Origin of the sequence: Corynebacterium sp. H78, assembly GCF_037572275.1 — a bacterium.
Lineage (GTDB): Bacteria > Actinomycetota > Actinomycetes > Mycobacteriales > Mycobacteriaceae > Corynebacterium.
The window spans coordinates 1-57,671 of the sequence record NZ_JBBHKX010000005.1 but is presented as its reverse complement, the minus strand read 5'-3'; the positions used below and the strand labels follow the sequence as shown (position 1 = coordinate 57,671).

Below are 57,671 nucleotides of genomic sequence, written 5' to 3'. Positions count from 1 at the left end.
TGGTCTGTCCACCGTCTAGTCGGATGCGAAGCATGAAGTACTTATCCTGCAGCTCTGCATTCGTTTTCGTACCGGTGTGCTCGCCATCCAAATCTTGACGACGCTGTGTGTAAAGGCCAATCCATTTGAAACGGGGAGCTAAATCCTCGGCCGGGATCGAGTCAAAGCCCTGCTTCGAGTAAGTGTCGATGACTCGTTGCTTAACAGCGAGACCCGCGTCTTCTTGCTTAATCCGCTCATCATCATTGAGCGGATCATGTCCATCGATAAGCCACTGCCCTTGCGGCTTAGGGGCACGCTTGGCGCGCCGGTTGGAACTAGTCCCGGAGACTTGTGACACCGTCTGTGTTGCAGTCATGATTGAAGCTCACCTTTCATTACCTAGACATATCGGTCTAGTTTGGAATATTCAACACTTTAGACAGAGTGGTCTGCTTTATGCAACTGGAGTGCACTCATGACCCGCCCCGACCCCCAACTCCACCCGGCGACGATGCCATGGAAGTTGATCATGCGACCGCGCCCAGATAAGAAGACCGAGCACCACGCAAAGCCAACTGAGCAGCAACAACGACAGGGCCCATGACGGAAGAAGATCAGCGCATAAGGTGCGCAGATTCAGCGCAACGAGAATTCCGCCGATCACGATCCCCAAAAAGCGAGGATTGAGTCGCCCCACTAAATAGGCAGCGAGCGGAGCTGCGAGAATGCCGCCAACAAGCAGACCGACCACAGGCGCCGTATGCGCATGAAATTCCTGCTTCAGCATGGGAAAGAAACCCGCCACAGCAGCGCCTGCCACGAGAAACTCAGCAGCGGAAACCGTGCCAATAACCTTTCGTGGCTCCCGTGATTCAGCGGTCATCAATGCTGATGTCGTCACTGGCCCCCACCCGCCACCACCAGTGGAGTCAAGCAGTCCACCGATCACGCCAAGGCCAATGAGTTTGCCGACACCTAGCCGTTGAGAGTCATCATCCGCGCGTTTCACCCCATTCAGAAAGGCGAATTTCACAATCACCCACAACCCCAGAGCCAACAGGATCGACGAGGTCACCGGCACTGCGATGTCAACCTGGAGACTCGACAAGAATGAAGCACCCACGAATGCACTCACCGCTCCAGGAACGCCAAGCTGGGCAACCCGCAGCCAGTCAACGTTGCCGAATCGCCAGTGAGACAAGCCGGACGCCAGCGTCGTTCCGATCTCGGCGACATGCACTACCGCAGACGCGGTCGCCGCACCAGTTCCTGACAAAACAAAAAGAGTTGTGGCAGTTACCCCAAACGCCATTCCGAGCGTGCCGTCCACTAACTGCGCCCCTAGGCCGATCAGCACAAATATCAGGATTCTTTCCATGTCTTGCATTCCCCAGACTGACTTGTCTATATTTTGTGGGGTCAACACTAGACCATCTAGTCTAGTTCGGGCAATTGCAGAAAACACAAGAAGCGGCCACCCGGCCGTCTGCACAACAAGCTGAGGAGTTTTCACATGAGTACGTACGATGCACAACCAACTCGTAGGCCCCTTAAGGTGGCAGTTGTCGGCTCTGGCCCGGCAGGCATTTATGCATCTGATGCGCTCATGAAATCTGGGCGGGACGTGTCCATCGACATTTTCGAGCGATTGCCAGCACCGTTTGGCCTCATTCGATACGGAGTGGCACCGGACCATCCACGCATCAAGGGCATCATCAAATCGCTGCACCGAGTCCTCGATAAGCCTCAAGTTCGACTGCTTGGCAACGTCAACATCGGCTCTTCTCTAACCGTTGTTGAGCTGCAGGAGTACTACGACGCAGTTATTTTTGCGACTGGTGCTACTGGCGACCGCGACCTCACCGTTCCTGGTGCTGAGTTGAAGGGGCACCATGGTGCTGGTGAATTCGTTGGCTTCTATGATTCCCACCCCGAGTTTTCTCGCGAATGGGATCTCTCTGCCGAGTCCGTCGCAGTTGTTGGTGTCGGCAATGTGGGGCTAGATGTTGCACGAATTCTGGCGAAGACTGCAGACGAGCTGCTGCCGACGGAAATCGCTGACAATGTGTATTCAGGTCTGTCGCACAACGCTGCTCGGGAGATCCATGTTTTTGGACGACGCGGACCAGCACAAGCAAAGTTCACCCCTTTGGAACTCAAGGAGCTGGATCACTCTCCCACTATCGAAGTCGTCGTTAACCCTGAAGACATCGATTACGACGAGGCATCTGCCAACCTACGCCGCGAATCGAAGATCACCGACCAGGTCTGCTCCATCCTGGAGAGCTACGCAATCCGGGAACCAAAGGGTGCTCCCCATAAGTTGTTCATTCACTTCTTTGAAGCGCCTGTAGAAATCATCGGTGAAGTAGACCCCGAAACCGGGCAGCAGCGCGTGGCAGCTATCCGCACCGAACGCACCCAACTTGATGGCACGGGTAATGTTCACGGCACCGGCGAATACACCGAATGGCCTGTTGGTGCCGTGTACCGTGCCGTCGGCTATCAATCAGATCCGGTTCCAGGTGTGCCATTCAGCAACTCCACACACACCATCCCCAATGGTGGTGGCCGTGTTCTCGATACAGATTCAACACCAATCCCAGGTCTCTACACCACGGGCTGGGTCCGTCGCGGTCCGGTGGGACTCATCGGAAACACCAAGGGTGATGCCAACGAAACCGTAGGAAACCTGCTCGCTGATTGGGAGGCAGGAACCCTACCTCAGCCGACGCATACAGATATCGACGACGTCGTAAAGCTGTTAGAAGAACGCGGTATTGAATACACAACGTGGGAAGGTTGGCAGCGTTTGGACGCTGCTGAGCGCGCTGCTGGCGAAGCGGAAGGTCGCGAGCGGAAGAAGTTCGTGGAGTGGGCAGACATGGTCGCACACTCGCGCGAGACTCTGTCCGCGCGAGTGTAGAACCACTGAGAAACCTGGTTGTTGCTGGCTACTGCTCTGACGCAGAAACCGAAATGCAAGACGCCGCCTGAGCAGCGCGCTCGCGTGCTTCATCAACGTTTTCTGCGGTGGAAACAGCAACGCCCATGCGGCGACGGTCGTGAGCTTCTGGCTTACCGAAGATTCGGACATCCGTTTCCGGAACGCTCATCGCCTGAGCAAGACCGCCATACTGAGGTCCAACTTCTTCGCAACCGCCGTAGACCACAGCAGATGCACCTGGTGACACGAGAGTGACATCAATTGGCAGTCCCAAAACAGCGCGCGCGTGCAGCTCAAACTCAGAGAAGCGCTGCGTCGCCATAGTCACCATGCCCGTGTCGTGTGGACGAGGGCTGACTTCGGAGAACCACACGTCGTCGCCACGAACAAACAGCTCAACGCCAAAAATGCCACGACCACCGAGAGCATTGGTAATGCGTGCAGCCACCGAGCGAGCGTTGTCTAATGCCACTTCAGACATTGGCATCGGCTGCCAGGATTCCACGTAGTCACCATCGACCTGGCGGTGACCAATTGGCTCACAGAACCACGTTGCTGGTTCGCCCGTTGCCGGATCGATAGAGCGCACGGTGAGCAGCGTGATTTCGTAGTCGAAGTTAACGAAACCTTCGACGATGACGCGACCCGAAGAAACACGACCGCCACTCATGGCGTAGTCCCATGCCTTCTGCACATCAGCCTCGCTGCGCAGAGTGGACTGGCCCTTTCCGGACGAACTCATCACCGGCTTGACCACACATGGGAAACCGATTTCTGCGATAGCTGCCGAGAATTCCTCGAATGTTGAGGCGAATTTGTAGCGCGAGGTTGGCAAGCCGACTTCTTCCGCAGCAAGACGTCGAATGCCCTCGCGGTTCATGGTCAGCTGCGTGGCACGAGCAGTTGGAATGACCGTTGCCTCGCCGGCTTCCTCAATAGCAACGAGCGCGTCAGTCGCCAGCGCCTCGATCTCCGGCACGATGAAGTCCGGCTTAACCTGCGCAACCAACGAACGCACTGCCTTTGCATCGGTCATGTCAAGGCAGTACCAATGGTGCGCCACTTGGTGCGCTGGCGCATGCTCGTAACGATCCGCCGCATGTACCTCAACGCCCAAACGCTGAAACGCGATTGCAACTTCCTTACCCAATTCGCCGGAGCCGAGCAGCAAAACGCGCGTCGCATTCGACTGGTATGGAGTTCCTGTGGTCTGCGGAGTAAACATCGAGGTGGGCTCGCTTTCGGTGGCTGTTTCGATACTCACCTCCGAATTATGCCACGTTCGTTAGCTGGCTCTGCCGTCGTTGTCCTCACTCGTCAACGAAATTGCCCGCACAAATTCCGCCATCACTGAATCTCGATCAGCATGCGTGACGACGTCGACAGGTAGGCCACGGCGATCTTCGTAAATGTGGCCGCGTCGGTCAGGGTCTGTGTGCCAGGTGTCCTGGTCTGCTGCGCATAGCGCGATGCGTTCTGTGTCATGGTCAACCGAACCAACGGCAACCATGACCGCGAACAGATCATGAATCTGCGCCAGGTAGCCCACACCGACGCTCTGATGAAATTCAAAGTAGAACTTCAGGGCGAGGTTAACGGCCCGATGTAGTTCGGGGGACATGCCAGCTTCGTGCCATAAGGAAATGTCGTGGTCACTGACAGTGATCGTCTCTGTGATGTTGAGCGGGCACAACGTGAGCGACGGGAACTGTTGGCGCCTGCGTTCAATGGCGAACTCATCTGAAAAGACGGTGCTCGTGGCATGGGGGTCAACCCAGAAGTTCCACTCTGAATACGGAGTCGTATTACCCGGGTAACCGACTGCACCACCCATCACAGTCACTGATTCGAAAGCCCGCACGCATTCTGGACGCTCGGAAATGGCTCGCTCGAAAATGGTCAACGGACCTGTGACCACCAGGCGGGCGCCTCTCGCACGAGGTTGCGACCACAACGCCAGCGGGTCGTTGACACTCTCATAGTGAACTACTGGTGGCGCATCGTTATATCCCAGCCCTGAGGGGCCGTGGGTTTCAGGCGTCGTCGTCAGGTGAACCCCATAAGGAGCTGGAAACGCTGAGGCAACGGGCACATCCTGAGCACCGCACAAATTCAGAATCCACCGCGAGTTGTGCGTCGCCTGCGCGGCATCGGTGTTGCCAGCTGAACAGGTGACGCCGATTAGCTCGATTTCACCGGCTGAGTGCAGAGCAGCCAAATAGATGAGGGCGAGGGCATCATCAATGCCCGTATCGACATCAGCGAGGATTCGGGGAGCGCGCGAATTACTCATGGTCTTTAGTGTGGCATGGGAGTTGAGTAGGTATTGAGTATCGAAAATTAAGTTTTGCACTTAAAGTCATTAATGAATAGAAACTTTTTGGATTTTTGCAGTTGCTAGGAGTCGGTCATGGCGCATTTTAATCTTTACGAGAAGCTGGGGCTTTCGCAGAATCAGCAAGCTTTTGATTTGAACGAGATTCTCGGTGATCGCCTCCGCGGGCTTGGCGACGACCACTCGCCAGAAGCTCAAGAGCTTGCCATGGCTCGAAATGTCATTGGCGATCCGCAGAAGAAGAGCATGTACGACCAACAGCTCAATGACCCAAACTGTCCAGATATCACTGTGGAAGATGTCCGCGAGTTGGCCCAGTTGAACCTTGGTGGTGCTGGCTTCGGTGCGGCGCCGAGTGCCAACGACGCTGACGATCAGACGCGCGCACTGCATGGTGCGACCCAGCACAATGCAGCCCAGCAGCCAAATCAGAACCCGTATGGTGCAGCGCCATACGCAGGCAACCCGTGGGGTATGCAAGCTGGCCAGGCACAGGCGGGTCAAGGGCAGGCACAGCCAAACCAGGCCCAACCTAATCAGGGGCAACCAGGCGCCAAGGAACAGATGACTCAGTTTGCAAACTCCACTAAGAACTTCGCAAATATGGGTCTCAACGAGGCGAAAGGAACCTTCCGAGGAGTGCCGAAGAAGCCTCTTGTCATCACCGCGGTGGCATCCGTCCTCGCAACTGTCTTGCTTGGTGGAGCGATTATGGCATCGACCCATTTCATGTCTGCTGAAACAAAGGCCGAGCGTGCAACGAAGGGCCTGTTCAAGCTAGATACTGTCGACGACGCGGAAAAGTGGATCCTGAAAAACGTCCCTGCCTCGGCACGCAATGACATGCGAGATTCTTTGAAGCTCGATTCCGGGTACTCCGGCATGGAGGCCTACTTCGGCGCAGAAGAATTGGACGTCGGAGATACCGTGGACTTCACCGCGATCACGCGGATGATGCAGCAAGACAACGACATCAGCGTCGAAGAAGCACTTTCTGACCTCGGCATCGATGCCGATGCAACAGAGGACAGCAAACTCTATGTAGTCGAGGTGCTAAGCGATGAGAAGCCGGTAGGCATGTCTCTTGCCCTCGTCAGTGATGGAGATGCGAAGATCATTGGCGTTGAGAACTTCTAGTCTCATCGTTCGAATCAATACAAACAATGCTGACCACGCCAATTGCATATGAATTCTACGCGATCCTGATGCAAGCTGAGTTGCGCCAGTCCTAGCCGCACAGTGGCAATGTCGTCCAACTATCGTGGATACCCTCGCCTGTGAAAATGGCGAGGAACTGTGCCCGCTCTTGCTCAGGAAGCACGATGGTGGTTGGGGACTTATCAGATTCGGTCGTAAGAACCCCCACTGAACAGCCGGAACTCACGGCCTTAGTGAGATTGTCTTTCCACCCAGATTCTCCGCCCAAAAGTCCAGTGACCGAGGAATCGCGCAGCTCTTCATTTCCGAAGTCCACAAACGTCGCTTCGTACCTATCTTCGTCTTGCTGACGGCAGCGAATCGCAGCATGCCCTGACCACATCACTGGTGCACACTTCATGGTTGCTTGTTGCCCACCGAAGCTCCAAGTTTCCGTCGTCACGCGAGTATTCGGAATCGCCGAATCAAATGCACCAGCAACGGGCTTCTGCGCCGAAGACCACGCGAACTCTTCCATGTACACGATTACACCGGCGACCACAGCAATAATCGTGGACAGCGCTGCAATTATGCCGACCGCACGATTCTTCTTCGACTGTGCAGACTTCGCGTGGGAAGTTGTCTGGAACGACGTCGATTGAAACGACGAGGTTGGAAACGATGACGTCCGATACGCCGATTGCTGCGGAGATGGCTGCAGGTACTGCTGGGTCGCATACTGCTGGCTCAGGTATGGCTGTTGCACGTACTGCTGCGCTGTCCCCGGATATGGACCACCATCGTGCATCGGCAGCGTCGCATCGACTGTTCCACCTGCACCAATGTGCGTGTCAGGGACAAGTCGATGCTGCTCGTTATACTTCCCAGCTGCTTCCAGCGCATTGATAAATTCGACGCACGTGCCGAACCGATCTCGTGGCAGGTTTGCCAAGCCACGAGAAAATACCGCTGTCACAGCTTCTGCTGACGCCCCGTCTTCTTGGTGCAACGCCACCGGGCCGATATTGGGGGTTGGCCGGGAACCTCGCCACTGCGCATCGCTCATCAATTTGCACAGCTGCTTCGTGGTCAGCATTTCGAAGGCAATCAACGCCAACGCATAATTGTCGCTGGCCGCCGTGGGCTCGATTACTGGATTCGGATTATCCAACGACATAAACGCCTCTGGTGCCGAATACATTAGCGTGCCCAGGAATGTTCCCGTTGTCGTGTCCTCCAGCGAACTACTGATGCCGAAATCCGCCAGAATTGATTCCGCACCATGCGAATTGGTCGGGCGCAAAATATTCGCCGGCTTCACATCTCGGTGAATAATCGGCGGATTCAAACGATGAATGTAATCCAGCGCGGCTGCCACCGGACGCAGAATTCGGCACGTCTCTGCCACGGTGTAGTGCTCGTTACGCTCCCGCTTTGCGACGATCTCCTCGCGAAGGTTCGACCCCTCCACAAACTCCATAACGAAGTACGGATCCACTCCTGGAGAGACATTTCCCGTGTAAATACGAATGATCGCTTCGTGACGCAGCGCCGCGAGATGCTTCATCTCTGAACGAAATCGCTTTTCCGACGCTTCGTCGGAAAGCAGATCGAACATCAACCGCTTTACTGCAACTTTTCGCCCAAGGTTAGTGTCGGTCGCAGAATAAACAATGCCCATTGCACCGCGGCCGATTTCGGCAATGTCGGTGAGACCATTGTTCTGTTCAAGATGCGCAATGAAAGCGCGATCCGAGCTATCCACGATTATCCTTCTGCATATCTTTCGCTCTGCTTTTACGCCGCACCTAACCTATTTACCCCACGGCAGAATTAGCCGAGCGGATCAAGGCCCGTATTCGGAATGCGACCAGAGTGCGCGACCTTCTTGCCATCCCAGTAGTACGTCACCGTCGACGTATAAGCTGCAGCTTCCGCGTTCGACGCGCCAGCCTCCCTGGCCGCTTCCCAGTCCTTGTACTGAACGACGAAGCCATTATCCGTCTCCGACACACTCATCGCTTGCTGAGGATAAACGGAATCGACACCCAAGTACTTGCCCTCATGGAACATCAACAGCAGTGTTCCGAATTGACCACTACCCTGCAGCGTTTGCTCTACGTACGCGTACGTCAGCGGGCTACAGGTGTCGTAATTGGAGTCCCCGGTGTACGTCCACCCACCAGCATTATTGGGGTATTCCTTGTTGGCTTTGTCCAGGCCTTTGTAAATCTCGTCGGCCTGCGTATCGACGGAACAGCTACCAGAGCTTCCCGAATCCTTCTTCTTTTTCTCCGTGGCAGTCTTAGTTTCGGTGACCGTGGTGTTGGCGTCACCAGAGGATGCTCGGCCAGTGGGGCGAGGACCGTCGTTGGTATTTCTGGAGTCACTGTCTGAGTTGCCGCCATCAGAGTTGTCACCGTCGGAGCCGCCGGAACCATTTGAGCCACCATTCGGGGCCGGTGGATTCTCGACAACCGTCATTCCGCCTGCAGCATCGACATTGTCGACTGAATCGTCTCCACATCCGGCAATGGCAAAAGTCATGAGCGCGACACCTAGCGTTGCGAATGGCACTCGCCTGCTACGGTTCGTGACGTTACCGCTTCTGCCTGCACCCATCACTCGCTCCTATTAAGTCCGATTGTGACTGACCTTGATCTTTCCTTGCATCGTCAACCTACGATAAAGAACAGCGGTGGGCAATACGCAACAAGGCGAGAAAATCCTCCCTGGTATCTCGCATATTGACCGTTGTTGACCCCTTTTCGGGGACGATCAGCACGATGGGAGAATTCCTCGCCTCAGTGTTGCTTCTACTTGCTGTTACTTCAGGATGTCGTTGATAACGATCGTCTGATCCCGACCTGGACCAACACCAACGTAGGAAATACGGCAACCCGACAGCTCTTCCAGACGCTTCAGGTAATCCTGCGCACGTTCTGGAAGCTCTTCGAAGGTGCGGCAACCAGTGATGTCTTCTTCCCAAGCAGGCATCGTTTCGTAGATCGGCTCTGCGTGGTGGAAGTCGGACTGTGTCATTGGCATTTCGTCAAAGCGCTTGCCGTCGACGTCGTAAGCCACACAGATTGGGATCTCACCGATGCCAGTGAGAACGTCCAGCTTAGTGACGAACAGGTCAGTGAAACCATTGACGCGCGATGCATAACGTGCCAGCACGGAATCGTACCAACCACAACGACGCTTACGACCGGTGTTCACGCCGACCTCACCACCGGTGGTCTGGAGGTATTCGCCCCACTTGTCGAACAGCTCGGTTGGGAATGGACCAGCGCCAACACGAGTGGTGTAGGCCTTAATGATGCCCAAAACCGAGGTGATCTTGGTCGGGCCGACGCCGGAGCCAACACATGCGCCACCAGCGGTCGGGTTGGATGACGTCACGAATGGGTACGTGCCGTGGTCAACGTCCAGCATGGTCGCCTGTCCACCCTCCATGAGGACGCTCTTGCCCTCATCCAAAGCGGTGTTCAGGACATACTCGGAGTCGATCACCATTGGACGCAGTCGATCGGCGTAAGACATGAAGTAGTCGAAGATCTGGTCAGCATCGATTGCCTTACGGTTGTACAGCTTCACCAGTACCTGGTTCTTCTGGTACAGCGCAGATTCAATCTTCTGTCGGAGAATCGACTCATCAAAAATGTCCTGCACACGCAAGCCAACGCGAGATACCTTGTCTGCATACGTTGGGCCGATGCCACGACCAGTGGTGCCGATTGCGCGCTTACCCAAGAATCGCTCGGTGACGCGGTCCAGGGTCTGGTGGTACGGAGCCACCATGTGTGCGTTGCCGGAGATGCGCAGGCGCGATGCATTGGCTCCACGAGCTTCCAGGCCATCAATTTCCTCGAAGAGCGCTTCCAAGTTCACGACGCAGCCGTTGCCGATGATTGGCGTTGCGTTTTCACTGAGGACACCGGCAGGAAGGAGCTTTAGCTCGTACTTCTCGCCACCGACAACAACGGTGTGGCCAGCGTTGTTGCCACCATTGGGCTTGACCACGTAGTCCACGTGGCCACCCAAAATATCGGTCGCCTTGCCTTTACCTTCGTCGCCCCACTGAGCGCCAACGATAACGATTGCGGCCATAAGTCACTCAACTCCCGATCATCGGTTGCTTGTCATAATCGGTTCTAATAACAAGCGTGGCGGTTGCCCCGATAAAGTGTAGTCCCATGAGGATTGTGGTGTTGCAGTGCGGTTCAAATCTGTCTTTGCCGACAGATCAAGCTCTGGCGAGTGAAAAGGTGACGCTTTACGATGTCCCGACCTTGCCTACCCGCAAAGACCTGGTGTTTCTCTCCGATATTGCAGCAGAGATGCTGCCAGAGGACACTGTCCCAACCCCTGACGACATTGCAAAGAGCAAAGAAGTCCCACATATGGGGTCCCCCCGTTTCGCCCCTCAGAAGCCAACTGAACCCGTTCGAATTGTTGTTGTCGGGCCTGATGCCTCCCTCGGTGCTGTGGCAACATTCTTGATGCGCCGCAACCTGTTGTGGTTCGAAGTCGCCCACGTCCCCGACTCTCCTTCTTCGGTAACGAAGAACTGGGACATTTCCGGTTCCGGTGAGTTTGGGCTTTCACTTGACGACGCACTGACCCGAGACGTCCATCCCGTCCCACTCATCCGAGACGACACGGGCCACGCCATTGTCGGATACGCGCTCTTGACGGAGGTAGGCATTTCTGGGCCGTCGTCACGCTTGGGTCTCGTCGGCGAAGTATATGTGGACGAGCACCGACTCTTTTCGGGGACGTCGAATGGTGTCCAGGTCCGCCCTACTCCAGATGCGCCGGGGTTGGTTGGCGCGGAAGTTCCGTGGGTTGGCGAAAAGGATGCAACTGAGGCCGATGCGAAGCCTGGGTTCTTCGCCCGGCTCTTTGGCCGTGGCAAAGATGCCGAAGAATCCGAGACAGCAGAGGACCGCCCGTTGCACCCGCCAATTGAAGGCCGGGCAGTTCAGGCTGGTGGCCCTGGTTTCCGTTACGTTCGGGATGGCATCGAGGCGAAGAAGCCTCGTGAAAAGGTGACCATCTACCGGCATCTGCTGGACTTGCAGCTGGTGCGCTAGTCTTCCCACACTTCCGGTGGCATCGCAGGATGCGGTGTCGTGGGTGGCAGCGTTGCGACGGCCGACAACCTGGCCATACCGCATACCTGCAGCAGGTCCACGACCAGTGAACGACACTGCGCGAAGACGACAATCTCGGACAGTGTGCTGTCTTCAATCAGCTCGGGCTTCATGCGTGCTGCGAGGCGGCGCAGCTGCCGGATTACGCCCTCGTGAGTGAATGTTTCGACCTCAACCTCAGTGCCGCCTTCAACGTTGCCGGTTCCAGATTCGAACGGTAACTCTCCCCACTTGGGAATCGTCGCCAGCGTGGGGTCGTCGTCAAGCAGATGACGAACAGAACGCATCGCTTCGGAGACTCCCATCACAAGATCAACAATTTCGGGTTTCAGTTCGATGTGATCCTCGCTGGCTGTGATCGCCCGGCGCGCCAACAGGCGGATATTGCGCAGCGCGTTGTCGGTCGGGTGCACGATGCGGGCCAGGGAATTCAGTTGCTCACGCCGATGCCACAGCAAGGGTGCGACGCGAACCTGTTCTTGCGCTGCGGCAATGGTGCGGTCCATTAAAGAAACTTCAGCTTGCGACGACCGCCCCAACTGCAAGGCTGCCCGCACTCGGTCGAGATCGTGGGTGCGGAGTCCTTCGGCAATGTCATACAGAATGTCAGAGCCGAGATCCAACACCGAAGCGACCACTCGACGCGATCCAGGAACTGGATTGCGTGGGAGAATCGACATCACGGCGATGCCAATGAGACCACCGACGAGCGCGTCGATCATGCGGTGATATGACATCTCGGTGCCAGGCGGCATGATCGTGGCGATGAGGACAGCTGAGCTAGCAGCCTGATTGACCACCAGTGGACCACGCCCGACGAACACTCCCGTCGTCATGGCAACTAAGACGCCCACCGTCAGCTGCCAGATTCCGGTGCCCAACACGGAAATGATGAGGTCGCCAATACCGACACCAAGGGTGGCCCCCAGGACCAACTGCATCGAATTCTTGATGCGTGGCCCTTGCACCATCACGTTCAAACCAATGAACGCAGCCATTGGAGCAAAGAATGGCCGAGGGTGACCAAGAACATCAAGGGCAAACCAATAGGCAAGTCCTGCTGCCAGAGTCGCCTGCAGAATCAGCGCCCATCGAGTGCGAATGCGATTCACGCCATGCAGCAAGCGTGTTCGTGGGCGCATGCTTTTACGCATCGCCAAAGCCGCTCGGGATGCCGGATGCTTCACTGCATCCAAGTATTCACCGAGTTCTGGGCGTGGATTCTGCTGTTCGTCAGACACTAGTTAGAGTGCGGTTTCCTTCACCGCGGTTTGGTCGCAGTCCTGCAGAAGTGCAAGACAACGATCGAACTCATCCTCTTCACCAATTGCCCGCGCAGCTTTCGCCAGCGCAGAAATTGCGCGCAAGACACCACGATTCGGTTCATGCGACCACGGAACCGCGCCGAAGCCCTTCCAGCCGTTGCCACGCAGCAAATCAAGGCCACGGTGGTAACCAGTTCGCGCGTAGGCATAAGCAGTGACATCCTGGCCATCTGCAAGCGCCTGTTCAGCGAGCTGTGCCCACGCCAGCGAATCCTTTGGGCACTGCTTTACGACGTCCTGCGGACCTAAACCTTCTTCACGCGCTTTCGTTGCCTCCGGGAATTCGGGCAAGAGAACGGGTGGCGGAGCCATCATGTCATTTAGTTGCATGCCCCCTATTGTGCCGAGGATCTCAGTGAATAGCATCCACTATTTCTTAGGCGTACTCTTTTTCGCATGTCTTTTGCTGATCTCATGGATCCGATGCAGCTGCTCAGCGCTTCTGGCCCCTTCGGGGCATTTATTCTTCCTGCGATGTTGGCCATGGTCTTCATCGAATCGGGTCTGCTTTTCCCGTTCCTTCCCGGCGATTCACTGCTGTTTACGGGTGGTTTGTTGTCGACTCAGCCAGATCCGTTTGCACCACTGTGGTTGCTTCTGATTCTGGTCCCGCTTGCTGCGATTCTCGGTGACCAGGTCGGCTACCTCCTTGGACATACGTTTGCACCACGTATCGAGAAGATGAAGGACGGTCGTGTCTTCAAGCAGGAGTATCTCACTCGAACACATGAGTTCTTTGAACGCTACGGCCCTGTGACCATCATTCTGTGCCGATTCGTCCCCATCGTGCGTACCTACGCTCCGCTTGTCGCAGGGATGGCGCGCATGAAGTACAAAACGTTCATTTCCTACAACATCATCGGTGGTGTCATTTGGGGTGCCGGAGTTACATTCCTTGGCTCCGTGCTTGGCGAATTCGCATTCGTCCGCGACAACATCGAACCAATCTTCCTTGGCATCGTGCTGGTGTCGGTCCTGCCTGGTTTGGGTGGTTTGGTGAAGTCCTTCTTCAAGAAGGGCAAGAAAACCGATCTGGAAATTCAGCCAACTCCAGAGCAGAACCCCACCCCGGAGCCTCAGCCGTAGAGCATCTTGCGACGTTGTCAGCGTTAAGCTTCGAGCGCTTTCTTCCTGCGCTCGTCGTCTTCTGCGACTCGAGCACACGCTTCCATTACGATCCATCCAGACAACTGAACAGACAAGTCGCGTTCACGCACCGCTGATGAGCGCACTGCACCCGCGATCGATGCAGCCACTGGGCCACTTCCCTGTGGGAACGTAGCGTCCTTCTCCCAATTGGCTGGGAACAAAGGCAATCCATCGACTTCTAAACGATGGTTCCACGCGCTTTCGCCAGTAGCCAGCACCAACCGACGCGCAATGCGGGCAGCTGCACGGGATCCGTGATCATCGGAAGGCAACCGCACCGCAGCATCTGCGAGATACCGGATCAGCACACCGTTGAACAGGCCACCATCACCGCCGCCAGAGCCCTTAATCACGTGATCGGAGCTGGCCATGTTCACAGCAACCGCATGAATCAAACTCTGGCACCTGGTGAGGTACTCCATTGCTCGACCATGCTGTTCGCGGTTCTTCAACTCCAGGGCGATCTCGAGGCACGCCCCGATCATCACACCTTGGTTGTAGGAATACATGCCCCGCTGTACTTCCTCGCCGGTCATGCTTAACCGAATACCGTCGTAAAGAAGGCCGGTATCAGCGACGAGGTTGTCGAATACCCAGTCGACCAAAGCGCAGGCATCATCCAAACGGCCGGCGCGCGCGAACGCAATCGCAGCTGGTCCGTTCGACGGAACGTTGTAGAACAGTTCTTCTTCGCGCCACGGCAGTACGCCAGTGGTCGAATCGATGCCATTTGTGAGTGCCTGCAGCAAAAGCTGCGTCTGGCGACGAGGCTTGCGCTTGCCATGCATCGAATCCACACGACCGAGTGCGAGAACCATCCACGCACGATCGTCGTAATACTTGTTCGATGCCAACGGCGACAAATTGCGAATACGAATACCACGAATGGTGTTGCGTACAGCCTCATACTTCTCGCGGGATGGAACTCGCTGTGCAGCATCGACGAGGCATTCCAGATAATGCGCCTGCCACCAGTAATGCCACGTAAAGAAAGCCTTATGCTGCGGTGTTGCTGGCCACGAAACAACGGCAAGATTGGTCCGGGGAAGACCCCACAACGCAGAAGCATGGCGATTGCGAATTGCCTGCTCAGCGACGTCCGCACGGTAAGCCCAATTTTCGACTTCCGGTCGGGACATCTTCGTGACCACATGACCCCCTCAACGTGGAGTGCCTACTCACTCCGTTGTGAAAAACTGGTGATACTAAATAGCTCGGGCTTTAGCTTAGCGCTTTCAGTGGATTCGCATGATTGCACAGTGACGATCTGGGGGACTCGCTCAGAGTGCTACCACGCATGATCCAGGTCAGCGTGCTGGCGAATCCACGAATGCATCGCGATACCTGCTGCAACACCTGCGTTCATCGACCGCGTGGAGCCGAACTGCGCGATGGAAACCGTCATCCGTGCAGCTTTTCGCGCCGACTCGGACACCCCCGGCCCTTCCTGCCCGAACAAGAGAAGACAATTGCGAGGCAGCTCGACTGTCTCCAGTGGCACGGAACCAGGCACATTGTCCACGGCAACAACGGTTAAGTCATGGTCGTATGCCCAGGCCACGACGTCGTCAACCGAGTCGTGGTGATAAAGATGCTGATAGCGATCAGTCACCATCGCACCACGGCGATTCCACCGACGACGACCAACTATGTGGACCGCCGCCGCAGCAAAAGCATTCGCGGTTCGCACGACCGTGCCGATATTGGAATCATTCTCGAAGTTCTCAATGGCGATGTGAAGCGGATGCCGTCGCGTATCAATATCGGCAATGATCGCCTCGGTTGTCCAGTACCGATACGCATCGACAACGTTTCGACGATCGCCTTCCTGCAACAGCGTCTCGTCAAACTTCGGATCCGACGGCATGGGTTCGCCCGGATGCTCGATATGCCACGGTTCTACACCGACGCGAGCCTCGAACCATTCCGTTGGCCCCCGACCTGGCTCCGGAATGAACGGTTCCGCGTTCTTCCCCAGCTCAGTCATCGGCAGGATCCAGCGCGATCAGTCCCTCGACCAGCAGCAACTGCGCGGCAATGTAAGTGTCCATCACGGCCGCGTCGAGAAGCTTTCCGACGACCGATTCCTTGCCCACCAGGCTGTTCAGCATCAGCAAAGAGTCAGAAATGAGGAATAGATTTCCTCCGTGGCCAAGCCCGTAACGAGCATCAGCCAACGGAAGCCCACTGTCAGGGCATTTCTCAACTTCTCCAGCGGTGGCGACCAGGCCACGGTCGTCGGCAAGAATGGAGACAGCTGCCAGCAAGGAACCGTAGCTGAATACCACCGGCAGCAATGAGCGATCACACTTTGCAGCCAGGGCGACAGAGCCAGCCATCAGTGGCCCGCGGATCGCCGTGCGTGCGACATCCGGGCGGGCACCACCGCGGGCGAGCAGCCCGACGTACGCAAGCTGGTTCAGAGAGAAGGCAGCGGCACCGTTGCTCAGCTTGGCATCTTTGGGCATCAGCACGAGATCGCCGATCCACCCAGCTGTCAGCCCGGCAAGGAGCGTCGCGGTGGTTACTGGCGACACGTCGTTACGACGACGAATTACTCCAGCAGCCAACAACGGCATGAGCACTGCCTTCGAGGCTTTGCGAGGCGTCTCCCACCCAAACGCCGACGACACCACATTCACGGCACCCGCAGCGATGTACCCCAACTGCTCAGGCTTGCCTGTAATCACGGTGTTCAGCGCACCCAAGCCTTCAACAGTGCGGGAAACGAATGACGATACGAGAGAAGCCATGCAAGTCCTCCTTAGTCCAAACCCAGATCAGATAGGCCGAGGAGGTAGCGGTATTCAACACCCTCGGCGCGGATGACATCGGCGGCACCGGTTGCTCGGTCCACGACCGTCGCAACGCCAACAACCTCTGCCCCAGCTTCGCGAACCGCTGCCACTGCGGTGAGTGGTGAATTGCCAGTGGTTGTCGTGTCTTCGACTACCAGAACCTTCTTGCCCACAATGTCTGGTCCTTCAATGCGACGCTGCATGCCATGCTTCTTCGCTTCCTTGCGCACAACAAAGGCATCGATCTGACGGCCATCTGCGTGCATGACAGACGTTGCGACGGGATCCGCACCTAGCGTCAAACCACCAACGTGGGCGTAATCCCAATCAGCGGTGAGTTCGCGGAGCAATTCTCCGATGAGACGGGATGCCTTGGCATGCAGAGTCGCGCGACGCAGGTCAACGTAGTAGTCAGCTTCCCGACCAGACGAGAGCGTGACCTTGCCATGGACAACCGCAAGCTCTTTGACGAGCTGCGCCAGCTCCGCCAGCTTTTCCTTGTTGACCTGTGGTGCGTTATCACTCATTGTTCTCGTCGTCTCCTTCAGGAAGATCGGAATCAGCGATGCCATCGGCAAAGATTCCGGGGGTTTCTGTCGCTGGTCGAATAATACGTCCACCAGTGATGCGCGAGCGCATATGCTCTGGATCTTCGCCCAGGGCAGGGATCCCAGCAGCTTCGAATTCCACGTCCCGGAAACTGGTGGCATCAGCGTCATCGACAGCAGGCCCCTCACTGCTAAACCGGGGCTTCGACCGCGATGGCAGATCTTCCGGATTCAGCGGTGTGTCATGTGATGGACGCCAGTCACCAATACCCTCGGCATTCACCGGCTTGGTGGTGTGCTCACCGTTGTCGCCGTCTGTGGCGGAATCAGAGTCGGCATCGGAGACCTGGCCCGCATCTACAGCATCATCCTCCGTATCGGTGGCATCGATAGCGTCGACGTCAATGGCTGAAACCTCGGCGGCAGACTCTTCGGTTGCTGGCTCCAGCTCCGCTTCCCGATCCCGCGCCAATTCGCGCGTCTGGTCCCACTGTTCGGGATCAAGCTCGACATCTCGATCCTCCACCGGAGGCAAACGTCGCGCAAAATCAGAGAACTCGGACAGAACTTGCAAAGCGATGTCCCATTCTTCGGCGACAGAATCCCGCGACAGTTCCGCCAGCAACCAATCGCCTTCAGCCCACATGACATTGATGAACTCCGGCACCGTGCCAAAGAACTCGCTGGCACGGGAATCCATGATGCGTCGAATGACTGTCGGATTCGTCGCCGACATCAGAAGACCTGACTCGAACGAGACAGTTGGCAGTGCGGAGTCGCCGTTGTGCCTCAATTCGACGACTTCATCGCTTGCCGACGCTCGTCGCAAAGCAACAATGGTCACCTGCCCCACATCACACACGTGCATTTCCCGACCATGCGCGAAACCAAAGACAACTGCCTTCGCTTCACCTTCTGGAATGCGCTCCCACAAATCCGTCACCCCGTGATCAATGCGGCGGTAATCCGCGTGGCGTTGCTTCGCCCATTGCTTACGGGCGCGTCGATGGCCGAGGCCCAGGCTGGACATGGAACCAGCGAGGGAGCGAGGCTCCCGTTCGTGGTCAGAGGCATCAGTTGCCTCGTCGGCATTGAGTGCATCATCGCTGAGATCGAGCGCGTCATCGGCTAAGTCTGTGGCAGCGTCTGCCGTGGCATCTGCATTGAAGTCTTGCCCGGTGGTGGACGATGCGACAGCTTCGGTTGTGGTGTCAGTCGCAGGAGGATCAGACGGCATCCGCTCAAGCCTGGCCGCTTCGGCTTCCTTGCGCTGACGCTCCATAACCTCACGGATCTTGGCAGCTTTACGCAGCTGTTCCGCCAGCGCAGCTTCCTGACGAGCTTGCTCACGAACTGCCCACATTTCCAACTGTGCAGCTTGGGAATCAAGGCTATTTGCGTAGTTCAGCAATTCCTTCTCAGTCTCGGAGCGCTCGAACGAAGCAGCGGACGCAGCATCAACATCTGCAGCGGTTTCAGGCTGATCAGTCCCCAATTCCGCGTCCTCGGGTTCGTCGCCTTCCGGCTCGTCGTCAGCAGGTTCCCTTGGAAATGGCTCCGTGGCCAAGACGAGCTCTGGGTCATCGCGAGGAATCAGCTCCGCTTCAGGATCCTGCTCAGGCTGCACTTCTACCAACTCTTGTGCCCGCGCCTCAGGCTGCGTCGCCGGCTTCGGATGCGCAGGAGGTAGCGTCGCACCGGCGTCATCTGCGACAGCGGTGGTAGACGCGTCTGTTGGGGTGTTTGCTTTTCGACGCTTAGCGTCCACAATCAGCAAAACAACAGCCGCAACAAAAAGCACGGCAGCGAGGGCAAAGGCTATAAACATCATCGCTCGCCAAGTCTAGTTCGGATGGCGGATTATCCGTGGCAACTAGTGCATATGGCGCGGTCAACACCCTACGCACTAACCCGGACTCGATGCTTTTCTAGCTTCGCGCAAGCTTTCCGAAATTAGCTACGAGCAATAGGAAGCGTAGGATCTCCCGCCCACTTCGACCATCCGCCTACGAACAAAGACGCACCTGGTAGACCAGCTTCGTGCATCGCCTGAATAAACAGCGATGAATGAAGACCGGAACCGGAATACACCGCGGCTTGTTCACCAGACGTCACACCGACGTCGGCAAGCTTCTTCCTGATCTCTTCAGCCGGCAAGAATTCGCCGGTTTCGCGGTTCTGCAGATCACGGGCTGGAATATTCACGGAACCAGGGATGTGTCCTGCTTGGAGGTCAAGGCGTTCCTGCTTACCGCTGAAGCGCTCCACATTTCTAGAGTCGATCAGCACGCCACCCTGCGCAGTCCACTGAGCAACTTCAGCGATATCAACCGTTGGCATTTGCCCCAGTTCAACATCGGTGTCACTTGGGTGTGGCAGGTTGCCTGGGCCGTGCGCAGTTCCGAAGTCCTCATTCTCCCACGCGTGCAAACCACCTGCGAGAACTTGGACGTTGGTGAGCCCGGCCCATTTGAGGACCCACCAGGCACGGGAAGCGAAAAGGCCATCTTCTTCGTCATACACAACGACGTGATGGTTTTTGCTGAGTCCCCAGCGACGAATCGCGGAACGCACCCGAACGATATCGGGCAATGGGTTTCGACCGTGTTCACGGTCTGGAATACCAACAAGGTCAATCGTTGGATCACAGAACATGGCCAACGGAATGTGTGCCTCGGCGTAATGCTGGTAGGCAGTACGTTCAGGCGACCAACGCGCGTCGATAACAGCAACTCGGTCTCCGGTATGGATGAGTCGCTTGAGCTCCTGGGCTGAAACGCATGTGTTCATAGATAGCAGTCTAAATCGATTCTGTTAGAACTGCTCACGAAGAAGTACCATGTACAAAAGTATCTATAACCAGCCGGACTCTTGAGCCTTGGCGAATGCTTCAAACCTATTGCGGGCTCCAACTTTGCTAATTGCCGCTGACACGTAGTTACGAGTTGTGCCCGGCGCGAGATGGATCGTCGCTGCGATCTCCTCCATGCTCATACCCGTGCCCGTCAACTCGAGCACTTGCCGTTCGCGTTCGGTCAGCGGCGACTCACTTTCACTAATCGCCAAAGCAGCAAGTTCTGGATCGACATAGCGCTTACCTCGTTGCACAGTGCGAATCGCATCTGCGAACTGCACAGCCGATGCAGTCTTAGGCATGAACCCCTGCACTCCCGTGGTGAGGGCACGTTTCAAATCCCGAGGACGGCCGAAACTCGTCACGATAAGTACTTTCGGGGTTCGCGCATCAACGCGCAGGCGAGCGAGCTTCCCCAACTCAACTGCTGTGTCAATGCCGTCGATGCCGTCCATCTGCAAATCAACAACACAGACATCGATGCCATCGCCGGCCACAAGCTGACGCTGACATTCCGCCACCAGCTCTTCGCCAGACCCACACGTAGCTACAACATCAATGTCGCGTTCCAGCCCCAATAACGTCGCCAACGAACTGACAATTAACTCCTCATCATCAGCAATCGCTACGCGGATAGTCGCGGAATCTGGCACGGATTCTGTGGTCATATCTCCCCTACTGATTTTGAAGGCAGCTTCAACTTTGCGACGAACTCTCCGTGACGCGCTGTCAGTTCCACGGTGGCATGAGCATCGACGGCTCGTCGCTGCAATGCCCGCATCCCCGCAAGTGGGCTGATGGTGTTTGGCGAACCGTCGTTACGCATTTCGATGCTATCGGTATCCAACGTCAGTGTGACGTGCCGGGCATCAGAGTGTTTCAGAACGTTTGTGCTGGCTTCGCGGATGAACCATGCGGCAAGTTCGCGGAGATGACCGGGGATGTCGTCTTGGGAGCCGTTGACTGTGCATTGAATGCCAGCGGATGCGAATAGTGACGTTGCGCCGGTGAGCTCGGTAGAAAGGTGCGCGGTCCTGTATCCAGCAGCCACAGCTCGCATATCTGACATCGAGCTTCGAGCAAGTGCTTGGAGTTCTGCGAGTTCTGAATCAAGGCGATCGTCGTTACGCTGTGCGAGCGCTCGGGCAACCTCTGCTTTGAGGGAAATTGCGGCAAGGTGTTGTCCCAACGTGTCGTGGAGTTCTTGAGCGAAGCGCAGGCGTTCCTCAGAGACTTGTAGGGCAGCTTCGGTATCGCGTGCGCGGGCCATCTGCCGGGCGATTCGTACTACCCAATCGCTGGAAATGACCGTTGCGGCCAACGCTGGGTTGAATAGCAAAATCTGAAAGTAGAACGCGTCCCAGCCCGCCACGGTGCCAACCAATGACAGCCCCACAATCACAAGCCATCGGTACTTGAGCCGAACCCAAAACACCATAGTGGCTGCAGCTGAAAACGCGAACACCCACATCGCCAAGAACCACCACAGACCGCGTTGACCAGCCGGATCTTTGTCGATAAGAGCAAGGGCGACGACAACTACTGCATATACGACGAACGACGCATACAAACCCCAGCGGAAACTCCAGTGCGGTCGACCATCCGCAGTGTCTGTCGTATGGAAATTCAGCTCCGGCTGGACGCCCATCGCAATCCACGACACAACAGTCAAAACTGACGCAACCAGAGCTGATGCAATTGCCACCCACCCGGGAATCGACACCGTGTCGGACGGCATCACTGACAGCACAACGAGCAAGAGCAAGAAGCACACAGCGATAAGCTGCAGGGAAACTCGAAAATACACAGCGATCTGCGAACCACTATCAAGGCTGCGCCACTTCTTGCGAATGTTCATAGAGGGCATATTACGACTAACGGTAGGTATCCCACTTCACAGATTTCACGCCGATCACCACAGCTGCGACCGCCCAGAGCGTGGCAATTGCCAGTGATACGCCTGCGCTTCCGGCAACGTCGGCAGATTCAGCCACGATCTCGCCATACGTAGATCCTGACCATCCGATAAACGAGACATCAAAGACGGCGGCGAACGGAGTGCGATCAATAATGCGCAAGATAAGACCGTCGGCGGCATTGGCAAATAATGGCCGGAAGGTGCTGAGCGATCCCATAGCCAGCAACATGACCGGCATCGACGTGATCTGCGCAGCTTCCGCATTACGAGTAAACGAACTCGTCCACAAAGCCAGACCAGAAGAAATCACGAGTCCCAAAATCGTAGCGAGGGCGATAACAAGGATATTCTCCGGCATAGGCACACCCAGCGCGAGGAAAACCCCAATAAGCAGCGCACCAGAGAACAATGAAATCACTGCACCAGGAATGCAGATAGCCAACAAAATCTCGGCGTCTAGGGCCTCACCGGTGCGAAGTCGCTTCAAGACACCTTCGTCGCGACGCGTCGTTATCATCGACAACACCGAGTAGAACTGAACCAACATCATGGTCATGAGCAGGAACGTTTCGTAATGTGAGGCGCCTGCGACGGTGGTCAGGTTGTCGCGACCGCCTGTCACGAAGAACATGAATACCGGCATGCCCAGTGGAAACAGCACTGCCATATACATCAGAAGTTTGTTGCGCCAGAACTGCAGCCATTCGGCCTTCGCCAGTGCGGAAATACGTGCAAAACTCATTTACTTCTCCTCGGTGGTGTTGTGCTGACCCGCCACAGACATGAAGACGGATTCAAGATGCGCAGGCTCGGCCGCAAAACCCTGCAGCTCAATGTCGTTGTCGTGTGCCCACGTCAGCAGACGCAAGGTGTCTGCCTGCAGATTCTTCGTTTCAATCCGAAGTTCGGTCTCTTCCTGGACCACAACCGCGCCTGGGAAGTCCGGCAGTTGCACGCTTTGCGACGACACCTGCCCCGGCAGTTCCGCCTTCAACACTGAATTCACGCTGGCTACCAATTCGCGCAGTGTTCCTGACTTTTGAATTGCGCCCTCATGCATGATGGCGATGCGGTCGCACAGGAACTGAGCTTCTTCGAGGTAGTGAGTAGTCAGCATCATGGTGACGCCCTGCTTCTTCAGGCGAAGGAGCAGTTCCCACGTATTGCGACGACTTTCTGGGTCAAGTCCTGTTGTTGGCTCATCGAGAAAGAGAATCGTTGGGTTGCCCAATAAAGCGCAGGCAAGATCCAGGCGGCGCTTTTCGCCTCCTGACAATGCTCCAACTTTAGTGTCGAGACGATGTGTGAGGTCGACGTCGTGAAGCACTTCGTCGATTTCGCGCGGATTTGAGCATGTTCCTTGCCACATGGTCATCGTTTCGGAGACGCTGAGCTGCTGCGGGAGGCCCCCGGATTGCAGCATGATGCCTAACTGTGGGCGAACCAGTCGGCGATCATCGTGTGGGTCGGCTCCCAGTACGGTGACAGTGCCTGCGGTTGGGCGGGCAAGGCCTTCGATGAGTTCGAGGGTTGATGTTTTGCCGGCACCGTTGGTTCCGAGGAGCCCGAACACTTCACCTTCATAGACCTCGAATGAGATCGAATCGACAGCGGTGTGGGGGTCCTTGTTATTGCTTTCGCTGCCCTTTCCGTAGACGCGCGTGAGGTTGGCGACCTCAATCACCGAGACTGTGCGGGTCTTAGCACTGGGCGCCGTGAATGCGTGATCAGAAGGTTGAGGCTGTTTGCTGTTCATGACTCTTATGATTCCGCGCAAAAGGGCTGGTAAACAGTGTCGCGAATCATGAAACAAGCGCAGAAATGTCATGACTTAGGCATGACAAATGTCATGTGCTTCTGGTGTCGCGGAGCTCCCCCAGAAACGACTTATTGCCCGCTTCTTCACCTGATGGTTCGGATGCCGAAGCCAAGAAGTGAAAATGCGGGCAATTAGTGGGGGCTAAGGAGAGTGAGAGCTAGCGAGGCAGGAACTAGCAATTACTCCTCGTCGCGAGCTTCGCCGGTCACCGCCAGCGAATCGCCATCTTCGGCAACCGTGACAATCACTCGGTCACCGTCGCGGACATCGCCAGCCAGCAGACGACGAGCCAACTCGTCACCGATCGCCTTCTGCACCAGTCGACGCAGCGGACGAGCACCATACGCTGGGTCGTAGCCACGCTCGGCTAGCCAATCCAGTGCCTCGTCGGAAACATCGAGGACCAGTCGACGTGCATCCAGTCGCTTCGCCAAGTCACCGACCTGGATATCAACGATGCCACGCAGCTGCTCAGCCGACAGGGACTCGAAGATCACCACATCATCCAGACGGTTAATGAACTCTGGCTTGAACGCCGACTTCACCGCCGCCATCGTCTGCTCTCGGGTACCGCCAGCACCCAGGTTGGACGTCAGAATCAGAATCGTGTTGCGGAAGTCCACGGTACGACCCTGTCCATCGGTCAAACGTCCTTCGTCCAGAACCTGCAGGAGGACGTCGAATACGTCGGGGTGAGCCTTTTCCACTTCGTCGAAAAGCACAACCGTGTACGGACGACGACGGACAGCCTCAGTCAGCTGACCGCCGGCATCGTAGCCGACGTATCCCGGAGGGGCACCGATCAGACGTGCAACAGAGTGCTTCTCGCCGTACTCGGACATATCGATGCGGACCATCGCGCGCTCATCATCGAAGAGGAACTCCGCGAGTGCCTTCGCCAGCTCCGTCTTACCAACACCCGTTGGACCGAGGAACAAGAAGGAACCGGTCGGACGATTCGGATCCGCCACTCCCGCACGGGAACGTCGAACCGCATCAGACACAGCCTCGACAGCTTCGCGCTGGCCAACGACTCGGTTGCCCAGCACCGACTCCATCTGCAGCAGCTTCTCAGTTTCACCCTGCATCATCTTGCCGGCTGGAATGCCAGTCCAGGCAGAGACCACCTCGGCAATCTCCTGAGGGCTGACCTCCTCGTTGAGCATCGACTCGCCCTGCGACTGCTCGACGGACTTCTCAGCCTCTGCGAGCTTCTTCTCCAGCTCAGGGATACGCCCATATCGCAGCTCTGCGACACGACCGTAATCGCCTTCACGCTCCGCCTTCTCCGACTCAGTGCGCAATGCATCGAGTTCCTCACGAATCACGCGAACGTCTTCGATGGAGCCCTTCTCGTTCTGCCAGCGTGTCTTCAGTTGGGTGAGGCGCTCACGCTCATCAGCGAGTTCCTCACGCAACTTCTCCAGCCGTTCAGCGGAGGCGACATCGGTTTCCTTCTCCAATGCCATCTCTTCGATTTCAAGACGACGAACAATACGCTCCGCCGAGTCGATTTCTTCTGGCGACGAGTCGATTTCCATGCGCAACCGTGACGCAGCCTCGTCCACGAGGTCGATGGCCTTGTCCGGCAGGAAACGGGACGTGATGTAACGATCCGACAGGGTTGCAGCTGCGACCAACGCAGAGTCCTGAATACGCACACCGTGGTGGACTTCATAGCGCTCTTTCAGACCACGCAAGATACCAACGGCATCTTCCACGGAAGGCTCACCAACGAAAACCTGCTGGAAACGACGTTCCAGCGCGGCATCCTTTTCGATGTACTTGCGGTACTCGTCCAACGTGGTCGCACCGACTAGGCGAAGTTCACCACGAGCCAGCATCGGCTTAATCATGTTGCCCGCATCCATCGACCCATCACCGGTGGCACCTGCGCCAACAATGGTGTGGATCTCATCGATGAAGGTGACGATCTGACCGTCCGATTCCTTAATCTCGTCCAGAACAGCCTTCAGACGCTCTTCGAACTCACCGCGGTACTTCGCACCAGCGACCATCGAACCCAGGTCAAGGCTCATCAGAGTCTTACCCTTCAACGACTCCGGCACATCGCCTGCGACGATACGACGCGCAAGACCTTCCACAATCGCGGTCTTACCAACACCCGGCTCACCAATCAGCACAGGGTTGTTCTTCGTACGGCGGCTAAGCACTTGCACGACACGACGAATTTCGGCGTCACGGCCAATAACCGGGTCAATCTTGCCCTCACGAGCGCGAGCCGTCAGGTCCGTGGCGTACTTCTCTAGAGCTTGGTACTGCTCTTCTGGATTATCCGTGGTCACACGGCGATTACCACGCACCGACGTCAACGCACCGCGAAGCGCCTCAGCCGTAGCGCCGGATTCTGCGAGCACCTTGCCCGCATCGTTTGAACCCGTTGCAATACCGATGAGCAACACTTCCGTCGAGACATACTCGTCTCCAAGTTCGCCCGCCAGCTCTTCCGCGGCCGTAATAGCATTCAGCGCATCGCGGTTAAACTGAGGATTCGCCATATTGGAACCCGATGCCTTTGGGTAACCGTTAACCAGCTCACGAGCACGCGTGAGCACACCATCCGGGTTAACTCCCGCAGCTTCCAGCAGTGGCGCAGCAATCCCGTCCTCCTGCTCCAGCAGCGCTACCAGGAGGTGGCCTGGCCGGATATCAGGATTACCTGCCGACGACGCCGACTTCAGCGCCGCCTGCAAAACCTCATTCGTCTTTGTGGTTGGTGTGAAGCTCATGTTTTCCTCCTTGTTTAGTTGCGAGTCTACCGTCACCTTGAGTTAGATACACTCAACTTCGCTTCTTACTCTCCATAACGCTCCACACATTGAGTCTGTTCCACTCAACCCTGAAAGTTGATGTGAGTTAAACCACATCGGGCATTAATATCGACTCGACATAACTTTGGCGACATTCGCGTCCCGCACTAGCCACTATCCCAAGAACATCTCTATAACGATTCAGCACATTGTTTCCACGCCATTCCATCCGGCATTACGACGGTTCCCCACTAACTACGCTGGTCATCGACGGTTCTTGTGCGTCGAAAGAAGATATTGCCCGGGCGAGAGACGTCGGAAAGCACAAACTACCCCTTTATGACGAGCGGGTTCCTGGATTCTTGATTACGCTCGTGAATGAATCTTCTTCTTCCTTACCGAAAGGATCTGTATGAATACCGAGCAGGCAAAAAAGATGACCGAGGGCAAGGGCTTCATCGCCGCACTGGACCAGTCCGGCGGATCCACGCCTAAGGCTCTCGGCCTGTACGGCATCACCGAGGACGCATGGTCTAACGAAGATGAGATGTTCGACCTGGTCCACGAGATGCGTACCCGTATCATCACCTCCCCTTCGTTCAACTCGGATTCCATCATCGGCGCAATCCTGTTCGAGCAGACCATGGATCGCGAGATCGAGGGCATCCCAACCGCTCAGTACCTGTGGGAGAAGAAGGGCATTGTTCCTTTCCTGAAGACCGATAAGGGCCTTGCAGATGCAGAGAATGGCGTTCAGCTGATGAAGCCATGCCCAGGTCTGGACGAGCTGCTCGAGCGCGCTGTCGCTAAGGGCATCTTCGGCACCAAGATGCGTTCCTTCATTGCTGAGGCAAACGAAGAGGGCATTAAGGCAAACATTGCTCAGCAGTTCGAGTTCGGCAAGCAGGTTCTGTCCCACGGTCTTGTTCCAATCCTGGAGCCAGAGGTAGACATCAACGCTGCTGACAAGGAGCAGGCTGAAGCTATCGTCCGCGACGAAATGCTGAAGGGCCTCGACGCTCTGCCAGAAGACCAGCAGGTCATGATCAAGGTCACCATCCCAACCGTTGATAACTTCTACGCTCCACTGATCGAGCACCCACGCGTCATGCGCGTTGTCGCTCTCTCCGGTGGTTACGAGCGCGAGGATGCAAACGCACGCCTGGCTCGCAACAACGGCATGATTGCTTCGTTCTCCCGCGCACTGTCCGAGGGCCTGAGCGCTAACCAGTCCGACGAAGAGTTCAACGCAACGATGGCTGACTCCGTCAAGGGCATCTACGACGCTTCGGTTTCCTAATCGATTCGTCTCGGTTCCTTGGTAGGTAGCTCTTTTAGCTACGTACGATGAACGCCTTGGCCGTACTTCCCTTTCGTGGTGAGTGTGGCCAGGGCGTTTTTGCGTCAATCACCTGGTCATTCACCTGGACATTGAGCCACTTATGACCGAGCCTGCAACAAATTCAGCGATAATTCGCCGTTAAATGTTGCAGGCTCGGTCATAAGTGCGCATGAGGAGTGCGGGCGGTAGTTATTCCGCGTTCGCAGCCTCAGCGTTTGCAGACTTGCTACCGACTGCTTCAGTGCGCGCTTCCTTCGGCCCAATATGGCCAGGTCGCAGGTGTCCTTCGTCATTCACACCATGGCCACCGCGTTCGGCACCACCCTTGCCATCGCGACGCACCCATCGAGGACGTGGCCCTAAGTGGATGCGATCACCCAGCTCGCTCAGGTCTCCGAAATGTGGCCACTCGCCGAAGTGCTCTGGCGTCTCGTACACACGGCCTGGCGAGTAATCGTCTTCGTCCACGCCTTGTGGCAGCGTCGTCGGCAAGCCCTCGTAGCGGCCCTTAATACCGGTCTTCTGCAGGAAGATGCCAAGAATCAAGACCACGACCAAACTCGCCATCGACTGCAGGAACTCTCCGCGCGTCGCTTCGCGGATACCCATGGTCACCAGGATGACCACAATGAGGCCAGTGACGAGTGCTGGAATGACAGGCCAACCGAACATCTTGAAGGTCAGGCCACCCGCGCCAGCAAGCTCGCGTTCGAAGCGTGGTCGCAGCTTGATCTGCGACAAACCAATGAATACGTAGACGAACAACACCACTGCACCAGAGCTATTGACGAGATAGATGAAAATGGTGTCTGGCCAAACATAACCAGCAGCAATACAGATGAAGCCAACGATGGATGAGAAGAAGATGCCACCGGTTGGCACGCCTCGCTCGTTCACTCGGGTCATCCACGCTGGCGCATCGCCGTTGCGGCCCTGGGTAAAGATCATGCGGGACGCCGTGTACAGGCCCGAGTTCAAGCAGGACAGCACCGCAACCAGCACGATGAAGTTCAAGATATCTGCGGTATACGGGACACCCATCGCATCAAGTGCAGTAATGAACGGCGATACACCAGCTTCGTAGCTCGTCCACGGGAGAATCGATACCAGCAGCGCAGTGGAGATAACGAAGAACGCGAGAATACGAACAACGACTGTCTGAGTCGTGCGACGAATCGCATCAGCTGGGTGCGAGGACTCAGCAGCTGCGATGGTCACAAGCTCTGCACCGGTCATCGAGAAAATAACCGTGACGACGCCGACAAAGATCGCTGACACTCCATTTGGAACGAATCCGCCGTGGTCCCACAGGTTCGAAACCTGGGCAGCATCGCCCACGTTGCCACTCCACAGACCCGCCAAGAATGCGAAGCCCGCGATGATGAACGCCACAATGACGACGACTTTGATGCCAGCGAACCAATACTCGGCCTCACCAAAGCTCTTCACGGAAAGAAGATTGACGGCGATCATCGCCGACAAAATGACGACTGCTGTGATCCATTGGGGGATTCCTGGTACCCATCGCGCGATAAGTTCGCCACCGACGACCGCTTCGATGCCGACCACGATCACCCAGAAATACCAGTACAACCAGCCGGTGGAAAATCCCGCCCAGCGCCCGAAAGCCATACGCGCATAATCCACGAAAGAGCCGGTAGACGGCTTAGCAACGGCCATCTCGCCCAGCATGCGCATGACAAGATACACGATGATGCCAGCTACGGCGGTGGTCACGATTGCCGCCGGGCCTGCGACAACGATCAGACCCGAAAGACCTACGAAGAAGCCTGCACCAATTGTGCCACCCATGGAAATCATGGTGAGGTGCCGTTTCGAGAGGTCAGAACGAAGTTCTTCGTTCTCGACCACCCCTTCTGCTGAGTTCATACAAGTCATGCGTTGCCTCTCTCGCTGCTTTCCAGCTGCTATCTAGCTGCCGTCCAATTCAGGTTTAACTACGCCTTATTGGTGTGATTGGGAACACATTAACGCTGGGCAAATTAGATCCAAATCGCCAAAGTGTCGAAATACGGCAATTTCATTCACTCAAATGTCGATAGCGTGCGTCACCATTTTCACGCCAAAGTGATTCACAACACATCAATTGCTCCCAGTAACAAAGAGCAGAAACTTAGAAAGGAGCTCCCCATGGCTGGAGTCGACCTTCCACAGACCCGTCTCGTGTCCACAGAGATCCCAGGCCCGAAGTCCAAAGCCCTCTCCGAGCGCGCAGCAGCAGTGCTGCCAGCAGGTTTGGGTGCAGCGCAACAATCCTGGGCGTACCGCGCAGGTGGCGGCATCGTGGAGGATGTCGACGGCAACCGACTCATCGACCTCGGTTCCGGCATTGCGACGACGACCGTCGGCAACGCAGATCCGAAGGTAGTCGCTGCCGCGAATGCTCAGGCTGAGCTCCTGACTCACACCTGCTTCCTGAATCAGCAGTATGAGCCGTACTTGGCGCTCGTCGAAAAGCTGGTGGAGATCATGCCGCGCTCGGGTGAGAAGCGTGCTGCGCTGTTCTCGACCGGTGCAGAGGCGTTGGAGAATGCGGTGAAGTACGCGCGTGCCTTCACCGGTCGCGGTGGCGTTGTGGTTTTTGACCACGCTTTCCATGGACGTACGAACATGACCATGGCCATGACTGCAAAGAACAATCCGTACAAGAAGTCGTTCGGCCCTTTCCCTGGCGAGGTCTACCGCGCGCCAAGCCCCTACGCATACCGCTGGCCAGGTGGCGAAGAGGAAGCAGCTGATGGTGCGATGGCGCAGCTAGAGCTCATCGTTGATGCACAGGTCGGTGCCGAGAACATCGCTTGTGTGGTGCTGGAACCAATTCAGGGCGAGGGTGGCTTCATCGTTCCGCCAGAAGGTTTCCTGACCAAGCTCGCGGCATTCTGCCAGGAGCGTGGCATTTTGTTCGTCGCTGACGAAGTGCAGACCGGCATCGCCCGCACGGGCTCGATGTTCGCGGTGGAGCATGAGGGCGTGGAGCCAGACCTGATGACCTTGGCGAAGGGGCTCGGTGGTGGCTATCCAATTGCTGCAGTGGTTGGTCGCGCCGATGCAATGGATGCGCCGCACCGTGGCGGTATCGGTGGTACCTATGCTGGCAACCCAGTTGCATGTGCTGCAGCCCTTGAAGTTCTGAACGCATGTGAGCGCGACAATTTGCCACAGCGCGCGCAGGAGGTCGGCGAGATCATGACCACCAAGCTCACGGACGCACAGAAGTCGAATCCAGCAATCGGCGATGTTCGTGGCCGGGGCGCAATGGTGGCGGCGGAACTCATCGTCCCTGGTGGCAAGACCCCCGATTCAGCAAAGGTGGCGGCTGTTGCGCGCGCCTGCGAACAGCGTGGCGTGCTGGTATTGACTGCCGGCACGTACGGCAACGTACTGCGACTGCTGCCACCGCTGTCGATTTCGAACGAACTATTGAACGAAGCAATGGACATTTTGGTCGAGGAACTGGCGAAGTAGTCATTTCTTACACCTGTGCTTTTTCCTACACCTGATCATTTTTCTGAAAGGACTTTTCTCATGACGTACACCCACTCCCAGCTCATTGGTCTCGATTCCATGCTTACTCTGGAGGAACGCCAGATCCGCGACACCGTTCGTGAGTTCTGCGACCGCGATCTGCGCCCACACATCGAAGAGTGGTTCGAGGATCACACCATTCCACGCGATCTGGGTCCCGTTTTCGGCCAGATGGGTGTGCTCGGTATGCACCTGGAAGGTTACGGTTGTGCGGGCACCTCGGCAGTTGCTTACGGCCTGGCGTGCATGGAGCTGGAGGCTGTTGACTCTGGTATCCGTTCCTTCGTGTCCGTTCAGGGCTCGCTGGCAATGTACGCCATCTGGAAGTGGGGCTCTGAGGAGCAGAAGCAGAACTGGCTACCACGCATGGCCGAGGGTGAAGCAATCGGTTGCTTCGGCTTGACCGAGCCTGATTTCGGCTCGAACCCAGCAGGTATGCGTACGTTCGCGAAGCGCGATGGCGATGACTGGATCCTCAACGGCACGAAGATGTGGATCACCAACGGTTCGCTTGCCGACGTCGCCGTCGTCTGGGCGCAGACCGACGACGGTTACGCTGGCTTCCTCGTTGAAAAGGGCATGAAGGGCTTCACCACCCACGACATCGAGCGCAAGATGTCGCTGCGCGCATCCATTACCTCTGAGCTGGTGCTTGACGACGTCCGTGTCCCGGACTCCGCTCGCCTTCCAGAGGTCAACACACTGCGTGGTCCACTGTCGTGCCTGAACGAAGCACGCTTCGGCATCGCATTCGGTGCGCTTGGTGCTGCTCGTGACTGCATTGACCAGACTCTGGAGTACGTCAAGGAACGTAAAGTCTTCGACAAGTCACTCGCTGCTTACCAGCTGACCCAGGCGAAGCTTGCAGACATGGTTCTGGAACTGGACAAGGGCATGCTGTTGGCATTGCAGATCGGCCGTATGAAGGACGAAGGCACCCTGCCAAAGGAGTCCATTTCCCTGGGCAAGCTGAACTCCACTCGTGAAGCTATCAAGATTGCTCGTCAGTGCCGTACCTTGCTGGGTGCTTCTGGCATTACAACTGAGTACTCCCCTATTCGACACGCGAATAACCTCGAGTCGGTTCTGACCTACGAGGGCACCGCTGAGATGCACCAGCTGATTCTCGGCAACGCACTGACCGGAGAGGCAGCATTCCGATGAGCCCAGCATTGATTGAACACCTCATCGGCGGTGAGTGGGTCGCCGGTGCTGGTCAAGAGTTTTCGTCTACCTCGCCTACGCGTCCCGATGAAGTCATTGCAGCAGGACGTTTGGCCACTGCTGAACAGGTCGAATTGGCACTAGCAGCTGCCAATGAGGCTCGTGCTGCATGGGCATCGATGCCTATCGCAGAGCGCGCCACCATTTTGAAGCGTGCTGCCGAGATCATCCGCGACAACGCCGATGCGTGGGGCCACGAGCTGTCTGAGGAAGAGGGCAAGACCCTCGCAGAAGGTGTCGGTGAGGTGAATCGTGCTGCGGCGATTCTGGATTTCCAGGCGACCGAAGCGACCCAAGACGCAGGCGAAATTTACCACTCTCCACGCGCTGGTGAACGAATCGAAGTTGTGCGTCGCCCAGTAGGTGTTGTCTCGATGATTACGCCATTCAACTTCCCTATCGCTATTCCAGCATGGAAGGCCGCACCAGCACTTATTCACGGAAATACGATGGTGTGGAAGCCAGCGCAGTCGGTTCCGCTGCTCGCGGTTCGCCTTGCTCAGGCTCTTGACCAGGCTGGATTGCCTGCGGGTGTGCTGAACCTCGTGGTCGCGCCGTCGTCAGCTACAGCTGTGCTGCAGGAAGACGAGCGCGTCAACGCATTAACGTTTACCGGTTCGACGAAGGTCGGACGCATGATCGCATCGAAGTGCGCTGCAGTGGGTATCCCGGTGCAGGCAGAACTCGGTGGCAAGAATCCTGCGATCGTGCTGGCAGATGCTGATCTATCGCACGCAGCAACGCAAGTTATCAATGGTGCGTTCAATTCGACTGGTCAGAAGTGCACAGCGACCTCACGTGTCGTTGTTGTCCGCGAGGTCGCTGAGGCGTTTACGAAGGAACTCCTCGAGCAGCTTTCTAAGCGTGTCACCGGCGATCCGCTGGCAGAAGGCGTTGCTATGGGTCCGCTTATCGACGCCGGTTCCCGTGACTACATCGTTGATGCTGTGGCGGATTCCGTCGGCAAGCAGGCAGAAGTCCTGGTTGGTGGCGGGAAGCTGGAGATTGACGGGTGTCCCGGCGGGTACTTCATGGAGCCGACTGTGGTGAAAGTGGAGTCGACGGATCATCGCCTGTGGGTTGAGGAACTGTTCGGGCCGGTGTTGTCGTTACTCGTGGTGGAGGATGCCGACGAGGCATTCGAAGCTGCGGACTACGGCGAGTACGGGCTGTCGGCGGCGGTATTCACGGATTCGCTGGCGGCAACGTTTGATGCGTCGGAGCGTCTTGAAGTGGGTATTTTGCACGTGAACTCGGAAACTTCTGGTGCAGATCCGCATGTGCCGTTCGGCGGTGCGGGCGCGTCCGGATTCGGGCCGAAGGAACAAGGTCGGGCGGCACGCGAGTTCTTCACGCGGACAACGACGATGTACCTCGGTCGGTGGCCTCGATGACGAGCGGCGCGCCTGAAGCGGGTGCGGGTGCAGTCAAGGGCGCTGGTGCGGGGTCTGAAGCAGGCGCGCTCGATGGGATCGTCGTCGCGGATTTCTCGCGGGTTCTCGCAGGCCCGTACGTCACGATGATGATGGCGGACTTGGGCGCGGAGGTCATTAAGGTCGAGCGTCCTGGCGTTGGTGATGACACTCGCGCCTGGGGCCCGCCGTATGGCCCGGACGGTCAGGCGACGTATTTTGCGTCGGTGAATCGCAATAAGAAGTCCGTGTCCCTGGATTTGCGCAACCCAGATGATGTTGCACGTGCCCGTGAACTGGCGCTGCGCGCAGATGTGGTTATTGAAAACTTTCGGCCCGGCACCATGGATCGTCTCGGGCTGGGTTATGAAGAGTTGTCGAAGGAAAATCCGCGTCTCGTCTACGCTTCCCTGTCGGGTTTCGGTGAGGGCAAAGGTGCTCGCCTGGGTGGATACGACCTGGTTGTGCAAGCCACGGGTGGCCTCATGTCTATTACTGGTCAGGGGCCGGGCGAGGAAGTAAAGGTCGGCGTCGCGGTTGTCGATGTGCTGACTGGTCTGCATCTCGCATTTGGCGTCTTGGCCGCATTGCGCCACCGCGATGCGACGGGCGCAGGTCAGCGGGTCCACACAGATTTGCTGTCGTGCTCACTATCGTCGCTGGTTAACCAGGCTTCCGCGTTTCTGGGTGCAGGCAAGGTGGCGTCGGCGATGGGTAATCGGCATCCGTCGATTAGCCCGTACGAGGTGTATCCCACGGCCGATCGTAAGCTTGCTGTGGCCGGTGGCAATGATTCACTGTTCGCTCGGTTTGTGACGGTTCTCGGTGTGCCCACGCTTGCCGACGATCCTCGTTTCGTCACCAATCCCCTTCGTGTGGAAAACCGCGAGGAGTTGCGGGTGTTGTTGGAGCAGGCATTGGCCGCAAAAGGCGCGGATGAATGGTTCGCGGAACTAGCTGAGGTGGGTGTTCCTGCAGGTCCGGTCAACAATATTGAGGAGGCTTTCGAGTTTGCGGCCTCTCTCGGATTGGAACCGCGAGTCGAGATTGATGGTGTGCCAAGCGTGCGTAATCCGCTGACGTTTTCGGAAACTCCGGCGACGTATCGGACACCACCACCAAAGCAGGGCGAGTAAAGAGGACTCACTACTAGTGACGCAGCTTCGCGGCCCGGAATGCGAGCCACAGTTCGGCTCGTAGGTCCGGGTCGTCGAGGCTTGCGCCGACGATGTCTTCAATGCGGTCGGCGCGGGTGCGCGCAGTTTGCCGGTGTATTCCCAGTTTGCGTGCCATCGCCTCAAACCGACCGTTGGAGTCAATGAAAGCTTCGGCTGCTTCTACGAGGTCGTCGTTATGTGCGACGTCATGTTCGATGAGCTTGCGGTAGGCGCCACCGGTGAGAATGTGGTGAGCTGCGCCGTCGTTAAGTAGGCCGAAAATGAGGTCGTGAGCTGGCATTTCTTCGATTGATCGGAGGGCGCCAACGGCGGCCTCTTTTGGTAGCGCGACTTCAGCTTGGTTTACGGTAAGCGCGGCTTTGTGCAGGGCGACGCGGGCACCGATGCCAATGCTGACTCCGATGCTGCGTGCCGACAGGCGTTTCAGAAGGGTGCGCGCAATCGCTGGTGCGCCATCGTGGATGGCGACAAAGGAATTGCGTGACGAAGCTTCCGCCAGCAAGAATCTCACGCCAAGACCTTGGAGTTCCTCCGTGAGAAGTTCGGTGTCGAGGTTCCGACCGCGAATATATAGACCATGAACGGAAGTGTCCTGGTCAAGGCCGAAAAGTGCGAGGTTATCTGCGCTGGGAGTCTCGCCATGGATGAGGTCGGCCATGGCTTGCTTGCGCAGCCGTTCCTCGGCGACGTGTACTGCCAGTGACCGCGACCGGGATAGTGAGATGATAGCGGCGGCATAGCTGACCAGAAGCCGGTCGGATTCATCGAATTGCCTGGATGAGTCAATGATAAGCGCGCCTTGACCGACGACTGCGCCGGTCAGTGGCTGTACGAGACGAGCACCGCGAGCGTGAATCTTCGATCCTGAAACCTGTGGTGAATACGGTGGCGGGGTCAACGTGGTGGCGATGAGCTGGGTTTCGCCCGCACTGGCGGTGACACCGCCGTGGTTGTCCACGACAATGACCACCGCGTCAAGCTCGCGTGCGAGATCTTTGACTACTTGAACGATGCCAGCGCGCAGCATCGTGCGGACGAGGTTGCTCTGCGTCGTAATGAGGTTGGACAGTCGACGCACACGTGATGCCGTGATGTCCTCGGCCACGGCACGCACCACCGTGGTGAACGGAGTGTCCGCATTGACGGCAAGAACGGGGAAACCAATGTCTTCTCCCCTACGTATAAGCACGTCAGGGACAGTTTCCCATCGACCTCCGGTATCAACGGCAACCGCGCATGCACCGGCTCGCTTCAGCTTGTCTATCTGGTCGGCGAGATGAGAATCGTCGTCAAGAAATTGGTAACCAGACGTCAACACCAAGGTGCCGGGTGCAATCCAGCGGTCGGAGTCGACGCGGTCGATCGCGTGTGCCCACTCAACTGGCGTGACGCGGGCGGTGTCGAATGCACTGAGCAGTGTCAGACCCAGGTCCGGGCGGGCTGACAGAGATGCGACGGTTAGTTTCACTCCCGTTCCTTGTCGCGAATCTCGAGGACCGGGATCTCCTTACGCAAGCGGGAGATTTCGTTCAGATCAATGTCGACCATCACAAACTGCTGGTCGTAGCCTGCGGAGCCGAGAACATCCCCGTCCGGGCTGGCTACGAATGAATGACCAACACCGGTTGGGCCTTCTGGCCTGCCTGCCTTCGCGGCGCCACCCGGTCGGGCTGCACCGGTGGCCGCGACGAAGCACGTCGAGTCGAGTGCTCGCGCAGACACGAGCGTCTGCCATTGGCGCACCTTGCCGGGGCCATCGTTCCACGACGCCGGCAATGCGATGACCTGTGCACCAAGCTCTGCGAGACTGACAAATTGCTCCGGGAAACGCACATCGAAGCAGGTAGACAGGCCCAGCGACACTGATCCAGATTCTTCGTTGCGAACAGGAATGTCCACCACAACCAGGCCCTCGCCCGGCGCGACGGTGTCCGATTCGTTGTAACCAAACGCATCGAAAAGGTGGCGCTTGTCGTAGTACTCGACAAACGGCGAACCGTCTTCCTCCGGCCCCGCGCACAGCAGCGTATTGAAGATACGATTGCGCTCTTTACCATCCCGCACCACGGTGTCTGCCGGACGGAACATACCCACCACAACCGTCACGCCTGCTGCAGCAGCAGCCTCGGCAATCTCGGTAGCCCACGGGCCATCGAGCGGCTCCGCAACCGTGTCCAACCTGCCGGCCCCAAACGCCTTCATCGTGGCTTCTGGGAAAACCAGCAGGTCAACCTGATTATTTTTGCCCCGCTCGATTGCCTCGAGCACGGCAGATTTGTTGTCCTGGGGATCGTCGGAAAGCAGTAGCTGAACCAGTGCGATACGCATGCGCCCAGGTTACCGACTCCCACGGATTGTCGAGGCGGGTTCGGCGAAGTTATCCACATGTGGTGTTTCGGGGCGAGTTGTCCACAGCGGCGGGGTTGTGGCCTTTCGCATTTGCTTTGCGACGGCCACCGTTAAGCCATGCAGAATTCTATGACGGTGAATCCCGGTGTTCTTGACTCGTTGGCTGCGTCGCTGCGCGAGATCGCGGGGCGTGTGGAGGGGTTGGCGATGTTGACTGACGGCGCAGGCAGGAGCGGTCGTGTGCTGGCTGGTTCCGCAATTGCGGAGGCAGTGGGAGCGACTGCGCAGCGGTGGGCGGAAGAGTTGGATCGTGAAGCGGTGGATGTTTACGATTTGGCTAACGTCCCCGAGCTAATCGCTGCCGAGATCGAAGCTGCCGAGGTGTCCTTTGCTTCTCGATTGAAGAATGCGTTTGTGGCGGCAGCATGACAGATTTGGCAACTGTCCTGTCATGGCAACCACGCGAGTTATTACAGGTTGCGCGACGTTTTCAATCGGTCTCGAAACTGCTGAAAAGCGCAAGTGTCGATGTGGAACAGGCGCTGGGCACCGTTCCTCGTTTCGATTTTGACGGGCGCGCGCGAGATGCCGGAGATGCACGCATTGACGAGCAATCTCAGCAGATGATTCGTGATGCCGGTGGTTTGCAAAGGGTCGCGTATGCCATCGTGCAGGCGCAGCAGGAAGTGGAGGAACCGCTGGCAACGCTGAAAGCTGCGGTCGCCGGTGCTGAAAGTGCTGGTCTGCGTGTTGATCGTCGCGATGGAACCGTTACTGTTGCGTCGTCGACTGCGTTGTCGTCCGCACCGTCAACTGCGTCTGCCACCAGCGGTACCGAATCAGCCCACGCAGCCGAAGCGGAGGCGCATTTCTATCAAGTGGCTATCCAGTCGGCTTTTCACAATGTCCTTGATGCCGATCGACGTTTTAGCACCACTATCGCTTCGCTCGTTCCAGACTCGATGCGCTTGAACTCCACAGCTACCGGTTTCGACTCACTCGCAGCTGCCGACCTCGCTGGTTTACACCTCACTCCGGCTGAGATCCAATCAATATCTACCTTGACCAACAGTTCCTCGAGCAGTAATTCCACGCCGACCATCACTGTATTGGAAGCCTCTCCAAGGCATTCTGCGATAGCTTTTGGGGATATTGCTGAGGCGAAGACCGTCGTCACGCTTGTTCCTGGGACGAACTCGAATTCAGCGGATTTGGCAGCGCAAACGGAGCGCGCGTTGGCGATGATGAATGATTCAGAGGACGTGGCGGTGGTGTTGTGGTCGTACGATGCACCGCCCAATCTGACGGAGGCGGCATCGGCGAATTACTACGAAACGGCCTCATCGCGCTTGCAGAATTTCCAGGCGGGGCTTGCAGAGGCAGGCGTGCCGAAGCAGGTTGTGGCTGGGTATAGCTATGGGGCGACGGTCGTGGCGCAGGCGACGCGTGGCACTGGTTTACATGCTGACCAGGTGCTATTGGTTGCACCACCAGGGGCAGGGCGCGGCATTGACACCGTTGCCGACATGCGTCTACTGCGTAACGACGGCTCCCGTTACAGCACCGCCGACACCAGCGAGCGGGTGGGAGTCGCGACGTCCCCGCTCGATCCTATTCGCGCCGCAGCGGGCATTGGCGTGCATGGGCGCGATGTCGCAGACGAGGAATTCGGAGCGACGGTGCTGGATCTGCAGCGGGCTGACGAATCGTGGTTGGAACGCTTGCGTGGGCTTTCGGAGATTCCGAAAGCCCACACGGAGCACTATTTTGGCGACCAGCACTTCACATCCGAGACTGAGAAGTGGACGCGAAGCATGTCGGGGTCGGGACCGGGCTAGAACAGGCCGGTTGGCTTGTTGTCATAGGAGACGAGCATGCACTTGACCTCTTGGTAGTGAGCCATCATCATCATGTGATTCTCACGACCAATACCCGACTCCTTGTAACCACCGAACGCTGCGTGAGCTGGGTAGTTGTGGTAGTTGTTCACCCACACACGACCGGCCTTGATAGCGCGCGCTGCACGGTACGCATTCTGCTGATCACGGCTCCAGACACCGGCGCCGAGACCGAACATCGTGTCATTCGCGATTTCCATCGCCTCGTCGAAGTCCTTGAACGTGGTCACTGCCAGAACAGGTCCGAAGATCTCCTCCTGGAAGCACTTCATGGAGTTGTCGCCCTTCAGGATGGTCGGCTCAATGTAGTAACCACCGTCAAGGCCTTCCATCTTTGCGACGTTGCCACCAGTCAGAACCTCTGCGCCCTCCTCCGGGCTGGACTCCAGGTAGCCAACAATCTTGTCCATCTGTTCCTGGGAAGCCTGCGCACCCATCATGACGGAAGGATCAAGCGGATTACCGGTCTTGATCTGCTTCACTCGCTCAACAGCAAGCTTCAAGAATTCTTCCGCAATGTCCTCATGAATCAGCGCACGCGATGGGCAGGTACACACTTCCCCCTGGTTCAGCGCGAACATAGTCAAACCTTCGACGCACTTTTCAAGGTAGTCGTCGTCACGATCCATGACATCCGGGAAGAACACCGATGGCGACTTGCCGCCCAGCTCGAGCGTGACCGGAATGACCTTGTCGGATACTGCCTCGTGGATGAGCTTGCCCACTGGGGTCGAACCGGTGAACGCAATCTTCGCAATGCGGTTCGAAGCCGTCAGCGCAGCGCCTGCCTCCGCGCCAAGACCGTTGACAACGTTGAGGACGCCCTCCGGCAGGAGGTCTTGGATGATCTCGATCAAGTACAGGATGGAAACCGGGGTTTGCTCCGCAGGCTTCATGACGATACAGTTGCCCGCCGCCAACGCCGGTGCAATCTTCCACGCTGCCATCAGAATTGGGAAGTTCCACGGAATGATCTGGCCGACCACGCCGAGTGGCTCGTTGAAGTGGTACGCGACCGTGTTGTCGTCGATCTGGCTGATGCGGCCTTCTTGAGTGCGAACGACTCCCGCGAAGTAGCGGAAGTGGTCGATAGCAAGCGGGATGTCAGCAGCGAGAGTTTCACGGATAGCCTTGCCGTTTTCCCAGGTCTCGGCGACGGCGATCTCTTCTAGGTGCTCCTCCATGCGGTCTGCAATGCGGTGCAAGATTAGTGCGCGATCGGCAGCGGCGACCGAGGCCCACGAGTCCTTTGCTGCGTGAGCTGCATCGAGGGCCTTTTCAATGTCCTTCTCGTTCGATCGCGCTACCTCACAGAACACTTCACCGTTGACTGGAGAAATGTTGTCCATGTACTGGCCGTCGACAGGCGGAACCCACTGGCCACCAATGAAGTTCTCGTAGCGCTTCTTGAACTGAACTAGCGATCCTTCGGTGTTCGGATTCGCGTAAACGTTGGCGTTGTTGGATTCTTGTGCGGTCATGGTGAGTGCCTTCCCGTGTCATTCCGTGTCGGTACGCGCCGTTTCATGCCTCAAACAGGTATCTGAGTGGCGTGGCTCACACCTTAGTGACTGAGTTCGCCGATGTGTACAGTTTTGGCGACAAATGTCCGGGAAAGATGAGTGAACACTCAATATGACTGAGTGGGCAACATTTGCAGCCGAATATCAGCCCGAAATGTTGCCCACTCATGCATAAGTCGCAGGGTCATGCTGCATTGCGCAACACCTCCCTGCGACGTTTTATGTCCTACGCTTTGCGACGCCTCCGTGGCTCCCACATCACGACCGCAGTGGATCGTGGGACGTGTACGAGCTCGCCACGTGAGCGACCTCGCTGTGCCTGGATGCGCTGCGCTTCGGAGATTCGAAGTTCCTCTTGCAGACGTTCGTTCTCTTCCTTCAGCTTCTCTACCTGGGAATTCAGTTCGATAATCGCCTTGATTCCCGCAAGGTTGACTCCCTCTTCCTGGCTGAGTCGCTGAATTTCACGAAGAAGATCGACATCTCGCTTCGAGTATCGACGACCACCACCGCGCGTTCGCGCCGGCGTGACCAAACCCATTCGGTCATACGTCCGCAAGGTTTGGGCATGCATGCCGGCGAGATCGGCGGCAACTGAAATTACAAAGAAATCAGCGTGTGCTTTGGCAGTTCTGCGCTCAGCAGGACCCTGCTCGCTGCCAGTCGACTTCTCTTCAGCCATTTACTTCGCACCTGCCCATCCTTCACGGGGATCGAACCCAGAGGCCCGTTCCGCTTCGATGTAGTTGCGGAGTGCGGAAGTTGCGGCGTCGTCAAGTTTGGTTGGTACCTGAACCCGCACGGTAACCAGAAGATCGCCTGGAGTGCCGTTGCGCTTTGGGATGCCACGACCGCGCACCCGAAGAGTACGGCCATCGCGCGTACCCGCTGGGACGCGGACGCGGATCTTGCCGTCGAGTGTCGGGACCGTGATCGTGCCACCTAGCGCCAGTTCGCCGAAGCTGACTGGCACAGTGACTTCGAGATCGTTGCCGGTGCGGGTGAAAACTTCGTCCGGTTGGACGTGCACCTTCACAAACAGGTCACCTGCTGGCTTGCCGCGCAGACCGGCCTCACCTTGTCCGGCGAGCCGAACCTTCTGCCCATCGACGACACCCGCTGGAACGCGGACGGTGATGGTGCGACGGCGCGTCGTAACGCCAGTGCCACTGCAGTCTGGGCATGGGTCGTCGATGATCGTGCCTTGGCCACCGCAATCGGTACATGGCTTGGAGAAGCCAAAGGCACCGCGTTGCTCGTCGACGAATCCGCTGCCGCTACACGTGCCACATTTGCGTGGTGACGTCCCCGCTTTCGCACCCGACCCATTACAGGAGGTACACGGCGACGGGTTGGTCAGCTGCAGCGGGATGGTGACGCCCTTGGCTGCCTCGCGGAAGTCGAGGGTAATTTCCGTCTCGACATCAGCACCGCGACGCGCCCGAGGGCGGCCAGTACCGGCACCAGCTCCTGCCCCACCAGCTGCGAAGCCGCTGAGGAAGTCACCTAGGCCACCACCTGCGCCGCCACCGAACAAGTCGGATACGTCGAAGTCGAAGCCTCCACCGGCACCGGTGCCACCAGCTGCGAAGCCACCTGGTCCGCCAGCACCGCCGAAGCCACCGCTGAACCCACCAGGTCCGAAACCACCCGAACCTGGGAATCGCATTCCGCCCTTCAGGGCTGCGCGGAGTTCGTCGTACTCTTTACGCTTGTCCTCGTCGCCGACCACGGAGTAGGCTTCGGAAACTCGTTTGAATTTCTCTTCTGCTGCCTTGTTTCCGGGGTTTTTGTCGGGGTGGTTTTCGCGCGCGAGTTTGCGGTAGGTCTTTCGAATCTCGTCATGCGTCGCAGATTTAGAGACACCCAAATCCGCGTAATAGTCCTTTTCGGCCCATTCTCGCTGTGTCATGGGGCATCTCCTCCTTTCTTTCTGCCCACATCAGAGATTTGTTTGTTGCGATGTCGCTTTACGACGGATCGCCAATTACCACCATCGCCGTACGGATGACGCGGTCTTCTAGGCGGTAGCCCTTGCGGAGCACCGCTGCCAGCGCCTTGTCATCACCGTTCGACGTATCCTGCACTGCTTCATGCAGGTTAGGGTCGAACTCTTCGCCTTCTTCGCCGAAGGACTCGACTTTGAGCGAGGTCAACGTGCTACGGAACTTGTCTGCGAAAGCCTTGAGGGGGCCATCGGACAGGTCGCCGTGCTGTTCCGCTCGGTCGAGATCGTCGGCAAGCGGAAGGAGCTCGTTGATGACCTTCGACTTTGCCAACTCACGGTCGAGTGCACGATCGCGGTCGACGCGGCGACGGTAGTTCGCGAACTCTGCGGAGACACGCTGCAGGTCCTCGGTGCGCTCGGCCAGTTCAGCCTTGAGAGCATCGTCGGAGCCTTCGCCGGCATCCGCATCGGCTGCATCGGTTACCTCGGCGTCGAGGACCTCGCCGTCGACCGCATCGGCCGCGTCAGCGTTTGCTGCGTTTGCCTGTGCGGTGTCGGCGGGATCCGCTACGTCGGACAGGTCGGCGTTGTCGAAGACTTCGTTAACCTGGTCGGCCAGGTTTTTATCCTGGTCAGACATGGTTTACTTGTCCTTTTCGTCTTCGTCTACGACCTCAGCGTCGACGACGTTGTCGTCGGCAGGTGCTTCACCCTCAGCTGCGTCAGCCTGGGTTGCGCCCTGTGCTGCCTCGGACTCGTAGATTGCCTTGCCCATTTCCTGAGACTCGGTCGACAGCTTCTCAACCGCAGACTTGATTGCCTCGAGGTCGGTGCCCTTCAAAGCCTCGTCGACTTCCTTGGCTGCTTCTTCAACGCGGTCGCGGATTTCCTGGGAAACCTTGTCCTCGTTCTCGGAAGCGAACTTGCGGGTCTGGTAGGCCATGGACTCTGCAGAGTTACGGATTTCCTGCTCCTCGCGGCGCTTCTTATCCTCTTCTGCGTGAGCCTCGGCGTCCTTGATCATCTGGTCGATTTCTTCCTGCGAGAGGCCGGAACCGTCCTGGATGGTGATCTTGTTTTCCTTGCCGGTGCCCTTGTCCTTCGCGGTGACGTGAACGATGCCGTTTGCGTCAATGTCGAAGGTGACCTCGATCTGAGGAACGCCACGTGGTGCTGGAGCAATGCCACCGAGCTCGAAGGAGCCGAGCAGCTTGTTCGCAGATGCCATCTCACGCTCGCCCTGGAAGACCTGAATCTGTACCGAAGGCTGGTTGTCCTCGGCGGTGGTGAAGGTCTCGGAACGCTTGGTTGGGATGGTGGTGTTGCGCTCGATCAGCTTGGTCATCACGCCGCCCTTGGTTTCGATACCGAGGGACAGTGGGGTGACGTCGAGAAGCAGAACGTCCTTGACCTCGCCACGCAGAACGCCTGCCTGCAGAGCAGCGCCTACTGCAACAACCTCATCTGGGTTGACGCCCTTGTTTGGCTCGCGACCGCCGGTCAGCTCCTTGACCAGGTCAGAGACTGCCGGCATACGGGTGGAGCCACCAACCAGAACAACGTGGTCGATGTCAGACACAGGGATGTCAGCGTCTGCGATGACCTGCTGGAATGGCTTGCGGGTACGGTCCAGGAGATCCTGGGTGATGCGCTGGAACTCAGTGCGGGTCAGGGTCTCATCCAAGAACAGTGGGTTCTTGTCAGCATCAACGGTGATGTATGGCAGGTTGATGGATGCCTGCTGCGAAGAAGACAGCTCGATCTTTGCCTTCTCTGCTGCCTCGCGGAGACGCTGCAGAGCCATCTTGTCCTTGGTCAGGTCAATGCCATTGGAGGACTTGAACTTCTCGACGAGCCAGTCAACGATGCGCTGATCCCAGTCGTCGCCGCCGAGGCGGTTGTCGCCTGCGGTTGCGCGAACCTCAACAACACCGTCGCCGATTTCCAGGAGGGAAACGTCGAAGGTACCGCCACCGAGGTCGAATACCAGGATGGTCTGGTCCTTGTCGTTCTTCTCCAGGCCGTAAGCCAGAGCAGCTGCGGTTGGCTCGTTAACAATACGGAGGACGTTCAGGCCGGCAATCTGGCCTGCTTCCTTGGTCGCCTGGCGCTCTGCATCGTTGAAGTATGCAGGAACGGTAATAACTGCGTCAGTGACGTCGTCGCCAAGGTAGGACTCTGCGTCGCGCTTCAGCTTCATCAGCGTACGAGCGGAGATTTCCTGAGCGGTGTACTTCTTGTCGTCAATCTCGACGGTCCAGTCGGTGCCCATGTGGCGCTTTACCGAGCGGATGGTGCGGTCAACGTTGGTAACTGCCTGGTTCTTTGCCGACTGGCCAACCAGAACTTCGCCATTCTTCGCGAAAGCAACTACCGAAGGAGTGGTGCGCGAACCTTCCGAGTTCGCAATAACCTGAGCTTCGCCACCTTCCAGTACCGAAACACAAGAGTTCGTAGTACCGAGGTCAATACCTACTGCGCGTCCCATAGTGAAAACCTTTCTAGAGTCTGCGTCGCGGGTTCGGTGTGAGCACGAGCTTTACGACGATTCTCGCCCCTAAAGCTCCGCGCCGACCGAGGCGACTGTTAGTTCTTTGAGCCTTTCGCACTCAAGTCTGCATTGAAGACTTCAACCTGTCAAGCAAACCTGAGCGATCGCGACTCAACCTTTCACCATGGACAACGGGATGGGTTGCAAAGTTGTTCCCAGGAGACTCAAGTTTGAGGTGTGATTTGGGTTACACCAGAAGAGAGAGGTGCCTAGCCTATGAGTTCAAAACGCAACTCGCAATCAGATGATCTAGCTGACGAACATCAATTTCACGGCCAAGCTTGATCTTGATGTGCCCGGCACGAGTCCACAGCTCCATCTCCGAGTTGAAGTCCAAGGTTCCTGCATTCTCGCTAGACCACATATTGATCGACGAGTACGGAAGTGAGTACACCTCGACCTTCTTGCCCATCATGCCCTGGGCATCGCGGATGATGAGACGCTTCGTCGTAAAGATTGCCGAGTCACGGAAGGTCGCAAACGCAGCAACCGGCTGCTCACCTTGGACCATGAGATTTCCCACATCAGCTGGAATCGGGATTGGACGCATGAGTGTCCAGGCAGTAATTGCAGCAGTTTCCATTAAATTCTCCAGTCTTGAATTCGCCCATTGAATATGTGCGAAATGAATTGAAAGGCGCACGTCTAGTAGGCGAAAACCGGGATCTGTTTCTAGGAGTCAGAAGCGAACCGATCATCTGCACTATCAGTGACAAAGCAACGATAGGCCAGCGCATGGATTCAACATCGCTGTCCTAGAAAAGACGTTCTAAAGGGCTGGATTGGGAACGCAAGATGGCTGCTTCCTCCACCATATCTAGCCATCCTTCGCCCATCGCGCACACACCCCACTACCTATTCCGCGAACCGCAGCGACCACGCCACGCGAATCGTCGCGTTATCAACGTCGTCGCCAAAACGTCCGTACATACCCTCCAGCTCGTCCGGATCAATATCCTCGGGCAACGACACAAAACGTGGCTCAAACTCCTCGTCCGTCAACGAACACGTCTTAATCCGATCAACCCGGAACGTCCGCCAATCCTCGCGCAACTCATCCCATGCCAGCACATAAGGCCTGTTCAGCACCACAGTTTTCGCGGGATGAATCACGCGCGCCGTCGGCTCATCTTCCCTATTTCCATACAGCATCGACACCTTCTTCTTCTCGACGATCGCCCTCTCCAGCACCCCGACATGATTGTCGAAACAATCCTCGTCGGTCAGGTAGTCCTGAATAGACGTGTCATCTGGCCCTGGCGATCCCGGCACACCAAAAGCCTCCGAGACTTGTTCGACCGCTTCGATCGACGCTGCTTCCCACAACGCACTTTTCACCGACTCAACCTCATCCCACAAACCACCGTCACGCTGCCATGCCTGAGCAACTCGGCACCCCAGCAATCCGGCACCAATCTGGTCTTCGCTTAGAGGAATCCATTCAGTTCCCTCTTCGCGACGTTCCACCGCCCATTCATCGTCGCCCCGTCGATAAATATTGATGCCATAAGCCCCGTATATGTCCTGCACCCGCTGCTCCAGACCATTCGGCCCGGTCCTCAGCTTTGACATCAATTCGACCGTCGAGCACGACGTACGTTCAGTCAGATACCGAACCGCCGCCGCATTGTGATCGATCTCTGGATTTCGATAGCACCGTGACAGCGCCCGCGTTCGCCTCTGCGCCACTTGTTTCGGGGCAAGTTCAGGAGTCCTCACCCTCATTTCGCGATCAAATACCCGCAGCACGTCCTCATACTCATCCGTCATGATCGCCTCATCGCTGATCCCCAAACCACAGTTATCAAACAACCCGGCCACATACTTTCCGCTCAGTTTCTGCAGCGCACGCGCCACTTCGACGGAACCATCCCCATGCTGATCCGCCTGCTCCGCCAACCATTCCGGGCATGGCAGCAGTGCTATCGCGCGCTCGTCGTCAAGCGTGACCTGTACCGAAAGAAATGCCGTATGAGTGAACGGATTGCGGTGCAACTGCGGGAACTTTACGACGGCAGCCCCCAGAAAAACCTCTCCGTATTCTGAATCGGCGCAGCACCGATCGGCACCGACTAGCCCTGCGAGCGAAGCTGGCATCTCGTCGATGTCGGTGTAGAAGTTGCAGTCCACGGCGGCGTAGAAGTTCACTCCGGTGCGTGCGGGGTCAAAGATGAGGGCTGCTCCCCAGGACAGCGCCGGCAAGGACAAGCCGAGGGTGCACAAAACGTGCCTGCTGGAGATGGTCATCGGCTGGGCGAGAGTCCACGTCGCTGCAGGGTTGTCTTCGAAAGTGCCCGCTGGAGAGTCAGCTGCGAGAAATGACGACAGCCGGTTCGTGGACATTGACATCGCACTGGCTGGAGGCCGCTGAAACTGCCAGAAGAGCCCAGAATTGCTGGTGAAGTCGAAGCCCAGACACCCTGCGACATCGGACATCGAGTAACCGTACGAGAAATCCCAGGCAGTTCCGGCACGACGCTCGCTCACTGACATCGAATTTGCAGACGGCAAACCGCCTTGGATCCGCGCCTCGGTGGGCAACAAGTTTGGATCCATGATGACTCTGCGCGCTACTGACGACGACCCGGTCAATTTACTACGCACTACTGGCGAGAAGTGACCCGTGAAGAGGACCGTGCCGTGGATGACAGAGCCAACTGGGTACGGCGAGAAGTGCTCAAACTCGCCGGCCAGAAACGGGTGTTCGGCGCAAAAGTTAAGGACTCGACCACATGCGAACTCGACCTGCAAGAACCAAAACTCAAGATTAGTCGTCTGGTTGCGCAGCTTCGTCGCCCCCACAATGATGCCTGTTAGCTCGGCGATTGGGCCACAGAGGAAATCAGTGAAATCAACATCCTCGACCGCATCCGCATAGTCGATGTCGGATTCAAGGGTGACAATCAGCGTGGATGCTTCAAAAAGGCCGATCAATTGGAGCAGACCGAACCTCGCCTTATCTTCTGTGTAAGAAACCCCCGTGTCAGAGCCCAGGAAGTCATGCTCGCCTGGATTGAGCGGTACATACTGTATAGAAAGTGCGTGCGACTCTGGTGCGTATTCCTCGTCGATAGCATCAATATCGAGGTCAAGATACGGAGCAGAGTCACTGTGACAGGCTGCAAAATGGTGGTCTTGCGCGGTCAACAGCCCTTCGTCGTTAAGAAAGCAGGTCGCAAGTCGAGACATCGGTGACTCATCCGGCTCCGTTGCGACAAAGGTGGGCACTCCCCCGTCGTCAGCTAAGAATCCATAGCGAATTTCGCTAAGCCCTGCGGTGATAGCGGCACCGGAATCGTCGCCGATCATGCGCATGAGTAGCGGGACGACACCTCCCCGCTCGTTATCATCGACGGCATCGACGAAGGTAACTTCGCCGAACCCGAAATGCCCCTCTAGATCGCCGAAACAGCGATGAGCTGAATCGGAGGTTAGGGTGAATCCCACCGCCGACGCGAAGCGATCATTAATGAGCATGGTGGCTCCTTCCACGAAGCATCCGGGCTGTCGCAATGGACTTTCGCAATGGGCCTTGAATTCAGCCTTGCTGTCACCCGAAAGGTATCTAGCTTCGCGGATTCACCAACCCACTATTCGAATGCTTTTTCGCTCTTACGATGATGCGGAAGCCACCTAAACACCCACGGCGCAGCCAAAATAACGACGGCTAATACTGTGGCAACGCCACCTAGCCCAATGGTCCAGCCTGCAATAACGGCAATCGGCGCCAGAATTGTCATACCAATCTCGAAAGGCGCGAATCCGATATATGCCACGCCGTATTCGTTCAGCGTGCCCGACTTCAGCTTCGGATCGACGATCTTCAGCAGTGCAATACCCGTCGCGACGGCTGCCGTCGCCCAGCCCCATCCGAAAATGCCACGCTCTAGCCAGTGCTCACCAAAGAAAACAGGTGCAACGAACATCAGGAAAATCGCACAGTAGGCAACGCCCAGCACAAACAGAACGATCAATGGCACCAAGTAGTCAGCCAGTGCCTGCGGGACAATGGAAGCGATGCCGAACGCAATCAAATAATCTGTCGATGCGCCGGAAATGGACTTCATTGTCTCTTTATCGAAATACTTCGGCTTGCGAAGCGCCTTCAGCAGTCCCATGCCAATACCACCAAATACAAAAGACACGGCGAAAAGTGGAATGGAGACGTTGGGGAACATCGACGTAATCCACTGGTTGAACAGGTACGCCACCATCACGGTGAATGCCAGCACGCCCACATGCAGGGCCAGAGAGTCAATGGCGGACGGGTTCGTCGTGGCGCGACCAATGGATGGTCGTTCCTTTTCCTCATCGATGTAGCCAGAGCGCATTTCCCACGGAAGCTTCGCTGGCATAGACATGGTCTTGCCACGCTTCACTCCCCAACTGGTTGCAATCAACCCGCCGACGATCGCTGCCAAAGTACCCACCGTTGCCGATGTGAATCCCAGCGAGCTGGCAGCATCAGCGCCGATACCTTCCAAAGACGACCCCACTGCAGCCGCAGTACCGAACCCGCCGACGAAACCGACTGGCAGCATCATGCCAAACCAATCATCAGTCCCCCACACCGGAGCGAACAAGAATGCTCCGAGCAGAATAAACAATCCCCACTGCCCGAGAAACATGCCAGTGGAGTACGACCACATGGTCCTAGCTCCTCGTCGCACGCCGCGGTCGAAGGTCATTGAGAAAGGCATTGCTGCGAACACAACTGCAATCAGCAATGTGGTGTAGTCGCCCATATTGTCGGAAAATCCGATCCAGCCCAGTATCTCGGGGCCAAGAATCAGACCGAGGAGGCCCGCGACAATCGGACTTGGTAGCAGAAGAGCCTGGAACAGTGGGATCTTCCGCCTCATCACGGCGCCGATCAGCATCAGCAGCGCGATCCAACCCACGTCGGTCAGCATCGTAAACGCTGTGAATTCCATGTCGCTCCCCACTTAAAACTTGCTATGTGCCCGCTGTTCACGAACCTGTTACCACAGTTAACTTTATATAAGCCTCGTTCCCCTCATCACATAACCGTGCCAATGTCACACATGTCACCGCCACCGTATACCCGCACCGTTACTGACGATTAACTTTTTCAGCTCATATTCAGCCATAAGTTATGTGAGTATCCGTCGTCCGTGATACAACTCACAAGAGAACAATTTTCACTCAGCCCCTCACCGTTAGGTCTGTGTGCTGCACTATTAGTGACGTCGCAAAGTATTCAACGCAAGCGACCGACTGGTGGTATAGAGCAAGACCGACCGGCGAAACACCCAGGTTGAGTAAAGAATTTCCAGCCAAGTTCGCGGTGACGCTCAGGAAACTGGTCGTCGCAAACGCATGTAAGGAATGTCATGAGCGTGCTAAACCTCGCCGCCGAAGCAGCGGGTGGCCCGGTAACCAGCAATGGTTTCACCGTGGCCGTCGGTGTTATCGGTGTATTGCTGTCACTCCCCTGCTGGTTCATCTTTATTAAGGGCTTCACTCATATGGTGAAGACCATCATGGTGGGCCAGAAGACCTACGGGCATACGGGCGAATGGGGTGCTCGTATTTGGACGATGATCCGCGAGATCGTCGGCCATACCAAGATGGCAAAGAAGCCGGGTGTCGCTATTGCGCACTGGTTTGTCATGGTGGGCTTCCTCCTCGGATCACTCGTGTGGTTCGAGGCATATATTCAGACATTCTGGCCAGCAGGTGGTTGGCCAATCCTGAAGGACCTCACTGCATGGCACTTCATTGATGAGATCCTGGGCCTCGGCACGACGCTGGGTATTCTGGCGCTGATCATTGTCCGCCAGACCAACAAGGGCAAGGAGCGCCTGAGCCGCTTTTACGGCTCCGATGCAAAGGCTGCGTACTTCGTTGAGGCTGTTGTCCTCATCGAGGGTCTTGGCATGATGCTGGTGAAGGCTGCGAAGCTGGCAACCTATGGCGACCCTCACCACGAAAACGTGTGGAACTGGGCAAACTTCGTCACCGGCGGCATCGCTCAGATCCTCCCGGCATCCGCAGAGATGGTGTCCATTTTCGCGCTGATCAAGCTGCTGTCCGGCATGGTCTGGCTGTTCGTTGTTGGCCGGAACCTCACGTGGGGTGTTGCATGGCACCGCTTCCTGGCATTCGCGAACATTCTGCTGAAGCGCAACGCTGACGGCTACAACGCACTTGGTGCTGCAAAGCCAATGACTTCCCAGGGCGAGATCCTGGAGCTCGAAGAAGCAGACCCTGAGGTCGATTCCATGGGTACCGGTGTCGTCACCGATCACTCGTGGAAGGCACTGCTGGACTTCTCCTCCTGTACTGAGTGTGGTCGCTGCCAGGAGCAGTGCCCGGCGTGGAACACCGCGAAGCCACTGTCCCCTAAGCTGCTGGTCAACCGCCTGCGCGATCACGCGTACGCGTCTGCTCCTTACCTTCTGGGTGGGGACACTGAGAACGAGCTCGTCGCAAAGCCATTGGTAGGCGACGACGATGCCGGTGTCATCGACCAGGACGTGCTGTGGTCGTGTACCAACTGTGGTGCATGTGTCGAGCAGTGCCCGGTTGATATCGAGCACATTGACCACATTGTGGATATGCGCCGTTACCAGGTGCTGGTGGAGTCGGACTTCCCGACGGAGCTCGCAGGTCTGTTCAAGAACCTCGAAACCAAGGGCAACCCGTGGGGCCAGAATGCGTCCACGCGTGCGGACTGGATTGATGAGGTCCGCAAGGATGGCATCGTTGTTCCAGTGTGGGGCGAGGATGTCGAGAACTTCGACGACACCGAGTACTTGTTCTGGGTCGGTTGTGCCGGTGCTTACGACGACAACGCCAAGAAGACCACCAAGGCCGTCGCAGAGATGCTGTACACGGCAGGTGTGAAGTACGCGGTTCTCTCGCAGGCTGAGGGTTGTACTGGTGATTCGGCTCGTCGCGCGGGTAACGAGTTCTTGTTCCAGATGCTCGCTGAGCAGAACATTGAGCAGCTGAGCGAAGTCTTCGATGGTGTACCACCGAAGCAGCGCAAGATTGTTGTCACCTGTGCGCACTGTTTCAACACGTTCAAGAACGAGTACCCAGAGCTGGGTGGCGTGTACGAGGTTGTGCACCACACCAAGCTGCTGAACAAGCTGGTTCGCGAGAACCGCTTGCAGCCGGTTGCGTCAGGTCAGGGTCGTCAGGTGACGTACCACGATCCGTGCTTCTTGGGCCGCCACAATAAGGTTTTTGAGGCTCCTCGTGAACTGATCGGTGCATCTGGCGCGAATCTTGTGGAAATGCAGCGTAACCGCGATACCGGTTTCTGCTGTGGTGCTGGTGGCGCACGTATGTGGATGGAAGAAACCATCGGTCAGCGCATCAACGTCAACCGCACCGAAGAGGCACTGGGCACTGGCGCCGACGCGATTGCGATTGGTTGCCCGTTCTGTAAGACCATGATGTCCGACGGGGTGAATAACCTCGTCGAGGATGATGAGAAGAAGCCTGAGGTCCTCGACATCGCTCAGATGTTGCGTGACTCTGTACTTGTCGACGGCGTGCTGCCCGAGCCTCGCTCCCCTGAATGGATTGCACAGCCAGAACGTGGCTACGTCGATCCAGTGAAGGCTGCGAAGGAAGAGGAAGAGCGTCGCGCTGCTGAAGAAGCGAAGGCTGAGGCTGAGCGCAAGAAGGCTGAAAAGAAGGCAGCGAAGGAAGCTGCTGCTAAGGAAGCCTCCGCTAAGGGTGACGCTGGTGCCGCTGGCGCCCCGACACCAGGTAAGAAGGGCGCTGGTGCTGCGGTAGCTGCAGGTGCGGCTGCTGCTGGCGCAGCTGCCGCGGGTAGCGCGAAGAAGGGTGCTCCAGCACCGGGCGGCGCTCCAAAGCCAGGTGGCGCGAAGGGTGGCGCTCCTGCTCCAGGTAAGAAGGCGGGAGCTCCGGCACCGGGTGGCGCTCCAAAGCCAGGCGGCGCGAAGGGAGCTCCTGCACCAGGCGCGGCCAAGGGCGGCACCCCAGCCACAGGTGGCGCACCGAAGCCAGGTGGCGCGAAGGGCGCTCCAGTTCCGGGTGGTGCCAAGAAGGCTGCTCCAGCAGCTGCTCCAGCGGCTGCTCCGGCTACTGAGGCTGCTGACTCCGCTCCTGCAGAGCAAGCAGCACCAGCACCTCAGAAGGTTGGCGGTGCGCCGGTTCCCGGCGGTGCTCGTCGTGGCGCTCCAGTTCCGGGTGGCGCAAAGAAGGCTGCTGCTCCAGCGCCTGCACAGGCATCTGCACCAGCTGAGACTCCTGCTGAAGCACCTGTCGACGCACCCGTCGCCGATGCACCTGCTGCAGTAACCAAGGCTGACTCCGGCGTGAGCGCTGGCGCAGTTGCTGCGGGCGCAGCCGTTGGTGGAATCTTGGCGGCGTTGCCTCGCAACGACCGTGGTGTTCCATTGCCAGGCTCTGCTCGCAAGGCATCGGCGGGAGAAATCTCGGCCGCGGCTGCACCTGCTGCACCTGCTGCGACGCCTGCACCTGCCGCCACTGAGTCAGGAGCCCCTGCCCCATCGGCTCCTACCGAGGCAGAAACACCTGCAGAAGGCCTCGCAGCCGAAGAAGCAATCGCTCCTGAGGAAGCCGATGCTCAGCCAGAGACCTCCCCAGAAGTAGCTGCCGAAGCTGAAACTGCTTCGCCTGCTGCAACTCCAACTTCTTCTGATGTTGCCGCAGCCGGTGTGGCTGCTGGTGCTGTGGCGGGTGGCGCCCTTGCATCGTTGCCTCGCAACGAACACGGTGTACCAATCCCAGGTAGCGCTCGTGGTGTAGTTGCTTCGCCAAACGTTGGCGGCGCAGCTCCGGTTGCAGAGTCTGCACCAGTCGCAGAGTCTGCTCCAGTTGCCGAACCAGCTGAAACAGTCGAAACTTCCGCCGAGGATTCTCTTGCCGACGACGCCCCGGCCCAGGGTCTCGCCTCCGAAGATGCAATCGCGCCGGAAGAGGCAGAAGCCGAGCCAGAGGTTTCCCCAGAAGCTGACGCAGAACCAGCCGATGAAGCTGTCAGCTCCGACACCGTCGCTGACACCGTCCGTGATGCAGCAAGCGGCATCTTCGCATCGTTGCCTCGCAACGAACACGGTGTGCCAATCCCAGGTTCCGCCCGCCGGAACGGCTAGTCCTCCGTAACGAGGATCACCGCCAATCCCACACACAAAACCCGACTGAGGGAATTCCTCTCAGTCGGGTTTTTACTGTTCGGGCTACGTCGTCGCAAAGCAAACGAGGTTTAGAACTTCCTCGCTCCCCATGCGAAGATTGCGCCGGCAACGTTGTGCCACACGGCTGCAATAGCACCTGGGATCGCAGCTTCCGGAGCGAAGAACTTCGCAGACATGCCCGATGCAAGACCGGCGGACTGGGTTGCGACCTCGATGGCGGTGGTTCGACACGCGGCCTTTGGCTGCTTCAATACCGCCGCCGCGCCGTATCCGAGCACGTAGCCGAGCAGGTTATGCAGAACCACGGCGACAAACACAATCAGGCCGACATTGACGAGCTTCTCCGACGCATTCGCCACCGACGGGAACACGACAGCGCCGATGCCCAGAATCGAAAGCCACGGCAGAATCGGCAGGATGCGGTCGACGAAGCTGTTGAACAGCACTCGAATCACCAATCCGCCAACAACCGGAATCAACACTGTCTGAGCCAGAGTCCACGCGATACCAGGCCCATCGACCGGAGTCTCCGCATTAGCGAGCACCAACATGATTACCGGCGTGACCAGCGGCGACAGCAGCGTCGACACCGATGTCATCGCCACCGACAGCGCAACGTCACCCTTCGCCAGGTACGCAACAACATTGGATGCGGTACCACCCGGCACCGACCCAAGCATCAGCAGACCGACCGCGAGCGCTGGGTTCAAACCCAACAGCTTTGCAACGGCCACCGCCCCCAAAGGCATAATCACAAACTGCGCAACAACACCGATACCAATCGGCCACGGCCTGCGCGCGACTTCTTTAAGATCAGGGATTGTCAGCGTCAGGCCCATGCAGAACATGATGAACGTCAGCGCCGGCGTGATGTAGTTAGCCATTGGCTTGAATACATCGGGGAGGAAGAACGCTGCGATGGCTCCCACCAGGATGAAAATGGGGAACGCCCAGACGGCGATCGCTGCGGAGCGTTCTTCTGCTTCTACGGGCTTTTCAAGTACTTTTACGCTTCCACTAGATTCCATGTAGTGAGATTAATATCCCACAGGTCGGGAATGCAACTCTATTTAGTGGCTTTTACTTCGCGCGCTCAGCAGTTTCCAGCAGCCCAATGCCCCACATACCCCAACTACCCCACGCGCCCCACCCAAAAGTGTGCCCGCGATCCCCTGAAACACCCGAATGCCAAGTTAAATGCTTCCATTCCTACATAAAGGTGGCATGCTTGGACGGGTGAGTTCGAGCAAAGAGTCTTCAAGTGAAAAAGTAACCGCCACCACTGCGTCTGACGATTCCGCGACCGCAGAAACTGCCACCGCGGGTTCCGGTACGGATCACCTCTCTCCGCAAGATGTGAAGGAAATGGCGCTGAAAAAGTCGGCAGATCTGCTCAAGGCCGCCCGTGCTGAGCAGACGCGCGCGTCGACTGCTGAACAGACGCGCGCTGCCCGCGCTGCTTCGCGACGCAACATTAAGGCTCCTCGTCGCACGCCGCTGAAGTCTCTCGATCAGTCGAACAAACTGAAGAATGTGCTCTACGACATTCGCGGCCCAGTGTCGACGCTTGCGGAGCAGATGGAGGCTGACGGCCACCGCATCATGATGCTGAACACCGGCAATCCGGCGAAGTTTGGCTTCGATGCGCCTGACACCATTGTCCAGGATATGGTTCGTGCGCTGCCGACTGCGCAGGGTTACTCCTCGTCGAAGGGTATTTACTCGGCACGTCGAGCTGTCGTCACGCGCTATGAAATGGTGCCTGACTTCCCGCGTTTCGATGTCGACGATGTGTGGCTCGGCAATGGTGTGTCGGAGCTCATTTCGATTGTGACGCAGGCGCTCTTGGATGAAGGCGATGAAGTGCTGATTCCTACGCCGGACTATCCGCTGTGGACGGCGGCGACAACGCTCGCGGGTGGCACTGCCGTGCCGTACATGTGCGACGAGGAGCAGGATTGGGCTCCCGACCTGGAGGATATTCGGTCGAAGGTGACGCCGCGGACGAAGGCGATTGTCATCATTAATCCGAATAATCCGACGGGTGCGGTGTATTCTCGCGAAGTTCTTGAGGGCATTGTGGAGATTGCACGTGAGCATTCCCTGCTGCTTTTGTCCGACGAAATCTATGACCGGATTCTTTACGACGATGCCCAGCACATCTCTACTGCCGAGCTGGCTCCGGACTTGCTGTGCATTACGTTTAATGGTTTGTCGAAGACGTATCGTGTCGCTGGTTACCGTGCGGGTTGGATGGTGTTGACTGGTCCGAAGCGTCATGCCGAGGGCTTTATCGAGGGTATTAATTTGCTGGCGTCGACGCGTCTATGCCCTAATGTTCCTGCTCAGCATGGCATTCAGGTGGCGTTGGGTGGATACCAGTCCATTGAGGATTTGATTCTTCCGGGTGGTCGTTTGCTGGATCAGCGTAACGCCGCGTGGGAGGGTCTGAACGCAATTCCTGGTGTGAGTTGTGTAAAGCCAATGGGCGCATTGTATGCGTTCCCGAAGTTGGATCCGAATGTGCATGAGATTCATGACGACGAAAAGTTGATGCTCGATATTCTGCGTGAGGAGAAGATCCTCATGGTGGGTGGCACTGGTTTTAACTATCCGACGCCGGATCACTTCCGTATTGTGACGTTGCCGTGGGCGAGCGAGCTTCGTGAGGCGATTGAGCGTTTGGGCAATTTCTTGGCAAGTTACAAGCAGTAGTTCCTGTATGGTCGCTGGGCAGTGATGAAGGAGGGGAGACAGAGAGGTTTCCCCCTCAGAACCCCCCCCCCCCCCCACCCCC

At 57.3% G+C, this 57,671-nt stretch carries 45 protein-coding genes (1 of these 45 running past the window's edge); 13 read left to right on the top strand and 32 right to left on the bottom strand.

Annotation, left to right across the window (positions count from 1 at the left end; all coding sequences use genetic code 11):
* Both WG934_RS08710 and WG934_RS08705 read right to left on the bottom strand, forming a co-directional pair.
* A protein-coding gene (locus WG934_RS08710) for a nitrite/sulfite reductase (RefSeq protein ID WP_339989792.1) crosses the window boundary here: on the bottom strand, nucleotides 1–358 show its 5' end (the start). 1,346 nt of this gene lie to the left of the window's left edge; 358 of the gene's 1,704 nt are visible here — the first part of the coding sequence; it begins with the start codon at nucleotides 356–358; its stop codon lies off the left edge, out of view.
* 78 nt (nucleotides 359–436) lie between these two features.
* A complete protein-coding gene (locus tag WG934_RS08705) occupies nucleotides 437–1,360 on the bottom strand; it encodes a sulfite exporter TauE/SafE family protein (protein ID WP_339989791.1) in 924 nt (307 codons plus the stop codon).
* Nucleotides 1,361–1,495: 135 nt separating this feature from the next.
* Between WG934_RS08705 and WG934_RS08700 the strand changes: the two genes are divergently transcribed.
* Entirely contained in the window at nucleotides 1,496–2,908 is a 1,413-nt protein-coding gene (locus WG934_RS08700) for an FAD-dependent oxidoreductase (protein WP_339989790.1), read from the top strand.
* Nucleotides 2,909–2,936: 28 nt separating this feature from the next.
* On the opposite strand, the gene purT is transcribed toward WG934_RS08700, so the two are convergent.
* Together purT and WG934_RS08690 are read right to left on the bottom strand one after the other, a co-directional pair.
* Nucleotides 2,937–4,154, bottom strand: coding sequence for a formate-dependent phosphoribosylglycinamide formyltransferase (gene purT / locus WG934_RS08695; RefSeq protein ID WP_339980046.1), 1,218 nt, complete (start codon nucleotides 4,152–4,154; stop codon nucleotides 2,937–2,939).
* Nucleotides 4,155–4,214: 60 nt separating this feature from the next.
* Complete coding sequence (locus WG934_RS08690) at nucleotides 4,215–5,222, bottom strand: nucleoside hydrolase (RefSeq protein ID WP_339989788.1); 1,008 nt, start codon at nucleotides 5,220–5,222, stop codon at nucleotides 4,215–4,217.
* A gap of 117 nt (nucleotides 5,223–5,339) precedes the next feature.
* Between WG934_RS08690 and WG934_RS08685 the strand changes: the two genes are divergently transcribed.
* The gene (locus WG934_RS08685; protein WP_339989786.1) at nucleotides 5,340–6,401 is read left to right on the top strand and encodes a hypothetical protein; all 1,062 of its coding nucleotides are present in this window, start codon (nucleotides 5,340–5,342) and stop codon (nucleotides 6,399–6,401) included.
* A gap of 91 nt (nucleotides 6,402–6,492) precedes the next feature.
* Here WG934_RS08685 and WG934_RS08680 read toward each other — a convergent pair whose 3' ends face one another.
* The 3 genes from WG934_RS08680 to WG934_RS08670 all read right to left on the bottom strand — a co-directional run bounded on the left by WG934_RS08680 (nucleotide 6,493) and on the right by WG934_RS08670 (nucleotide 10,514).
* Nucleotides 6,493–8,166 (bottom strand): serine/threonine-protein kinase, encoded by a 1,674-nt coding sequence (locus WG934_RS08680; protein WP_339989784.1) that lies wholly within the window; start codon nucleotides 8,164–8,166, stop codon nucleotides 6,493–6,495.
* Nucleotides 8,167–8,234: 68 nt separating this feature from the next.
* Nucleotides 8,235–8,948 (bottom strand): LppP/LprE family lipoprotein, encoded by a 714-nt coding sequence (locus WG934_RS08675; RefSeq protein WP_339979836.1) that lies wholly within the window; start codon nucleotides 8,946–8,948, stop codon nucleotides 8,235–8,237.
* A gap of 279 nt (nucleotides 8,949–9,227) precedes the next feature.
* Entirely contained in the window at nucleotides 9,228–10,514 is a 1,287-nt protein-coding gene (locus tag WG934_RS08670) for an adenylosuccinate synthase (protein ID WP_339979835.1), read from the bottom strand.
* A gap of 86 nt (nucleotides 10,515–10,600) precedes the next feature.
* Between WG934_RS08670 and WG934_RS08665 the strand changes: the two genes are divergently transcribed.
* Nucleotides 10,601–11,500: a hypothetical protein gene (locus WG934_RS08665; RefSeq protein ID WP_339989782.1), complete on the top strand. Its 900-nt coding sequence runs from the start codon at nucleotides 10,601–10,603 to the stop codon at nucleotides 11,498–11,500.
* On the opposite strand, the gene WG934_RS08660 is transcribed toward WG934_RS08665, so the two are convergent.
* Nucleotides 11,497–12,801, bottom strand: coding sequence for an FUSC family protein (locus WG934_RS08660; protein WP_339979833.1), 1,305 nt, complete (start codon nucleotides 12,799–12,801; stop codon nucleotides 11,497–11,499). The two genes, WG934_RS08665 and WG934_RS08660, sit on opposite strands and share 4 nt — an antisense overlap.
* 3 nt (nucleotides 12,802–12,804) lie before the next feature.
* Nucleotides 12,805–13,215 carry a DUF3151 domain-containing protein gene (locus WG934_RS08655; protein WP_339979831.1) on the bottom strand — a complete coding sequence of 137 codons (411 nt, stop codon included), beginning with the start codon at nucleotides 13,213–13,215 and terminating at the stop codon, nucleotides 12,805–12,807.
* Nucleotides 13,216–13,281: 66 nt separating this feature from the next.
* On the opposite strand from WG934_RS08655, the gene WG934_RS08650 reads away from it, so the two are divergent.
* Nucleotides 13,282–13,971 (top strand): DedA family protein, encoded by a 690-nt coding sequence (locus WG934_RS08650; RefSeq protein WP_339989780.1) that lies wholly within the window; start codon nucleotides 13,282–13,284, stop codon nucleotides 13,969–13,971.
* A gap of 23 nt (nucleotides 13,972–13,994) precedes the next feature.
* On the opposite strand, the gene WG934_RS08645 is transcribed toward WG934_RS08650, so the two are convergent.
* From WG934_RS08645 to clpB, 11 genes are all read right to left on the bottom strand, one after another.
* Complete coding sequence (locus WG934_RS08645; RefSeq protein WP_339979828.1) at nucleotides 13,995–15,173, bottom strand: glycoside hydrolase family 76 protein; 1,179 nt, start codon at nucleotides 15,171–15,173, stop codon at nucleotides 13,995–13,997.
* Nucleotides 15,174–15,322: 149 nt separating this feature from the next.
* Complete coding sequence (locus tag WG934_RS08640; protein WP_339989779.1) at nucleotides 15,323–16,021, bottom strand: TrmH family RNA methyltransferase; 699 nt, start codon at nucleotides 16,019–16,021, stop codon at nucleotides 15,323–15,325.
* Nucleotides 16,014–16,787, bottom strand: a complete 774-nt coding sequence (locus WG934_RS08635; protein WP_339989778.1) for a lysoplasmalogenase — start codon at nucleotides 16,785–16,787, stop codon at nucleotides 16,014–16,016. The genes WG934_RS08640 and WG934_RS08635 overlap by 8 nt, the downstream gene beginning before the upstream one ends.
* Before the next feature lie 11 nt (nucleotides 16,788–16,798).
* Entirely contained in the window at nucleotides 16,799–17,359 is a 561-nt protein-coding gene (pyrE, locus tag WG934_RS08630; protein WP_339989776.1) for an orotate phosphoribosyltransferase, read from the bottom strand.
* A complete protein-coding gene (locus tag WG934_RS08625) occupies nucleotides 17,352–19,211 on the bottom strand; it encodes a hypothetical protein (protein ID WP_339989774.1) in 1,860 nt (619 codons plus the stop codon). Before WG934_RS08625 ends, pyrE begins: the two co-directional genes overlap by 8 nt.
* 122 nt (nucleotides 19,212–19,333) lie before the next feature.
* On the bottom strand, nucleotides 19,334–20,170 hold the full coding sequence (locus tag WG934_RS08620) for a sulfurtransferase (RefSeq protein WP_339989773.1): 837 nt from the start codon (nucleotides 20,168–20,170) through the stop codon (nucleotides 19,334–19,336).
* 63 nt (nucleotides 20,171–20,233) lie between these two features.
* Nucleotides 20,234–20,902 (bottom strand): response regulator transcription factor, encoded by a 669-nt coding sequence (locus tag WG934_RS08615; RefSeq protein ID WP_339979819.1) that lies wholly within the window; start codon nucleotides 20,900–20,902, stop codon nucleotides 20,234–20,236.
* The gene (locus WG934_RS08610) at nucleotides 20,899–22,092 is read right to left on the bottom strand and encodes a sensor histidine kinase (RefSeq protein WP_339989771.1); all 1,194 of its coding nucleotides are present in this window, start codon (nucleotides 22,090–22,092) and stop codon (nucleotides 20,899–20,901) included. The genes WG934_RS08615 and WG934_RS08610 overlap by 4 nt, the downstream gene beginning before the upstream one ends.
* Before the next feature lie 16 nt (nucleotides 22,093–22,108).
* Nucleotides 22,109–22,894 (bottom strand): ABC transporter permease, encoded by a 786-nt coding sequence (locus WG934_RS08605; protein WP_339989770.1) that lies wholly within the window; start codon nucleotides 22,892–22,894, stop codon nucleotides 22,109–22,111.
* Nucleotides 22,895–23,908 carry an ABC transporter ATP-binding protein gene (locus WG934_RS08600; RefSeq protein ID WP_339989769.1) on the bottom strand — a complete coding sequence of 338 codons (1,014 nt, stop codon included), beginning with the start codon at nucleotides 23,906–23,908 and terminating at the stop codon, nucleotides 22,895–22,897.
* A gap of 242 nt (nucleotides 23,909–24,150) precedes the next feature.
* Entirely contained in the window at nucleotides 24,151–26,721 is a 2,571-nt protein-coding gene (clpB, locus tag WG934_RS08595) for an ATP-dependent chaperone ClpB (RefSeq protein ID WP_339979815.1), read from the bottom strand.
* A gap of 433 nt (nucleotides 26,722–27,154) precedes the next feature.
* Between clpB and WG934_RS08590 the strand changes: the two genes are divergently transcribed.
* Nucleotides 27,155–28,042 (top strand): fructose bisphosphate aldolase, encoded by an 888-nt coding sequence (locus WG934_RS08590; RefSeq protein ID WP_339979814.1) that lies wholly within the window; start codon nucleotides 27,155–27,157, stop codon nucleotides 28,040–28,042.
* 231 nt (nucleotides 28,043–28,273) lie between these two features.
* Here the strand turns inward: WG934_RS08590 and WG934_RS08585 are convergent, their stop codons facing one another.
* Complete coding sequence (locus tag WG934_RS08585; protein WP_339989767.1) at nucleotides 28,274–29,974, bottom strand: amino acid permease; 1,701 nt, start codon at nucleotides 29,972–29,974, stop codon at nucleotides 28,274–28,276.
* Nucleotides 29,975–30,235: 261 nt separating this feature from the next.
* On the opposite strand from WG934_RS08585, the gene gabT reads away from it, so the two are divergent.
* The 4 genes from gabT to WG934_RS08565 are packed head-to-tail and all read left to right on the top strand — an operon-like array spanning nucleotide 30,236 to nucleotide 35,402.
* Nucleotides 30,236–31,570: a 4-aminobutyrate--2-oxoglutarate transaminase gene (gabT, locus tag WG934_RS08580; protein WP_339989765.1), complete on the top strand. Its 1,335-nt coding sequence runs from the start codon at nucleotides 30,236–30,238 to the stop codon at nucleotides 31,568–31,570.
* 60 nt (nucleotides 31,571–31,630) lie between these two features.
* A complete protein-coding gene (locus WG934_RS08575) occupies nucleotides 31,631–32,794 on the top strand; it encodes an acyl-CoA dehydrogenase family protein (protein ID WP_339989764.1) in 1,164 nt (387 codons plus the stop codon).
* Complete coding sequence (locus tag WG934_RS08570) at nucleotides 32,791–34,248, top strand: aldehyde dehydrogenase family protein (RefSeq protein WP_339989761.1); 1,458 nt, start codon at nucleotides 32,791–32,793, stop codon at nucleotides 34,246–34,248. The genes WG934_RS08575 and WG934_RS08570 overlap by 4 nt, the downstream gene beginning before the upstream one ends.
* Nucleotides 34,245–35,402 carry a CaiB/BaiF CoA transferase family protein gene (locus WG934_RS08565; protein ID WP_339989760.1) on the top strand — a complete coding sequence of 386 codons (1,158 nt, stop codon included), beginning with the start codon at nucleotides 34,245–34,247 and terminating at the stop codon, nucleotides 35,400–35,402. The genes WG934_RS08570 and WG934_RS08565 overlap by 4 nt, the downstream gene beginning before the upstream one ends.
* 13 nt (nucleotides 35,403–35,415) lie before the next feature.
* Here WG934_RS08565 and WG934_RS08560 read toward each other — a convergent pair whose 3' ends face one another.
* Nucleotides 35,416–36,912, bottom strand: a complete 1,497-nt coding sequence (locus WG934_RS08560; RefSeq protein ID WP_339979804.1) for a PucR family transcriptional regulator — start codon at nucleotides 36,910–36,912, stop codon at nucleotides 35,416–35,418.
* The gene (locus WG934_RS08555; protein WP_339979802.1) at nucleotides 36,909–37,772 is read right to left on the bottom strand and encodes a nitrilase-related carbon-nitrogen hydrolase; all 864 of its coding nucleotides are present in this window, start codon (nucleotides 37,770–37,772) and stop codon (nucleotides 36,909–36,911) included. The genes WG934_RS08560 and WG934_RS08555 overlap by 4 nt, the downstream gene beginning before the upstream one ends.
* A gap of 138 nt (nucleotides 37,773–37,910) precedes the next feature.
* On the opposite strand from WG934_RS08555, the gene WG934_RS08550 reads away from it, so the two are divergent.
* Nucleotides 37,911–38,222: a hypothetical protein gene (locus tag WG934_RS08550; protein ID WP_339979801.1), complete on the top strand. Its 312-nt coding sequence runs from the start codon at nucleotides 37,911–37,913 to the stop codon at nucleotides 38,220–38,222.
* Nucleotides 38,219–39,631: an alpha/beta hydrolase gene (locus WG934_RS08545; RefSeq protein WP_339989759.1), complete on the top strand. Its 1,413-nt coding sequence runs from the start codon at nucleotides 38,219–38,221 to the stop codon at nucleotides 39,629–39,631. Before WG934_RS08550 ends, WG934_RS08545 begins: the two co-directional genes overlap by 4 nt.
* Here the strand turns inward: WG934_RS08545 and exaC are convergent.
* The 8 genes from exaC to WG934_RS08505 form a co-directional block, all read right to left on the bottom strand.
* Nucleotides 39,628–41,172 (bottom strand): acetaldehyde dehydrogenase ExaC, encoded by a 1,545-nt coding sequence (gene exaC / locus WG934_RS08540; RefSeq protein WP_339989758.1) that lies wholly within the window; start codon nucleotides 41,170–41,172, stop codon nucleotides 39,628–39,630. The genes WG934_RS08545 and exaC overlap by 4 nt on opposite strands.
* A gap of 268 nt (nucleotides 41,173–41,440) precedes the next feature.
* A complete protein-coding gene (locus WG934_RS08535; RefSeq protein ID WP_445228234.1) occupies nucleotides 41,441–41,788 on the bottom strand; it encodes a heat shock protein transcriptional repressor HspR in 348 nt (115 codons plus the stop codon).
* Between the two features lie 108 nt (nucleotides 41,789–41,896).
* Complete coding sequence (gene dnaJ, locus WG934_RS08530; protein ID WP_339979797.1) at nucleotides 41,897–43,126, bottom strand: molecular chaperone DnaJ; 1,230 nt, start codon at nucleotides 43,124–43,126, stop codon at nucleotides 41,897–41,899.
* Between the two features lie 58 nt (nucleotides 43,127–43,184).
* Complete coding sequence (gene grpE, locus WG934_RS08525; protein WP_339989754.1) at nucleotides 43,185–43,802, bottom strand: nucleotide exchange factor GrpE; 618 nt, start codon at nucleotides 43,800–43,802, stop codon at nucleotides 43,185–43,187.
* A gap of 3 nt (nucleotides 43,803–43,805) precedes the next feature.
* Entirely contained in the window at nucleotides 43,806–45,650 is a 1,845-nt protein-coding gene (gene dnaK, locus WG934_RS08520) for a molecular chaperone DnaK (RefSeq protein ID WP_339979794.1), read from the bottom strand.
* A 277-nt stretch (nucleotides 45,651–45,927) separates the two neighbouring features.
* The gene (locus WG934_RS08515) at nucleotides 45,928–46,296 is read right to left on the bottom strand and encodes a PH domain-containing protein (protein ID WP_339989753.1); all 369 of its coding nucleotides are present in this window, start codon (nucleotides 46,294–46,296) and stop codon (nucleotides 45,928–45,930) included.
* Nucleotides 46,297–46,568: 272 nt separating this feature from the next.
* A complete protein-coding gene (locus tag WG934_RS08510; RefSeq protein ID WP_339989752.1) occupies nucleotides 46,569–49,190 on the bottom strand; it encodes a helix-turn-helix transcriptional regulator in 2,622 nt (873 codons plus the stop codon).
* 113 nt (nucleotides 49,191–49,303) lie between these two features.
* Entirely contained in the window at nucleotides 49,304–50,647 is a 1,344-nt protein-coding gene (locus tag WG934_RS08505; protein WP_339989751.1) for a sodium/glutamate symporter, read from the bottom strand.
* Between the two features lie 420 nt (nucleotides 50,648–51,067).
* Here WG934_RS08505 and WG934_RS08500 point away from each other — a divergent pair, with 420 nt between their 5' ends.
* Entirely contained in the window at nucleotides 51,068–54,832 is a 3,765-nt protein-coding gene (locus WG934_RS08500; RefSeq protein WP_339989750.1) for a heterodisulfide reductase-related iron-sulfur binding cluster, read from the top strand.
* Between the two features lie 110 nt (nucleotides 54,833–54,942).
* On the opposite strand, the gene WG934_RS08495 is transcribed toward WG934_RS08500, so the two are convergent.
* Nucleotides 54,943–55,902, bottom strand: a complete 960-nt coding sequence (locus WG934_RS08495) for a bile acid:sodium symporter family protein (protein ID WP_339989748.1) — start codon at nucleotides 55,900–55,902, stop codon at nucleotides 54,943–54,945.
* A 337-nt stretch (nucleotides 55,903–56,239) separates the two neighbouring features.
* Here WG934_RS08495 and WG934_RS08490 point away from each other — a divergent pair, with 337 nt between their 5' ends.
* On the top strand, nucleotides 56,240–57,589 hold the full coding sequence (locus WG934_RS08490; protein WP_445228233.1) for a pyridoxal phosphate-dependent aminotransferase: 1,350 nt from the start codon (nucleotides 56,240–56,242) through the stop codon (nucleotides 57,587–57,589).
* Nucleotides 57,590–57,671: the final 82 nt, after the last annotated feature.

Excerpts from the sequence above, each read along its gene's own strand:
- WG934_RS08705 (WP_339989791.1), bottom strand. The coding sequence starts at position 1,360 with ATGGAAAGAATCCTGATATTTGTGCTGATCGGCCTAGGGGCGCAGTTA.
- WG934_RS08700 (WP_339989790.1), top strand. The coding sequence starts at position 1,496 with ATGAGTACGTACGATGCACAACCAACTCGTAGGCCCCTTAAGGTGGCA.
- purT (WP_339980046.1), bottom strand. The coding sequence starts at position 4,154 with ATGTTTACTCCGCAGACCACAGGAACTCCATACCAGTCGAATGCGACG.
- WG934_RS08690 (WP_339989788.1), bottom strand. The coding sequence starts at position 5,222 with ATGAGTAATTCGCGCGCTCCCCGAATCCTCGCTGATGTCGATACGGGC.
- WG934_RS08685 (WP_339989786.1), top strand. The coding sequence starts at position 5,340 with ATGGCGCATTTTAATCTTTACGAGAAGCTGGGGCTTTCGCAGAATCAG.
- WG934_RS08675 (WP_339979836.1), bottom strand. The coding sequence starts at position 8,948 with ATGACTTTTGCCATTGCCGGATGTGGAGACGATTCAGTCGACAATGTC.
- WG934_RS08670 (WP_339979835.1), bottom strand. The coding sequence starts at position 10,514 with ATGGCCGCAATCGTTATCGTTGGCGCTCAGTGGGGCGACGAAGGTAAA.
- WG934_RS08665 (WP_339989782.1), top strand. The coding sequence starts at position 10,601 with ATGAGGATTGTGGTGTTGCAGTGCGGTTCAAATCTGTCTTTGCCGACA.
- WG934_RS08655 (WP_339979831.1), bottom strand. The coding sequence starts at position 13,215 with ATGCAACTAAATGACATGATGGCTCCGCCACCCGTTCTCTTGCCCGAA.
- WG934_RS08650 (WP_339989780.1), top strand. The coding sequence starts at position 13,282 with ATGTCTTTTGCTGATCTCATGGATCCGATGCAGCTGCTCAGCGCTTCT.
- WG934_RS08645 (WP_339979828.1), bottom strand. The coding sequence starts at position 15,173 with ATGTCCCGACCGGAAGTCGAAAATTGGGCTTACCGTGCGGACGTCGCT.
- WG934_RS08640 (WP_339989779.1), bottom strand. The coding sequence starts at position 16,021 with ATGACTGAGCTGGGGAAGAACGCGGAACCGTTCATTCCGGAGCCAGGT.
- WG934_RS08635 (WP_339989778.1), bottom strand. The coding sequence starts at position 16,787 with ATGGCTTCTCTCGTATCGTCATTCGTTTCCCGCACTGTTGAAGGCTTG.
- pyrE (WP_339989776.1), bottom strand. The coding sequence starts at position 17,359 with ATGAGTGATAACGCACCACAGGTCAACAAGGAAAAGCTGGCGGAGCTG.
- WG934_RS08625 (WP_339989774.1), bottom strand. The coding sequence starts at position 19,211 with ATGATGTTTATAGCCTTTGCCCTCGCTGCCGTGCTTTTTGTTGCGGCT.
- WG934_RS08620 (WP_339989773.1), bottom strand. The coding sequence starts at position 20,170 with ATGAACACATGCGTTTCAGCCCAGGAGCTCAAGCGACTCATCCATACC.
- WG934_RS08615 (WP_339979819.1), bottom strand. The coding sequence starts at position 20,902 with ATGACCACAGAATCCGTGCCAGATTCCGCGACTATCCGCGTAGCGATT.
- WG934_RS08610 (WP_339989771.1), bottom strand. The coding sequence starts at position 22,092 with ATGAACATTCGCAAGAAGTGGCGCAGCCTTGATAGTGGTTCGCAGATC.
- WG934_RS08605 (WP_339989770.1), bottom strand. The coding sequence starts at position 22,894 with ATGAGTTTTGCACGTATTTCCGCACTGGCGAAGGCCGAATGGCTGCAG.
- WG934_RS08600 (WP_339989769.1), bottom strand. The coding sequence starts at position 23,908 with ATGAACAGCAAACAGCCTCAACCTTCTGATCACGCATTCACGGCGCCC.
- clpB (WP_339979815.1), bottom strand. The coding sequence starts at position 26,721 with ATGAGCTTCACACCAACCACAAAGACGAATGAGGTTTTGCAGGCGGCG.
- WG934_RS08590 (WP_339979814.1), top strand. The coding sequence starts at position 27,155 with ATGAATACCGAGCAGGCAAAAAAGATGACCGAGGGCAAGGGCTTCATC.
- WG934_RS08585 (WP_339989767.1), bottom strand. The coding sequence starts at position 29,974 with ATGAACTCAGCAGAAGGGGTGGTCGAGAACGAAGAACTTCGTTCTGAC.
- gabT (WP_339989765.1), top strand. The coding sequence starts at position 30,236 with ATGGCTGGAGTCGACCTTCCACAGACCCGTCTCGTGTCCACAGAGATC.
- WG934_RS08575 (WP_339989764.1), top strand. The coding sequence starts at position 31,631 with ATGACGTACACCCACTCCCAGCTCATTGGTCTCGATTCCATGCTTACT.
- WG934_RS08570 (WP_339989761.1), top strand. The coding sequence starts at position 32,791 with ATGAGCCCAGCATTGATTGAACACCTCATCGGCGGTGAGTGGGTCGCC.
- WG934_RS08565 (WP_339989760.1), top strand. The coding sequence starts at position 34,245 with ATGACGAGCGGCGCGCCTGAAGCGGGTGCGGGTGCAGTCAAGGGCGCT.
- WG934_RS08555 (WP_339979802.1), bottom strand. The coding sequence starts at position 37,772 with ATGCGTATCGCACTGGTTCAGCTACTGCTTTCCGACGATCCCCAGGAC.
- WG934_RS08550 (WP_339979801.1), top strand. The coding sequence starts at position 37,911 with ATGCAGAATTCTATGACGGTGAATCCCGGTGTTCTTGACTCGTTGGCT.
- WG934_RS08545 (WP_339989759.1), top strand. The coding sequence starts at position 38,219 with ATGACAGATTTGGCAACTGTCCTGTCATGGCAACCACGCGAGTTATTA.
- exaC (WP_339989758.1), bottom strand. The coding sequence starts at position 41,172 with ATGACCGCACAAGAATCCAACAACGCCAACGTTTACGCGAATCCGAAC.
- WG934_RS08535 (WP_445228234.1), bottom strand. The coding sequence starts at position 41,788 with ATGCATGCCCAAACCTTGCGGACGTATGACCGAATGGGTTTGGTCACG.
- dnaJ (WP_339979797.1), bottom strand. The coding sequence starts at position 43,126 with ATGACACAGCGAGAATGGGCCGAAAAGGACTATTACGCGGATTTGGGT.
- grpE (WP_339989754.1), bottom strand. The coding sequence starts at position 43,802 with ATGTCTGACCAGGATAAAAACCTGGCCGACCAGGTTAACGAAGTCTTC.
- dnaK (WP_339979794.1), bottom strand. The coding sequence starts at position 45,650 with ATGGGACGCGCAGTAGGTATTGACCTCGGTACTACGAACTCTTGTGTT.
- WG934_RS08515 (WP_339989753.1), bottom strand. The coding sequence starts at position 46,296 with ATGGAAACTGCTGCAATTACTGCCTGGACACTCATGCGTCCAATCCCG.
- WG934_RS08510 (WP_339989752.1), bottom strand. The coding sequence starts at position 49,190 with ATGCTCATTAATGATCGCTTCGCGTCGGCGGTGGGATTCACCCTAACC.
- WG934_RS08505 (WP_339989751.1), bottom strand. The coding sequence starts at position 50,647 with ATGGAATTCACAGCGTTTACGATGCTGACCGACGTGGGTTGGATCGCG.
- WG934_RS08500 (WP_339989750.1), top strand. The coding sequence starts at position 51,068 with ATGAGCGTGCTAAACCTCGCCGCCGAAGCAGCGGGTGGCCCGGTAACC.
- WG934_RS08495 (WP_339989748.1), bottom strand. The coding sequence starts at position 55,902 with ATGGAATCTAGTGGAAGCGTAAAAGTACTTGAAAAGCCCGTAGAAGCA.
- WG934_RS08490 (WP_445228233.1), top strand. The coding sequence starts at position 56,240 with ATGGCGCTGAAAAAGTCGGCAGATCTGCTCAAGGCCGCCCGTGCTGAG.